The organism is Bacillus sp. FSL K6-1006 (assembly GCF_038593175.1).
GTDB lineage: Bacteria > Bacillota > Bacilli > Bacillales > Bacillaceae > Bacillus > Bacillus safensis.
The window spans coordinates 3624982-3682652 of record NZ_CP151970.1; the positions used below are offsets into that span (position 1 = coordinate 3624982).

Sequence of the window (57671 nt, forward strand, 5' to 3'; positions counted from 1 at the left end):
AGGAACTCACCAATACTCGGAGCTTAAATGTCACCGCTTACAATCCGTCTGATGGGCTTCATTCTATTGATTCTGCTACTGAAGGAATCATCGCCATCGGCCGCTTTAAAACGTCAGAGCTTGACCAATTATATGCGATCACTCCGCATATTGTCTTTATTGATACAACGCCAGATGAAGACCGTTTTGATTCTGTAAAGCCGAACCTGAAACGAATTGTTGAAAAGATCATCGATTCCTTTATCGAAAAAGAGCACCAATCCATTGGATTCATTGGCGGTACAGACCTTGATCTCAATACGAACGTGCACATTCCAGATATTCGTGAAACGACTTTCCGTGAATACATGCTGGCCCGCCATATGCTTGATGAGCGATTGGTCTATATCGGCCACCATTTCTCAGTAGATGAAGGCTATTCGCTGATGATGAAGGCGATCGACGAGCTTGGTGATGATCTGCCCACCGCTTTTTGTGTCGCTAGTGACCCTCTTGCCATCGGCTGCTTACAAGCATTAAATGAGCGCGGATTTTCTCTGCCGAATCGCGTCAGCGTCTTTAGTATCAACGATATTCATGTGTCTCAATATGTGTCGCCGCCGCTCACCACGTATCACATCCATACGTCATTACTTTGTGAGACAGCGATCGATTTACTTTTAGAAAGACTTGTGGACGGCAGAACATTGCCTAAGACTGTTCTGATTGCCTCAGAGCCTGTCTTTCGAAAAAGCACCATATAAACAAACTGGAAGTCCTGCCAAAGTGGAGGGCTTCTTTTCTCTCTATATGAGTAAAAAATTTTACTTAATAAATTTAATAAAATGTGTTTACTTTTTTTACTTAAGTTGATATTCTCACATTAAGAAAGCGTTTTCTTATCATCTGTGAAAAAAGAACGAGAGGGGATTACCAATGAAAAAGGGAAAATGGGCGACATTATCAGCAGTCGTTGGTACTGCTGTGCTTCTGCTTTCAGCATGCGGGCCAGGAGATGACAATTCAAGCGGGACACAGCCAGCATCTACAGGTACAAAGACCTTGCTAGTATGGGAGGATGTCAAAAAGTCTGATGGGATTCAAGACGCTGTAAAAGAATTTGAAAAACAAAACGATGTGAAAATCAAAGTGGTCGAAAAAGCGTATGCCGACCAAATTGAAGCTCTCCGCCTTGATGGAGCAGCTGGGACAGGCCCAGACGTCATCACGATGCCTCACGATCAAATTGGATCAGCTGTCACTGAGGGGCTGTTACAGGAAATCAAGCCTGATCAAAAAGTGATCGATTCCTTTACAGACGAATCCATTCAATCACAAACGGTAGACGGCAAGCTGTATGGCCTTCCTAAATCCGTTGAAACGACAGTGCTTTTCTATAACAAAGACCTTGTCAAAAAGGCACCAACTACACTTGATGGCTGGTATGACCTTTCGAAAAAGCTGACAAAAGACGGGAAATACGGTTTTGTAGCGAAATGGGATGAAATTTACTATGCACAAAGTGTGTTAGGCGGATCAGGAGGCTATATTTTCAAACAGAAAAGCGATGGCTCCTATGATGTCAATGATATTGGTCTTAATAACGATGGCGCCATCGAAGGCGGAGCATACATTCAAAAATTCTTTAGCGAAGGACTTTTCCCGAAAGGCATCATTGGTGAACAAGGAATCAATGTCCTCAACTCCTTATTCACAGAGAAAAAGGCCGCAGCTGTCATTTCTGGTCCATGGTCATTTGGTCCATATAAAGAAGCAGGAATTGACTATGGCGTAACAGAGCTGCCAACACTCCCTAACGGAAAGCATATGAGCTCCTTCTTAGGTGTAAAGAGCTACAACGTCTCCTCTTATTCTAAAAATAAAGAACTTGCTGAGAAATTTGTTGAGTTTATCACGAATGAAAAAAATTCGAAGAAGCGATTCGAAGTGACAGAGGAAATTCCACCAGTGAAAAAGCTGATGAAAGATCCAATCATTACTAAAAACGCAAATGCGGATGCTGTTTCAAAACAAACAAAATATGCCACGCTGACACCGAATACCCCTGAAATGGCAGAGGTGTGGAAGCCGATTGACAGCGCATTAGGTCTCATTGCAACCGGCCGGACAGATGTGAAAAAGGCATTTGATGATGCCGTCAATCAAATCGACTCTCAAATTAAAGCAAACCATTCTAAATAATCATCAAACACGGGTAGCCTTTAAGTCTATCAAGCTGCCCGTATTTGAGCTAATTTCATATGAAGTAGGTGTTAGACGTGACGGGTAACCTTGAACTAGACCGCACACACATAGTGGAATCAAAGACACACCGGAGACGGGCGCTAATGTTCTCTCTTATACCCGGTATGGGGCAGATGTACAACAAGCAGTACGGCAAAGGGGCACTTTTTTTCCTGTTCGGTGTTTCTTTTTTCATCGTATTTTATGATTTATTCAATATTGGCTTCTGGGGGCTGTTCACACTTGGTACGATGCTGCCTCGTGACAACTCTGTTTTTCTTTTGGCAAAAGGGATTATTGCGCTGTTAACAGCTGGTTTTGGTATCGGCTTTTACGTACTCATGATGCGTGATGCTTTTATGAACGGAAAGAAACGTGATCAAGGGGTTCCGCTCCATTCCATCCGAGCTCAATATCATCAGCTGATCGACCAAGGCTTTCCTTACTTAATGAGCACTCCTGCTTTCTTTTTACTTCTTTTTTCTGTTGTCTTTCCTATTATGTTCAGCTTTGCGCTTGCCTTTACGAACTACGATTTATACCACTCGCCTCCTGCCAATCTGATCGATTGGGTAGGGATCAAGAACTTTCAAAATATCTTTTCAATTGATATTTGGAGAGACACTTTCATTGATGTACTTGGCTGGACCGTCGTATGGACGCTCGCTGCTTCGACCCTTCAATGTGCTGTCGGCATCTTTCTAGCGGTTCTGCTCAATCAGAAGGATTTAAAAGGAAAACGGTTTTTTAGAACCATTTTGATTCTCCCTTGGGCTGTTCCGGGTTTTGTGACCATTTTGGTGTTTGCCGGACTGTTCAACGATACATTTGGAGCCATTAACAACACACTTTTTGCATCGATTGGAATTGATCCAAAACCATGGCTGACAGATCCATTTTGGAGCAAAATTGCCCTCATTGCGATGCAGACTTGGCTTGGATTTCCTTTTGTTTTCATTATGACAACCGGTGTTCTGCAGGCGATTCCAGAGGATCTATACGAAGCTGCGACCATTGATGGGGCAAACTTCTTTCAGAAATTCCGGTCCATCACGTTACCGCTTGTCCTTTATTCCATTGCGCCTATATTAATCACGCAATATACGTTTAACTTTAACAACTTTAATATCATCTACTTATTTAATGGCGGAGGACCGCCTGTGGCTGGCTCAACTGCTGGGGGAACGGACATCTTGGTTTCTTGGATTTACAAACTCACGATGCAGTCTTCTCAATATGCACTTGCTGCCGCTGTCACGATTTTACTTTCAATCTTTGTCATCGCCATTGCACTCTGGCAGTTTAAGAGAACGAATTCATTCAAAGAGGAGGACATGATGTGATATGGGATCAAAACAAAACAAGCTCATTCGCCTGAGCATCACATATTTTATCCTTTTCATTGCCTCCATTTGTATTCTATATCCACTGCTTTGGACGATCGGTGCTTCCTTTAACCCTGGGAACAGCCTCATGAGTACAAGCATGTTTCCGAAGAATCCAACGTTCAGCCACTTCACAGAACTCTTCTTCGGTCAGGGGGCACTTTATGCAAAATGGTATTGGAACTCAATGAAGATCAGCATTGCGACTATGCTCTTAACGTTGATACTTGTCAGCTTTACAGGTTATGCCTTTTCTAGGTTCCGATTCAAAGGACGCAAGAATGGACTGATGCTCTTTTTGCTGCTGCAAATGATTCCTCAATTTTCAGCGCTGATTGCCATTTTTGTATTGGCTCAAATGCTTGGACTCATTAACAGCCACCTTGCCCTGATTTTGATTTATGCAGGTGGACAAATTCCGATGAATACGTATTTAATGAAAGGCTATCTTGATGCGATTCCAAAGGATCTCGATGAATCAGCCAGAATGGACGGCGCAGGGCATTTCCGGATTTTCATCCAAATTATTATGCCGCTCGCCAAGCCCATCTTAGCTGTTGTCGCAATCAACTCATTTACAGGTCCACTGGGTGATTTCATCATCTCCAGTGTCATTGTCCGCTCACCCGAAATGTATACGCTCCCAATCGGTCTGTACAATCTTGTGTCAGATAAAATGGGTGCCAGCTACACGACCTTTGCAGCCGGGGCTTTACTCATTGCAATTCCAGTTGCTTTATTGTTTCTTGTTTTACAAAAACAATTTGTATCCGGCCTTACACAAGGCGGGACAAAAGGATAAGGGGAGATTTGATGAAGAAATGGTTGCTTGTCACTGTTGTCGTTTTCTTTCTGATGGGATTAGGTATTCTGCCTGAAGCAAGGGCCGATACGATTTCTGTGAAACCGATAAATGGCCTGCAAGGTGATTTCATCAAGGGAGCTGATATCTCCATGCTTGCAGAAATGGAGAGAAGCGGCGGCAGATACTACGATCAGAACGGAAAGCAGGTTGACCCGCTCAAACTATTAAAAGATAAAGGTGTCAACTACGTGCGTATCAGACTGTGGAACCATCCATATGACAATCAAGGCCGAGCCTATAACGGCGGCACAAATGATCTCAATACAGCCATCGCTTTATCGAAACGTGCAAAAGCACAAAACATGAAAGTGCTGCTTGATTTTCACTACAGTGATTTCTGGACTGACCCCGGTAAACAATTCAAACCGAAAGCGTGGGCATCCCTCTCACAAAACGATTTAGAAAAAGCGGTCGGCACTTACACAGGCGATGTGCTCAAAGCGATGAGAGCGCAAAATGCCTTGCCGAATATGGTTCAGGTTGGGAATGAGTTGAACTCAGGTATGCTGTGGCCAAACGGAAAAAGCTGGGGTGAAGGCGGTGGTGAATTTGACCGGCTCGCTGCTCTGCTAAAAGCTGGCACAAATGCCGTCCGCTCTGTCGATTCAAACATCAAAATCATGCTTCACCTTGCGCATGGCGGAGACAATGGTGCATCCCGCTGGTGGTTTGATGAAATCACAAAACGAGGTGTCTCATTCGATACGATCGGTTTATCTTATTACCCGTATTGGGACGGCGGCTTTAGCGGTCTTACGTCCAATATGAATGATATTAGTGCCCGCTATAACAAAGACGTGATCGTGGTGGAAACTGCTTACGGCTTTACGACAGCAAACGGTGACAACCTAGATAACTCATTTAACCAAGACTCTGTCAATACAGCCGGCTATCCAGCCTCACCTCAAGGCCAGGCATCTTTTATACGAGATCTATCCGAAAAAATTTCACAAGTAAACAACAACCGCGGGAAGGGGTTCTTTTATTGGGAGCCGCTTTGGATTCCAGCGAAAGGTGCTCCGTGGTCTAGTCAATACGGGCTGGCTTACATTCAAACAACCGGGACTGTCGGAAATGCGTGGGAAAATCAAGCGATGTTCGATTTCAACGGAAAAGCACTGCCATCTCTTGATGTATTTAAACAAATGACACCGTAACTAAAAGGATAGGACGTGACAAAATGGGAAAGCGTTACCCACTCGTTCACCCAAATGTGAAAGGCTTTTTGCATGGTGGCGATTACAATCCAGATCAATGGCTCCATATGCCAGAGATCATAGACGAAGATTTTCGATTAATGAAGCTTGCACACTGTCAAACATTCTCCATCAACATTTTCGCATGGAGTAAGCTAGAGCCAAAAGAAGGTCAGTATGACTTTGCATGGCTGGATGACATCATGGACCGCTTAGCAGCGCAGGGGGCACACGCCATTCTCGCAACGCCAAGCGGGGCAAGACCTGCTTGGCTGTCACAAACATATCCAGAAGTATTGCGCGTCGAAGCGAATCGTCAGCGTAACTTACATGGACTGCGCCATAATCATTGCTTTACCTCTCCGGTTTATCGAGAAAAAACGAACGCACTCAACCGGCTGCTGGCGGAACGCTACAAGGATCATCCCGCACTGATCATGTGGCACATTTCAAATGAGTACGGCGGCGAGTGTCATTGCGACCTGTGCCAGGAAGCATTTCGAGACTATTTGAAGGACAAATACAATCATGATCTTGAGGCTTTAAATCAAGCATGGTGGACAGGATTTTGGAGCCATACGTATAGTGATTGGTCACAAATCGAGTCACCTGCACCGCATGGGGAGCACATGATTCACGGCATGAACCTGGATTGGAAGCGCTTTGTCACAGCACAAACGATCAATTTTTATCAAAATGAAATTAAGCCGCTGCGGGAATTGACGCCTCATATCCCAGTAACCACGAACTTTATGGGCGACTATCCGCATATGCGTCCATTCCTTGGGCTGGATTATCATCAATTTGCAAAAGAGGTCGATGTGATCTCATGGGATAGCTATCCTGCTTGGCATAGCGGCAGAGAAACAACGGCCGAATTAGCATCAAACGTTGCCTTTGTACATGATTTGTATCGTTCCTTAAAGGACGGACAGCCGTTTCTCGTCATGGAGAGTACGCCTAGCCTTGTAAACTGGCATGAAGTGAACAAGGTCAAACATAAAGGCATGGCACACCTTTCTGCCATGCAGGCAATTGCCCACGGATCAGACTCCGTACTATATTTCCAATGGCGGCAAGGCCGAGGCGCCTCTGAGAAATTCCACGGTGCCGTTGTCGATCATTCTGGCCATGAACATACGCGTGTGTTTCAAGAGGTAGCTGATCTAGGGAAACAACTGGAGCAGCTGCAGCCAATTGCGGGCACGTCCGTTCAGCCAGAGGTCGCCATCATTTACGATTGGGAAAATCACTGGGCCATTGATGATGCGCAAGGCTTAAATAACACAAACAAACGCTATGTAGAGGCTTGTCAAACTCACTATCGAAGCTTTTGGAAAAAAGGCATCCCTGTTGACATTGTCGGAATGGAAAAAGATTTCTCATCCTATCGTGTGCTCATTGGGCCAATGCTCTACATGATCAAACCAGGCGTTGCAGAAAAAATTGAAGCCTTTGTCAAAGAGGGCGGCATTTTTATCTCGACTTACTGGAGCGGCATAGTCGATGAAAATGATCTCTGTTTCCTCGGCGGTTTCCCTGGTCCTCTCCGCCATGTACTTGGCATCTGGGCAGAGGAAATCAACACATTGATGCCTGATGAACATGTGTTAATGACCACAGGGAATGGACGCACCTATCATGTCGGACAATACTGCGAATCCATACACCCTGAGACGGCCTCTGTGCTAGGGCATTTTGAGAATGGCTGCTACGAAGGACAGCCGGCCCTGACTGTCCGTTCATTAGAAAGAGGGAAAGCATACTATATGGCCTCAGAAAATGAGCAGGCTTTTTATGATGAGTTTTACGAAGACCTTATCGCAGGTATTGGCATACAGCCCGTCCTATCCACTGCAATTCCAGAAGGAGTCAGTGTACAAAAACGAACAGACGGTACGCAGGACTATGTGTTTTTGATGAATTTCACAGAAGAGCAGCAGAACATGTCACTAGATTCAGAGGCAAGCTATGAGAATATGCTGACTGGACAGCAAGTGCCTGAGCAGCTTCAACTTGATCCTTACGAGTATGTCATCTTGAAAAAATAGTTGAAAGAAGCGTCCATTTATTGGGCGCTTTTTGATTTAATAAGTCTAAATACCCATATTAATCATTGTGAACTTTAATCGTTATTTTTATCTAAATTTTTTTACAATATTTGATGCCGCGACACGACTGGTCCCTCCATCCTTTTTTACCATTGTATAGGTATGAAAGCGGTTGCTTCATACTCTTAAATTTGATAACCTTTTTTTTCAATGCAGCTGTGGGAATGCATTGGATGAAAAGTATAGACAAATGTAAACGGTTTATTTGTAGGGGGAGGGGCTTATGTTAACGTTTGTTGGATTGATGATTATTTTAACGATTGTTGTGCTGCTGATTTGGGGGAAAGCAAGTCCAATTGTCGCCATGGTCATGGTGCCTTTAATAGGGGCACTCATTGCGGGATTTGGGATCAATGACATTCAAACCTTCTTCGAGGAAGGGATTATCAAAGTATTGCCGGTGGCGACCATGTTTATCTTCGCCATTTTATTTTTTGGCATTTTGCAAGATACAGGGTTCTTTGAACCTGTAATTAAAACTTTAATCAAGCTGACAAAAGGAAATGTTGTCACAGTTGCAATGGGAACTGCTTTGATTGGGGTGATCGCACACTTAGACGGAGCAGGGGCTACGACCTTTTTATTAACTGTACCTGCACTGCTTCCGCTTTATAAAAAATTACATATGAGTCCTTATTTACTGCTGTTATTAATCGGGACGAGTGCTGGATTAACCAATATGATTCCATGGGCTGGACCGACTGGACGGGCAGCAAGTGTCCTGAATATGGACCCCTCTGAGCTCTGGGTTCCGCTCATTCCAATTCAGCTCATTGGCGTTGTGCTCGTGTTGGGAATGGCATTCCTTTTAGGAAAAAGGGAAGAAAAGCGAATTCGGGTAAAAATTGCTGCAAATGAAATAGCTGCGGTTCAACTAGAAGGTGCAGATTGGGATCGTGCCATTCAGTCTATTAGTGAAACGGGAGACGCCTCTTTAAAGCGTTATCATCTCATTTGGGTGAACCTTGTTCTGTTTTTGTGTGTTGTGGTGCTTCTCGTGTTGAACGTGATGCCTGCTAGTTTTATGTTTATGATTGGCCTGTCACTTGCACTGTTGATTAACTTTCCGAATGTGAATCTACAAATGGAAAGGATCAAGGCCCACGCACCTAGTGCGCTGATGATGGCGGCTGTCATTTTCTCCGCAGGGTCATTTTTAGGAATTCTTGAAGGCACAGGGATGCTAAAAGCCATTGCAGTGGACAGTATTCACATTTTACCAGCCTTCTTGCTGCCGTTTTTACATATTATTGTCGGTATGCTTGGAGTACCGCTTGATATGCTGACAAGTACAGACGCCTATTATTACGCCCTTCTGCCAATTGTTGAATCCATTACATCTGAAGTTGGCGTACCAGGCACTTCTGCGGCATATGCCATGATGATTGGGAACATCATCGGAACCTTTGTCAGCCCGCTTGCTCCCGCTGTTTGGCTCGCGGTAGGTCTTGCAGGGGTTGATATGGGGAAACACATCCGCTACTCCTTCTTTTGGATGTGGGGATTCAGTATTATCCTTCTGTTCGTAGCGATGCTGATTGGCATCATTTAAAAAGAAAGACATGCGCGGATATGCGCATGTCTTTTCTTTCATTATGAAGGATATTCACTTGTGTGAATGTCTGTATTCGGCTTTCTAATAAGAGACATTAATCCAATGATAAACAATAGAACCATTGGAGCGAATGCAAGGCCAACTGTTCCAATTAAAAGAGTCACAGCAGAAACCAAGAAAAGAATACCTGAAAGCACGGCACGACGGTCAGTTTTCAAGAAAATCACACCTACAATCGACAGCACAGCCGCAATTGCGGAAACGACCATAAACTGAGTACCAAATGCATTGACAGAAGCTTGAAGTGTTTCAATCGGCAATGTTTCCCCTTCCTCTTTTAACACTTCATTGATTTCATCATAAAAAGATGGACCCACAGAAAGGATTAATGCCCCAAACCCAACACCAATGGCATTGAGGACAATACTAATAATCCCCATAATTTTTTCACCTTTACGTTTAATCATGTGTAAACCTCCTAAAAAATTAAATTAACCTGTTTTCACTTCTCGCTTTTGGAAGACGATTAAGGCAATAGCTAAGAAAATAGCCCAATAGATGACTAGGACGATTAGTGAGAATCCTAGGGACATACCTTCGATAACTGTAACCTGTTCCATAAAGTATTGGGATGGATCGTTTGCAAATAACAGATATTTTGACCAATCAAAAAAGAGCATTAAAATACCTGTGACTGATCCACCCACAATATACGCTAACACACTAATGGCAATGGAGATAGCTTCACTTCTAAACACTGTAGAAATGGCGAACGAAAGGGTTCCCAAAACGACAAACATTGCACAATGAGCGAGATAATAATAGACCATATTGGCAAACTGTGAACGTTCAATCACTTCACCATTTTGATACACCAAATTCACATAATCAGTGTTAAGTCCAAAGAAAATAGCACCCAATATGAATGACAAAATAAATAGCACCCCAACAAGTAAAAGAGCATACAGCTGCACCGTAATATATTTAGATATTAGGATCTTTAGCCTTGATGGTGGGCGAATCAATAATAATTTAATTGTACCATGCTTGTATTCAGCCGACACAATGGTGGAAGCAATAATGATCACAAACACACCGACTAGCTGAAGTAAATTGGCGTTTGTTTTCACATAATCCCATACACTGTGGCTAAACTGATCAGCTGGCGGCAAATTATGCTTGATTCGATAATCATTAATAGCGATCTCTTTTTCAAGCTCTCTTTTAAAGAAACCATTCTCTGTCTCTTTAAGCTCCTTCTTGTTTTCCTTATTCATCATTTCTAGCTGAGTTTTCCAATCACCTGAAGCTTGATCTTTGTCATTTGTTTTCACTACAAAGATCAGCGTGGCAACCATACCTAACACAAGAAGCCCAACCATAATCCAAGTACCAACACGATAACTGATTTTCATCCACTCGTTTTGAATGAGGCGAATCATACGTCTGCCTCCTTTTTACCTGTTAAGCTTAAGAACTTATCTTCTAAGGTTTGTTTTTCGATTTTGATTTCGTACAAATGAATAGACGCGCTGCTCAAATGACGGATCAATTCCGGCATTTTTTGTTCTGGCATAGAGAAAAATAAGTACTGCTCCTCTTCTCTTACAGTGACGCCTTCCTCAAATGCACCAATGAGCTTCTGTGCTTCTTCAAGCTCCCCTGCTGCCACCTTCATTCGATAATTAACCAAATCATCCTGCTTCGTCTCAGCACGCTGATCCTCAATCGCAATCAGCTTTCCTGTTTGGATAATTGCAAAGCGATCACACATCAATTCCATCTCTGACATGAGGTGACTTGAAACAATTACAGCCAGCCCTTCTTCCTTCGCAAGCCTTCTCAAGTAATCTCGTATCATTCGAATTCCCTCAGGATCAAGTCCATTGGTCGGCTCATCTAAGATTAGCAGTTTCGGTCTATGTATGAGTGCCTGCGCAATGCCCAATCGCTGTTTCATTCCTAATGAAAATGTACGAACACGCTTATGCTTCACATGCTGTAAGCTCACTAGTTCTAACAGCTCATCAATTCGTCCTTCATCCACTTTCCCATTCATTCTGGCAAAGTGAACAAGATTTTGTCTTGCCGTTAAATGATTATACATTTCTGGATTTTCAATAATCGCACCGACATCTTGGATGGCATGCTGATAGGAGGTTTGAATACTATGGCCATTAATCAGAATGTCACCAGATGTAATGGGAGAAAGACCGACCATCATACGAATGGTTGTTGTTTTCCCTGCACCATTTGGTCCTAAGAAGCCAAAGACTTCGCCAGCTTGGACAGAAAAGCTCAAGTCTTGAACAATCTTTTTCCCGCGAATATGCCTAGATACATTATGCAGTTCTAAAACGTTCGTCACGTTACCTCTCCTTCTTTGTCTAAGTATCATCTATCATTCTATTTCCTGATAAACTCCATGATCCGTCAAAAATAGAAGAACACTTCCATATGGTACAGCAATGCCCAAAAGTTGTGAAGGGGATTAGCCGAAATTTAGCGAATCATCTGCCTTTTTTAAGGTAGAGTTAAGGTAATGATTTAAAAAACTCTAATTCTATATTACTTAAAGACTGTGGGATTCAAAATGCGCTCCCGCCTTACTCTCGTAACATAAATATATAATAGAGGCATGCAATAAGATGTAAAGATAAGTCCCCCTGTTTTTTTCAATACTCACTGTTGCAGGAGGTATTATTTTATCGTATGTAATTTCAGCTATCGTCTGCTCTGAGCTTTCTAATCTTACACGATTATTTGCAAAACCCTTCTTTAGATAATATGTAGTATCATCTATTACTAATTTCATCATTGGATTTATTTTGATTTTAGTTCTATCTTCTAATATTAACTTTCCTTTATCTTTTATCTTTACATTCTATCACCCAGTTTGAACGAAACATGGATTGGAGGGATTTATTTTCAATAGCTGTTACAACCATATTAGAATTCGAATCCATTACCTCAACATTCACATAAAACTCATCAAATATGTAATCAATCAACTTTTCCACTTTATTTGTATAAAATCTTTTTATAAATCCAATGTTAACACCATCTTTATTAATAATTGGTATACATTTGGTCGTTTTTTTGATTACAGGCTTCTTAAAATATCCAAACTCCATTTTTATCTCCCATTTATTTTTTGGACTCAATTAATTTATGAAATGATAAGCTTAAATTATTCCAATAATGTATACGGATATTCCTTTGAATAGTTCCTCATCATTTTAAAAACTGTATAAAAATATAAAACACCTAATTTATTAAGGGATATGTTTCCTTTAACAATTTAGGTGTTTTTTGTACAACTATAACATTCTTATACTTATTTCTTGCTCAGATTTAGCCTTCATCGGCAAGTTCTAATAGTATAGCTTTTTTTGTTTATATCTTCTTCACAAACTCTGATTTTAATTTCATTGCGCCGAAGCTAGGAATTTTACAATCAATGTTATGATCGCCTTCAACTAAACGAATGCCTTTGACCTTCGTTCCTATTTTCAAAACGGATGATGAACCTTTTACTTTTAGGTCTTTAATGACAGAGACCGTGTCCCCATCACTTAACAGGTTCCCATTCGCATCTTTGACAACAAGCTGTTCCTCTGCCGCTTGTTCTTGTTCAAGTGACCATTCATGCGCACATTCAGGACAAATCAGCAAACTGCCGTCCTCGTATGTATAAGGTGAGCTGCACGAAGGACAATTCGGTAGATTAGACATTTTTGTTTCCTCCAACTTTCTACATCATTTATATCGATTTTACCACATTTCTTATAGAAGGAATGTGATAGAAAAGGAAACATTTTTCATCGTTTACTTCTTTATTCCAATTTTTAACGCTGCCGCGATATTCCGAGCCGTTCTCTCTACATGAAGATTCGCATCTTGTATCGCCTCAGAAAGAGAGGTAATACCTGGAACGATACTAAACAGTGCATCAATTCCATGATCGTGTACGACTGCACTGTCTTTTGCAAGAGAGCCTGCGATGCCAATCACAGGCAGATGATACTGCTTCGCTGCTTTGGCTACGCCGATTGGTGTTTTTCCAAAAATGGTCTGCCGGTCAATTCGGCCTTCTCCCGTAATGACAAGGTCTGCCTCCTTGATGACGTCATCAAAATGAACAGCCTTCAGCACAATATCGATTCCTCTTTGCAAATCGGCTTGTAAAAAGCCTAATAAACTCGCACCAAGCCCTCCTGCCGCTCCTGCCCCTGCTGCATCTCCAAAAGAGATATTGAACTGCTTTTCAGCTACTTGTGCAAAATGAGCCAGATTCTTGTCTAACACTTGAACCATTTCTTCATCTGCTCCCTTTTGAGGACCGAAAACAGCAGACGCTCCTCTCTCACCCGTTAAAGGATTATCCACATCACAAGCCGCCTCCAGACGGACGGATTGCAGTCTTGGATCGAGTCCAGATAAATCAATTGAAGCTAATTGATGAAGTGCCCCGCCGCCTGACGTCAGGGAATGTCCTGTGTTATCAAGGAAAGCTGCACCTAATCCTTGCATCATCCCAACACCGCCATCATTTGTTGCACTTCCTCCAAGCCCAATGATCACATGCTTCGCTCCTATATCGAGCGCTGCAAGTATTAATTCACCCGTTCCTCTCGATGTCGTCCATAACGGATTACGTTTTTCTCGGGGTACAAGATGTAAACCAGAGGCTGCAGCCATCTCTATGACAGCAGTCTGACCGTCTCCTAACATGCCAAAAAAGGCATTCACTGGCTCACCAAGCGGGCCCGTGACCACTTGATGAACAATGTGTCCGCCCGTCGCATCAACCAACGATTGAACGGTCCCCTCTCCTCCATCTGCCATTGGCAGTTTGATATACTCTGCGTTTGGCAAAACAGAACGAAATCCTCGTTCAATGGCACATGCTGTCTCATAAGCAGACAAACTTTCTTTAAATGAATCTGGTGCGATCACAATTTTCATCCTAAAGCCCCTCTTTTCTTGTCATGTCCTCAGCCAAACAGCTGGAAAACGCCAAAAATAATGGTTGATACAACAGTTAACGTCAAACCGATTAACGATTCAAAAGGCATGAGCTTCAAACGCTCTTTGATATCCATTTGAACACTTCCTGCTGTTGCATGGAAAAAGCTCCCGTGCGGCATATGGTCAAGCACTGTTGCGCCAGCATGAATCATGGCTGCCCCTGAAAGAGCAGATACACCAAGCCCAATCAGCGTTCCGCTAAACACACCACTCGCGACCGCCGTTCCTGCTGTTGTCGAAGCGGTCGCGGCTGACATAAATATCCCTGAAGTTGGCGCAAGTAAATATGGAGGTAAACCCGAGGCATCCAGTGCCTGAATAAACACATCTTTTAAGGACGAATTCGATACGATTCCTGCTAGTGTACCTGTCCCTAATAACATGATCGCGACACCTGACATTTTATGGAGCCCCGACATCGCATAATCATTGAGAAATTTCCCTTTTTTCATGAAAAGAGCACCTACAATCCCTCCAATCGGTAAGGCGATCATTGGGTCTATATTGATTTGAAAAAGCGGTCTTAAAGCCAACAATAAAATGGTAACCAGCGGACCAGCCAGGGCTTGAAAAAAAGCAGGTATTTGAACTTTATTTTGCCCAGTTTCTTCTTCAAGAACGGGTGTCCCTTTGTTTGCAAGCTTTTTAGCTAATACATATGTAACCGCCAACCCGAACACAGCCGGAATGATTCCTGCAGCCATCATTGAAGTCAGAGGTACACCAAAAGCGTCTGAAGCGGCAATAGCATTCGGATTCGGGGACATGATATTTCCTGCCTTCCCTCCTCCAATCATAGCAAGGAGAATTCCCGTTTTTGAGAGCTTTGCGCGTTTGGCAATAGCAAGTGCGATTGGCGCTACCGTAATAACCGCAACATCTACAAAAACGCCCACTGTTGTTAAAATCATCGTTGCAAGAGCGAGTGCTAATAGTGCCCTCGCCTCACCAAGCCTTCTCACGATGGCCTCAGCGATAGATAACGCTGCACCTGATTCAATGAGAACACCAGCCAGTACACCTGCGGCCATAATTCTAAGGACAGCCGGAATCATGTCCTTAGCACCTTCCATCATAACGTTGACGGTCTGAACAATGTCTACCCCGCCAACCAATCCGCCTATGAATGCACCAGCCAGCATGCCATAAGCAGGTGATACTTTTTTTAGAATGAGAACAATCGCGATCACAAGCGCCGCCATGGCTCCCAGAGTACTTACCGTCACATCTCCACCCATTCTCAATCCCCCTAAAAATATCTTTCTCCAATTGTAAGCGTTTACCCAAAGGGATTGTGTTGTGAATCTGGATGAACTTTTTTAACTGACCACTCTACCGAATTGTGCATTTGCACAATCAAGAAAGTTGAGTCATTAGCTGCGCCATATAAAGCTCGATTAACTGTTTTACATGACGAGGGTCTTTTCCGGTCAATCCTTGAATTTTGTCTAAACGATAACGCAATGTATTTCGATGAATAAATAAACGATCAACAATTCTTTGCAAATCACCGCCCTCTTCAATGTAAACCCTTAATGTATGGGCGAGCTCTGCTTCTTGTGTCAAAGGCTTGTAAAAGTCAATCCATCGACTGTTCTTTTCAGCAATTCCCGCCATCATGAAGAAGCTTTCCAGTTGATAAGACTCAAAGAAATACATACTTTCCTCCGGATCAAGAGCCTTCCCTAACCTCAGGGCTTCTCTCGCATGCTGAAAAGAAATTGGCAGCTGGCTGATGTCTTCAGCGACAGTCCCTATCCCCACTAACACTTGGCTTCCTACTGCTCTTTGCATTGTTTTTTGCAGATGACCTGCCGCCTGCTTTACTTGATGTTCAGGTATGGGCTGACTTAAAAGGATCAATTCATGACAAAAGGTCATGCCAAGTAAATCATCTGCCTTCTTATCATATTGAATCGCATGCATCAATTTATGAACAGCATCCTCTGAGGAGGGAACTGGCTGAAAAACAATAGCCATTCGGCGCTTGTCTAAATCCATTCCCAGCCAAGCCGCTCGATTTTTCAGCTGATGATCCCCAGCATCAGAATATGAAATCAGCTGATTGACAATTTCACTTTCTATTCGATGACGCCATTGAACCCGTTCAAGAAGGAAAGATTGCTCTAACACCAGTTCTGCTGCCATCTTCACCAGCTCGGCATGATGCCGAATGTCCTCTGGTTCACCAGTAATTCCAATCACACCAACTACTTTTTCATGGAAGCAGATAGGCAAGTTAATCCCAGGTTTCACCCCTTCTAAGCGCAAAGAGGTCTCCTGGTCAATTTCCACACTGTTCCCGCTTGTCAGCACAAGTCGTGCACCATCATGTTTCTGGCCAATCCTGTTTCGTTCACCAGAACCAATAATGACACCATCTGAATTCATCACATTGATGTTTTTATGTAAAATATACATCGTACGTTCAACCATTTCTTGAGCCAATTCACTGGTCAAAAATTGCATTTGCCATCTCCCCTGAAGGTTTTTTCATTCAATGTATCATAGTGTCTTTGAACAATAAACGCAAAGTGTTTAAAAACCAGCCATTGACAAAGACACCCTGAAAAGTGTTTAATCAAATCAAGAACCGACCGACAGTCTAGTTAAAAGAAAGGATGGCTTTATGAGAACCGTTAAACATCCTGAGGAACGTAAAAATGACATATTAAACGCAGCCGAAGCGCTTTTTTCAACCAAAGGCTATCAGAAAACAACGATTATTGACATATTAAAAGCCGTTGGCATTGCAAAAGGCACCTTTTACTACTACTTTGCATCCAAAGAAGAAGTAATGGATGCCATTATTGACAGGATCATCAAAGAAGATATCATCGTGGCAAAGCGTATTGCGGCTGAGCCAGACCTTCCAGTCGTTGACAAACTATTTCGTATCATCATGGCGCAATCACCTCAGCAAGGAAGCCATAAACAGGGCATGATTGATCAGTTTCATCAGCCTTCTAATGCAGAAATGCATCAAAAAAGCTTAATCAAAGCCATTAAAGAACTATCACCAGTGTTGGCAGATGTCATTCAGCAAGGTGTAGAGGAAGGGACATTCAAAACGAAGTATCCGCAAGAGACGGTTGAATTCCTTCTTGCTTCTGCACAGGTCATATTTGATGAAGGCCTTTTTCAATGGTCAGCCGAAGAAAGTATACAACGCGCTTTAGCTTTTATCGATATACTCGAATCCTCATTGCATGCAAAAAAGGGAAGTTTTTCCTTCCTGCTCAAGCGATTATCTGGAGAGCTGGATGAAAATAATCAGTGATTGGTCACTTCAATACCAATCCTGCATACATTATAGACTGACGGTCGGTCTAAAGGAGAGTGATATTTATGTCTTTGTTATCCAAAAGAGGCTCATCCCACTTTATATACCTCGTTCTCGGACAGATTATTTCCGTTTTCGGATCTTCTCTCATTCGGTTTGTTCTATCTTTACACGTACTGGATATGACGCATCGAGTTGATTTATATGCCTTACTTTTCGCTTTATCCAATATCCCGCTCCTTCTCTCCCCGTTAGCTGGTGCAATCGCTGACCGGTTTAACAGAAGGAACTTAATGATTTTATTTGATGTCCTCACCGGCATGATGATTCTTGCCTTTTATTTTTGGTTATTTTCGGGAAATGATTCACTCTATATGATCGGAGCTGTCATGATACTGCTTGGCGTGATGAGTACGTTCTATGCTCCCGCTGTCATGTCCAGCATTCCACAGCTAGTGAAACAAGAGCAATTAGAACAAGCAAACGGCATTGTCAATGGCGTTCAGGCACTTTCAGGTGTTCTCGCACCTATTATCGGAGGAGTTCTATACGGAATGATTGGAAGCCAATCCATCATCGGTGCAAGTGCCATCGTATTTTTTCTATCAGCCTGCATGCTTTTAAGGTTAAACATTTCCTTCTCCCCTAGTCCGCTGACAGAGTCTATGGGCAAAGTGCTCATAAAAGATATGAAACAAGGATTTTCTTATATTGGCAGTCAGCCATTTTTAAAAAGGGCCATGCTGCTTGCCGCAATGTTAAATTTCATCCTTACACCATTTTTTATTGTTGGGGGACCAATCATTTTAAGGGTCACAATGAAGAGCAGTGACATCATGTATGGAATAGGCATGGGCTTGATTGAGTTCGCTGTCATCGCAGGGGCTCTGCTAGTTGGACTTGTAGCGAAGCGATGGCGCATTCCTACTTTATATCGCTGGCTTCTTGTCATCGCAGTCATCTTGCTGCCTGTGGCGTTCTCAACATCCAAAACAGCTCTTCAATTTGGCACTTATCCAGCTTATTTTCTCTTTTTAGCAGGATGCCTTCCAATTGCTATGCTGCTGACTATGATCTCAATCGTTGTGATTTCACATGTTCAAAAGAAAACACCAAATCATCAGTTGGGAAAAGTGATGGCCAATCTGACAATGGTTTCTCAATGTGCTGCTCCGCTTGGCCAAATGATGTATGGATTTTTGTTCAATACGTTTTCAGCCACCATGTATGTGACGGTGCTCATCGTCAGTTCTTTCATGTTTGCACTAGCCTGCTTAACAAAAAATATGCTTCAGCATGAAGGAGAATCAGCCTCATGAGATTAGCGTTTATAAAGAAAGACTTAACCCGTCACCGTCTTATTTCAATCGGCTTAACCATTTGCATCATGATGACTTCATTTCTCGCAGCAAGTGCAGCTCAAATGATCGTACAGCTGAATGGTTCCATTTCTAACCTGCTCCATTCTGCCAAAGCGCCAGACTTTGTCCAAATGCATGACGGCGACCTAAATGAAAAAGACATTGAAGCATTTTCAAGCAAGCAGTCCATGGTAAAAGCCCATCAAATCGTCCCAATGATACCAATTGAACATGCAAACATCAGGTTCGGACATGAGCCTGCCAAAGCAGGTGTGATGGATCATTTATTTGTGAAGCAAAATCGTGATTTCGATTTCCTGTTAAACGAACAAAATGAAAAGCTCACGGTCAATAAAGGCGAAGTGGCTGTCCCAATTTATTTTCAACAAAAGTATCATCTCAACATAGGTGAAACGTTACTGATTGAGAAAGGAGCTAATCAATTCACCTTTCGTATCAAAACGTTCTTGCGAGATGCACAAATGAACCCCAGTCTTGTCAGTTCAAAAAGATTTCTTCTTCATAACGAGGATTGGGACGCAATAAATCAAGTGTTTCAACAAAAAGAGTACTTAATCGAATTTTTACTACAGGATGCCGCGCAGACAGATGCTTTTCAAGCAATCTATCAATCATCACAGCTGCCACAACAAGGCCCAGCTGTCACACTACCTTTACTGCGTATGCTGAATGCATTGACAGATGGAATGGTCATTGCCATTCTCCTGCTTGTTTGCCTGCTGCTCATCAGTATAGCCCTTCTCTCTCTCCATCTTGCTATGACGGCTTCTATAGAAGAAGATGAACGTGAAATTGGCATACTGAAGGTGCTTGGGATCCCTTTAACAAGAATCAAGCAATTATACGTTGGAAAGTATGCCGTGCTTGCTTGTGCAGGGTGTATAGCAGGATATGTGTTAACGCTTATATTTGGTGATATGTTTACAACCAATATTCACCGTTACATGGGGAATCAGCCTTCTTTTGCTCATTGGTTAATCCCGCTTTTTGTTTCTATTGCGACGGCAATGATCGTCATCTCTTGCAGCTATGCTGTCCTAAGAAAGTTTGGTCAAATATCAGCTGCTCAAGCACTTCAAGGCGTTATCAATTCACCGAATCACAAGAAAAAAATACCTATGCACCTCAAGAAAAGCAGGTTCATACCAATCAATATCTGGCTGGGTTTAAAAGATCTGATATCACGAAAGAAGCTGTACACAACGATTTCTTGTATTATTGCACTCTGTACATTTTTAATGCTCATGCCTATTCAGCTATGGCATACCTTACAATCACCGGATTTCATCACATACCTTGGCTCTGGTAAAAGTGACCTTCGAATGGATATACGCCAAGGGAATCATCTAGCGAAAAATACAAACGAAATAGAATCAATGATTCGTGAAGATCAGAGCATACAAACAGCAGCCATCTATAAAACTACTTCTCTTCAGGTGAAATCAAAAGAGAACACATTAGAAACGCTCTACTTAGAAACAGGTGAGCTCTCAGCATTTCCCCTCAACTATTTACAAGGACGGCAGCCTTTAAAGAATGAAGAAATTGCCTTATCCGTATTAAATGCAGATTCACTTCAGAAAAAGATAGGAGAAAGAATCACTCTCGTAACTAATAGGCATGAAATCCAAAGAACGGTAACAGGTATTTATCAGGACGTGACCAATGGAGGCAAAACAGCAAAAGCAATATCACAGCCATTTCCTCAAACAGCTCTTTGGCAAACCGTTCAAATCCGACTAAAACCAGGAGTAAATATCGCAGAGAAAAAGACAGTATTTGAAAAGAAGGTATCTCCTGCAAAAGTGACAGATATGAAAGAATACGTTCATCAAACGATCGGCAGCACAGCAGCTATTGTAAAAGTCATTGCATTTTTTGCTGCATTAGCTGCCTTTGGAACCGCCAGCTTAATGCTATTCATGTTTCTGCACATGTTAAAGGCGAAAGATTCAAGCCGAAACCACATGCTAAGAACAATTGGATTTTCTATAACAGATATAACAGTACAATATATAACGAGTTTTATCGCTGTTCTTTCTTTTGGCGCCTTTATTGGAACAATCGCGGTCAATACCATTGGTCCTGCTTTGATGAGTATAGGAGGAGCAACATTAGGGGCGTCGAGCCTCCAGTGGCTGTCACCACAATGGGTGTCAGTTGTGTACCCCGTTACACTATTTATTGTCAATTTAGCTTTGACCACCTGGTTATTGAAGACGTTTTTTTCTAGTCAAACGACAAGGCAAACACTTTTATAAGGAGATGTTTCACATGGAACACTTGATTGAAACGAAGCGATTGTCTTTGCATATCAATTCATTAAAAGGACAAAAACAAACCATTCTTAAGGATATTCATGTATCGATAAAGCATGGGGAATTCGTGACCATTATGGGACCTTCTGGATGCGGGAAAACATCATTACTTTATCAGCTTAGCGGCATAGAAACAGCTTCAACAGGAGAGATCGAATATAAAGGCCGATCACTATCAGAAATGACAGACAAACAGTTAACTGCTCTGCGCTTAACAGAGATGGGGTTTGTCTTTCAGCACAGCCACTTATTAAAAAATCTTAATTTATTTGACAACATCATAGCTGCAGCTTATTTAGCAAAGAAAAAGCCAAGACAAGAATTGAATGAACGAGCTCAATATTTAATGAAAAAACTCGATATTGATCATTTGGCAAATAGATATTTGACAGAAGTATCGGGAGGACAGCTTCAAAGAGCCGCTATCTGCCGAGCGCTCATGAATGAACCAGACATACTTTTCGCTGATGAACCAACAGGTGCTCTTAATTCCAGTACAACAAAAGAAGTGATGAATATTTTTTCAATGATCCACGCTGAAGGAGCAACACTGCTGCTTGTCACACATGACCCCAAGGTGGCTCTTCGTTCTGAAAGAATCATGTTTATGAATGACGGGGAAATTGTAGCCAGTTTACAACTAGGAAGATATGATCACTCAACTGCCGAGAATCGAGAAATGAGATTAAATCAATGGCTGCAAGATTTAGGTTTTTAATTTGAGAACAAACAGGCAGGAAACTGCCTGTTCTATTTTTTTTGGCACTCAAACGAGTAATCCATAGACAAACTATTTGTTTCTAAGATGATTTTGCCGCCAGCTTGTTGACAAGATTCTGTCAGCAGCTCAATTTCTTTGCTATAAAAGTATCTCTTTGACATATAAACAGTCACTAAAACAAGTAACAGAGTCGCGATAATGACTGTGATTTATCTATTTAAACTTGGAAATCTTTTTTTCATTTCAACATCCTTTCTAAAGGTCTAAGTTTGTGTTTAATACTTACTTTTGGCTGCATCTATCAGTTTCTTATCTCATGATCTAGCAACATCATACATGATTTTCTTTCCTAGATCGACCTTCCATTTTCCCTCTGAAATAGCTAAAACTTCTTTATTCCAAATATACCAGTGATATTTTCGTTCATTATCATAAAATCCATTGTATATATTCCTTTTTTAGACTTCCAAAAAGAGATTTTATTCATTTGTGCTAACAAGCAATCACCCTTACAATATCGTACATCACATGACCTTAGGTCCCTTTTATTACCTCTTGTCAATCACTTCACAGAAACGATTATATTTTTCCAAAAATTGTGATATCGTTTTTTATGAAACAGGTGAAAGGATCTTAAAGAGGTGAAATTTCCATGGCTATCATTTCTGCTGAACAGGTGGGGAATCGTTTAAATGATTGGAGAATTGCAATTCGCAAGCATGATGTACACAGTGCAAAAGCAATGTATACAGAATTAAAAGAATTACTTCAAAAAATGGAAGAGAATCAGGAGGTCTTGACCTATTACTCATTGCTAGAAGGCAAGTATAAGCTCATGTTATATGAACGAAGAGGTACAAAACTGAAGGAACACACAGAACCAGATTGCCCCTCTAAAACAAACGACTTAATTGAATACTATTTTTACCTATACAAAGCCCTTTACGCTTCATATAAAAGAGACTATGCATCAGCCATTGGACTGTTTAAAATTGCCGAGAAAAAACTACAACACATTCCTGATGAAATAGAAGTAGCAGAATTCCATACGAAAATCGCCAACTTATATATGCTGCTTCGTCAAAGCCTGATTTCTCTACACTACATTCAGAATGCTATTGATATTTTCAAAAGTCATGAAGGATATGAGAGAAGACTAGCTGCAGCCTTTGTCATCGCCGCTGCTAATTATATGGACATTGGTGACTTTATAAGAGCAGAAGACTACTACAAAAAAGCATTACACATCGCAGACAGTCTCAACGATCATTTTCTAACATCACAGCTTTATCATAATATCAGCATTTTGTACGCCGAAGCTGGCGAATCAAAAAAATGTATCGATGCCCTAGAAAAGGCTCTTAGTGATGAAGACTATCTCTCTTCGTGTTACTTTCATCACTCCATGTACATGTTAATGAAAGAGCTGCTTTCTATCGATGAAAGGACACAAGCTCTCTATTACTTCGAATTGGTGAATCAAAAACATGAATCAGAGAAGTGCCCCATCTATACAGCAAAAATGAATTTGCTTTACCATCTATATTTCACTGAAGATATGGCTCAAAAAGCTCAAGCCTGTTTCGATGAAATCAGCATTCTTAAAAAATTAAAGGATGCTGAAGGAGCCTGTGAATTAAGTGCATTAGCTGCAAAACACTTTGAAGAGCTGGGAGCAATTCATCAAGCCTATCTCTTTTTAAAGGAAGCTGATCGCATGAAACATCCTATCATTGACTGGGGGAATTCATATGAAAAAAATGAGTTTATTGATTATCGCTTTAACCATCGTTGTTTTAGGACAAACAGGGGCTTTCAATTCATTAAATGATGAAAATCCTGGTACAACAGAACGACCTATCGGAACTTAATAAAAATATTGGTCATACAAAGAACCACTCGCCTCATCAGGGCAAGTGGTTCCACATTTATTTTAGTTGCTGATAAGATATGAGGCGGTGTATATGTACCGCAAGATAAGTAAGCTCATCATTAGGAATGACGATACTATGCACCTGTTTAATATAGTCTTTGATCTTAAAAGCAACATCCATCGCTTGAGGATATAAGTGTGCAATTTGTTCAAATAACTCATTTTCTTGATCTGATAATAATTTATCAGCATAAAATCTTTCTACAAAGAATTTCACATGTGTAATGAACCGGCTGTAATGAATATTCTCTTGATCCATTTTCATATTCAATGTATAGCGCACAAGATTGACAATACTCCCGATCATCTTGGCATATTTCATACCATCTTTCGAATCGGATTTTTCACCTAATGCATTAATTAAGTGAAAGGCGATACACGCGATTCGTAATATTAATATTCTTTTTATGACGTTCCACTGCAAAATTCAAATGATCCATTAAGGTAAAATAAACACCTGAATTTAAAGTTGAGTTTAAACGTTTTTCTGCATATTGGACGATGTGCTGAGTTAAATCGATAAACTCCTGAGGCATTGAATCTAACAGTTGAAGAAATTCTTTTGCTCTCATGTTATCAACTGACATAAAGACTTGGTCCGCTTTTTTCTCTTCTATCATTTGACCTGGTTTCTGTCCATAGCCAATTCCTCGGCCGAACAATACCATCTCCTGTTGGTTCTGATCTTCAGCCAGGACCACACTCGAGTTTAAAACTTTTTTGATTTTAAACATCGTCATCACCTGTTTTCATGATTGTGGTGTTCAATCAAGCGATTCACCATTTGTCTCAATGACTTTTTGGTACCAATAAAATGAATCTTTTCGAGATCGTTTTAATGTCCCGTTCCCGTCATCATCTTGATCGACGTGAATGAAGCCATAGCGTTTTGACATTTGTGATGTACCTGCACTAATAATATCAATCGAGCCCCAGCTCGTATATCCAAAGAGATCGACACCTTCATCAATCGCTTCTCTCATTTGACGGAAATGCTCTTTAAAATAGTTAATACGATAGTCGTCATGGATAGAGCCATCACTTTCAACTACATCCTTTGCACCCATGCCGTTCTCGACAATGATAAGAGGTTTTTGATAACGATCATACAATTCGATCAAAGAAATTTTCAGACCAACCGGATCAATTTGCCAGCCCCAGTCAGTTGAAGGAAGGTAAGGGTTTTTAACCCCGCGAATTGTGTTCCCTTCTGTCTCTTCTAATCCTTCTTGGGCTGACTCCGTTAAAGACATATAGTAGCTAAATGAGATAAAATCTACTGTGTTTTCTTTTAAAATGGTAAGGTCATCTGCTTCCATTTGAATATGAATATCTTTTCTCTCAAGCATGCGCTTGATCAGTGGCGGATACTCGCCAAATACCTGAACATCTGCATAGAAATAGTTTTCTAAGTTTTGTTTCAAAGCTTGTTCCACATCATTCGGGTGGCACGTATGCGGATACGTTGTCAATTTTGTCAGCATACATCCTACCTGGCTGCCTGGGATGATGCGATGGCAATCTGCTGTTACGATAGCAGATGCGACAAATTGATGATGAAGTGCTTGGTACACCGTTTCTTCCACTTTTCCTTCTGGGCAGCGATCAGGAATAATTCCTGCTGTAATGAAAGAGTGGCGGTGAATACTATCAATTTCATTAAAGGTGAGCCAATATTTCACATCATGTTTATATCGTTCAAAACATACATTGGCGAACTTAACAAAGAGATCAATGACTTTTCTTTCAACCCAGCCATTATATTTCACACTAAGCGCTAAAGGCATTTCATAATGAGAGAGAGTCACGATCGGTTCTATGTTGTGTTTTTTCATTTCTGCAAAGACACGATCATAAAATTGAAGCCCTTTTTCATTCGGTTCCGCTTCTTCTCCAGTAGGGAAGATACGACTCCATGCAATAGAAATCCGAAGTGTTTGAAATCCCATTTCTGCAAAGAGAGCCAAATCCTCTTTATAGTGATGATAGAAATCGATACCTCTGCGTTTTGGATATTTTTTATCGTCTGGATCTTTCATTGCACGATCTATATTTTCAGTGGTAACAGCAAGATGACCTTCATAATCTTCTACACTCAAGTTGGAACGGTACATTGCAATATCTGCAACAGACGGTCCCTTTCCATCTATATTCCAGGCGCCTTCTGCCTGGTTAGCCGCAATGGCACCGCCCCATAAAAATCCTTTTGGAAAACCTTTGATTTTTGTCATATGATTAGCCTCCTAATTGTGTAACAACCATCAATGTATCTTGACGATTGACCTCTTGTAATGGCTGTACCTTAATATCATATTGATCTGTATTTGTGATTACAGCAAGTGTTACTGGATCATATCCTGCTTCCATGATTTTTTCTAGATCAAATTCAATCAATAAATCTCCTGCTTGAACACGATCTCCTGCCTGCACTTTTGGATAGAAATACTGTCCTTCCAACTGAACAGTGTCAATGCCGATGTGGAATAATACTTCAACCCCTTGGTCCGTTTTCATACCAAGCGCATGGTTTGTTTCGAACAGCAAGGTCACCTCACCATCTACTGGTGCATAAAGTGCTCCTTTTGAAGGTACAATGGCAATTCCGTCTCCCATGACCTTTGAAGAAAAAATATCATCTTTTACTTCAGATAGAGAGATCATTTGACCAATCACAGGGCTTTTGAAAGTTTCTCCTGCTCCAATTTGTTCAGCAAATGCAGCTTGGTCCTTTGTCTTTTCTTCTACTGTTCGATCTTTACCTAATACAAAAGCAGCGATAAATGCGACAATAAATGAAATGACTGCTCCAATGATAGCAAACATCAGATTTCGCGGAAGTTCATCTGATATAAACATCGACATGCTTGCTAATCCAGGGCCAACAAGCACAAAGGCTTGTATACCAACTAAACCAATGAAAATTCCGCCAACAAACGAACCAATCATAACACTTCCAAGGACTCGCTTATTTTGAAGTGTCACACCATATAACGCCGGCTCTGTGATACCAAAAAAGGCTGAAATCCCTGCCGAAATGGCTGTTGATCTGAGTACCTTGTCTTTTGTGCGTATTGCCACAGCAAAACACGCTCCACTTTCCGCAATATTATGCGCAAGTGATGCCGGTAAATAAAGTGCTTCTTTCCCAAGGGTTCCCATCGTTGTGACTGCATAAGGGACCATTGCTTTGTGCATGCCTGAAGCAACCATGAATGGGAGGACCGCTGCTAAAATTGCGACAGCTACCCAGCCTACCGTATTAAACATCGCAAGAATAATAGATGAAAAGCCTTGCCCCGCTGTAAAACCAATCGGTCCTAACAGAAGTAACGTAACTGGTACAGTAATGACCAATGACATCATCGGAACGAAGAAAATCCGAATTGGTTTTGGTGAAAACCGCGTAAAGAATTTTTCCATTTGCGCGTAAAGCAATACAGAAAGGATTGCCGGAAACACTTGATACGCATAAGCTATATTTTTTACATCGAATGACAGTAATTGCGCACCTTCTGTAAGCATTGCTGTCATGTTCGGCAGAAGGAGCGCACCGACTGCTGATAATGCGACCAGTGGGTTTACTTTTAGTTTATTCGCCGTCGTTACAGCAACTAATAAAGGCAGAAAGTAAAGTGGTGCATCACCTACCATGTTCAGTATTTGATAGGTTTGTCCCTTTGCATCCATCCAGCCTAATAAAGAGAAAAGGAGAAGAAATGATTTTAAAATTCCTCCGCCTGCGATAGCTGGTACAAGAGGCTGGAAGACACCGACAATGAAATCTAACAGGACTGTGCCTGCTTTTCTCTTTTCTTTTGGCTGATTGGATGGCACATCTTGGCTTGATGAGCTGCTGCCTATTAAACTTGTTACCTTTTGATACACTTCAATGACGTCATTCCCAATCACCACTTGGCATTGTCCTGACATTCTGACAGCTATGACACCTGGTGTTTTTTCTAGTGCTGGTACATCTGCTTTTTTCTGATCAATTAGCGTGAAGCGAAGTCTTGTTGAACAGTGCTCAAGGTGCGCAATGTTTTCTTTGCCGCCTATATGCTGTAAAACGTCTTTGGCAACTTGTGTGTAATCCATTTTTTCTCCCCCTTTTCTCATACATGAGACCTATATTTTGGCAATAAAAAAAGGACCTAAAACGACAAATAAAAGAAATTCATCGTTTTTAGATCCTGCCTGCATGACCAGTCACATGTCTAATTTATTCATATTGGATTTGTTTTTAGTATATATTGATTATATGAAAGCGTCAACATTTATTTTTCTAAAAATTATTAAGGTCTATATACCCAAATTCATTTTCCTTAATTAGTTGAAGCGTTTACCTTCCTCCTTTTTCCACAAATAACTATTTTCATTATAAAAAACCAGATAAATTTATTCATTCATCTGGTTATCAACATCTATTTTTTCTTTTCTTCTGCCTGCTTTTTAAATGCTTCAGATTGTTTTTGATATTCCTGCTTCGAGACTGGTTTAAATTCTACGATGCCGCCTGCTATTTTCAGAGGAAGTTTTATTGATTTTGCACCTCGATTCGTTGAGCCTACGATAATACCAGTTTTGTGCTCTTCGATTTGAGGATAGGTACTGATATCAAACATGATTCCATCAGAAACACCACCCGCTTTATGTTTCGTCTCTTTATAAGGTTCACCACCATCCCCTGGAACTGTTCTCATTAGAAAGGCCCCTGACCATTCAGACTCAATATGCATGTGCTTTACTTGTAGAAATAGTTGGTATGTACCATCCTCCGCAGTATACAGATAACCATAAGCGCCTGTTACTTTCTTGATGTAGTCTCTTAAATAATCATAAAATCTAGTTTCTGAGTCATCAATTAACTCATCATATCGATCTTGAATGGCTTTTTGATACGCATTTAACTTTTTTTGATCAACTGCTTTGTAAGTGATGCTTTTGTTTTCACCTTGTTTTTTCACAGAAAGATCTTTTCCAGCAACATGTACTTCATACATCACCGGATCTTTCCCTCGCTTCACTTCAAATTCATAACCGTTTTCAATTGCTTTTCCAGTTAATTGATATTTATGTTTAAATAAATTCGGATCAAAATGCATTTCCGGACTTTCTTCTAAAATGGTTTCATTCAAGTGACCGGTTACTTTCCCTTTTCTCTCCGTTACCTTAAACCAATTCACGCCCTCTTTTGTTTTTTGCGCAAAGGCGTAGGATTGATTCAATGCACTCTTTTTTCCGATTGCTTGATAGGCTGACCAGCTGACTGCACCAAGGACTAATACCGTCAGGACAGCCACAAACCAGATTTTCGATTTACTCATACGTACCCCTCCAATATATAATCTGATGAATGATCATCCATATATATGAGTGATTAACCTCTCCGATTAACAAAATCAGGTAAATATCCACTCCCTTTATCGAATTTATTTTTCAACAACCCCTTGTATCTGCCACTTCACATCATTTATTATATATCTAAAAGATATATCTTTTAGATAGGTGTGCTGATATGAAAAAATACAATGATACGACGTATGCGATTTTAGGTATTTTAACGACTGATTGTAAGTCAGGGTATGAAGTGAAGCAATTAATTGATAGAAGCCTGCATCATTTTTGGAAAATCAGTTATGGACAAATTTATCCAGCTTTAAAGTTAATAGTCGAGGAAGGCCTTGCGGAAGTTTCTCCTGCTGCTGCTTCTGGCCGCTCAGACAAGCGGGAATATCATTTGACTGAAAAAGGACTGAATACGTTAAGAGAGTGGCTGGCGCAGCCGCTCGATCAGTTACCAACAGAGCGTAATGAGGTGTTATTAAAGTTATTCTTTGGTCAATATCTTTCGTTTGAGAAGAAACTAGTGCTTTTACAGGATTATGAGCGGCAGCTTCGTATTCGTTATGAAACTTATGTTTCAATTGAACAAAACATTCAAGAGCTTTATCCAGATGAAGCGGATGCGAAGTATTGGCTGTTTACTTTAGATTATGGAAAAAGAGTGGCTCAAGCAGGAATTGATTGGTGCGTGGACACATTCCATTCGATGAAGAAGGAAGGGTAAATGAATGAAAAAAGACATACGTGCGGGTAGATTTACAACGGACAATTCTGATTCGATTGTTGTGTTCATCATCGGAATGAGGATCAACAAACGCTGGGCCATTCATCAATGGCTGCCTGTGTTCATGGCGATGCCTGGCATGATCAAGGAGCTGTATACCCATCAAGATGAGCTTGGCTTTCTTGGGACAGAGAATTACTTTGGATTACGCACGACAGCGATGATTCAATATTGGAAATCAACAGATGACCTCCTTGCCTATGCCAAGATGGAGAAGCATTTGGCTGCTTGGAAAGAATTTAACCAAAGAACACGAAATAATGACGCCGTCGGAATTTATCATGAAACGTACCAAATTCAAGCCGGCTCGTATGAATCCATCTACGTGAACATGCCTTCCTACGGACTGAGCCAAGCAAAATCCCCTATTTCAATAAGTAAAGGTCAACAAACAGCGAAGGACCGTCTGAATACAACAAATTCCTAGAGAGCGATTCTCTAGGAATTTCTTTTTGTAACGGTCACAAAATGCTTTAATATGCGGGCTGTTAATCCCCATATGGTGTAGTTTTCGTAATCATAAAACCATTCCTCAATCGAACGGCTTCCCCAGCTGTATTTTTCACCATTCATGATTTTTTCATAAGGGAAGTCCTCTCCTGGTGTTGGCTGAACGGATACATGATGTAAGTATGGCTCATATTGGCTGAGCCATGATAGAGGCACGGTAAAAGTCTCCTCTACTTCTTCTTGATTAAAGGAGTGTTTCACTTTTTGCTCATCAATGATACCGACATATGGGTATACCACAAAAGATGGAGAAGCGATATAAGGACTGAGCTGTCCAAGGATCTCGACCGATTCTGGCGGAATGCCCAGCTCTTCATGTGTTTCTCGCAGTGCAGCTTCCTGTGCAGTTTCGCTGCCGTCAAGCTTGCCCCCAGGAAAGCTAATATCCCCCGGCTGTTTTCTCATGGTCAACGATCGTACCTCAAATAATATATGCCATTCTCCATTTACTTGCACCAAAGGGATAAGGACTGCTGCTTTGAACGCTGTCTCTTCTCCAATGAACAACGGTTGTGATTGATGTAAGTCATTTTTTAATTGATCAATGAACACGGACATCACCTGTTTTCTGTTTCTCTTTCCTTTAGCGTATCATGGTTCACCTTTTCAATAAAGATGATCTTTCTGACAATTATTTTTATCATTTTGACAACTTTACTTGTCAAAATGAATATAATGCTTTACAATCAAGGAAAGATTTCAACCAAAATTGAGGTGACAGAATGAAAAATCGGTTAAAAGAGCTTCGTGCGCGAGATGGTTTAAACCAAACTGAGCTTGCAAAGCGTGCAAAGGTCTCTCGTCAAACCATCAGCTTAATGGAACGAGATGAGTTAATGCCGTCTCTATTGCTCGCTGTTAAGCTTTCACGAATTTTTCAGGAACCCATTGAACGTATTTTTCTATTCGAGGAGGATGAACTCTCATGAAAACTGTATACAAAATGCTCTTAGGTGCTCTCCTTGGCTTTCTCGGCGCTTACTGTCTGCTGGCAGCCGAATTTGAAATGACACTTCTTGATGTTGCATTTGAAGCGACTCTTGTCATCAGTGGATTGACGATTTTATTGATTATTTATTGTTTTTCAGGGATTTCACGTATGAAAAAAAGAGTATCTCTTTCGGTTTCTGGAGATGAAGAGGATGAACTGGAGGCAAAACAATATCGGACCTTTACTGATTTGACTTTAGCCAATACGGTAAGTACCATTTTTTCCATTGTTGCCATCGGTATCGCGATCGTCACCGAGCAGCCCATTTGGTTGATTCTCGTCAATGCTGCTTTATTTATCGTCTCCATTATCAGTTCATATATAGCGATATCTGTTCTAAAGCTTGTCTACCCTAATCGCAACCTGCCAAGTCCATCTGACAAAGATTATAGTAAAAAGCTGCTCGCTATTTCAGACGAAGGCGAAAAGCATGTGATGCTTGGCGGACTGTTTCACACGTATCAAATGATGAATGTTCTATTGACCGGCGCCATGTTTATTTTGATTGTGTATTCCCTTGGAGCCAATCACTCTCAGCTTTTCTCAATCATGGTCATTGGTGTTGTTTTGATCATTTTGAATGCAAATTATGTGCTAAAGATTAGAAATCGTTAAATGAACAAAAGCACAGCCTCATGCAAAGGCTGTGCTTTTTCCGTTCATTATGACGCGCGGCGTTTCTTTCGTGCATAAATCAATAGTAAGAAACCAAACCAGACCGGCGTTAATAAGAGCGCGGGGCGTGTTGCATCTGCAAACAGCATGATCACTAGAATCGCAGCGAAGAGAACTAAAACACATATATTCACAAAAGGTGTGAACGGTGCTTTAAAGGTAGATGCTTCATGCAATTCAGGCCGTGTTTTTTTATATTTCAAATGGCTAATTAAAATAATACTCCATACCCAAATGAAACAAATGGCACTGATCGTTGTCACAATACCAAAGGCTTGTTCGGGAATCAGCTTGCTTAAAAGAGCTCCAACCGATACCACAATCGTCGAAACAAACAGGGCATTGCTTGGGACAGCATGCTTGTTCAGACGTCCGAAGGAAGCTGGACCCTGCTTTTGATGACTGAGATTATACAGAATACGGCTCGTCGAGAACATGCCGCTATTACAAGCTGATGCCGCAGACGTCAACACAACAAAATTAATGAGCCCTGCTGCTACTGGTATCCCAATGAGTCCAAAGGTTTTCACAAAAGGACTTTCTGATGCGCTGAGTTCAGTCCATGGGTTGATACATAGTAAGACAAAAATCGCTCCCACATAGAAAAATAGAATTCTTAATGGAATCTTATTAATCGCAGAAGGGATGTTTTTTTGCGGATTGGCTGTTTCTGCTGCGGACACACCGACCAGTTCAACTCCCACATACGCAAAAATCACCATCTGGAATGACAATAAGAAACCTGTGACACCATTCGGGAATAACCCGCCATGAGACCATAAATTCGTTACTGTCACCGGTCCGGCATCTGTTTGAAAACCAATGATTAAAAGAACCATTCCAACCCCGATCAATAATAGAATCGTAATTACTTTAATGAGTGCAAACCAAAATTCCATTTCTCCGAAAAGCTTCACCGTTAATAGATTCAATCCTAGTAAAATCAATAAACAAATGATGGCAGGAATCCACTGCGGGATGTCAAACCAATACTGCACGTACACACCGACCGCAATGACATCCGCCATCGCTGTCATAATCCAGCAAAACCAATAGGTCCACCCTGTCACAAAGGAAGCCCACGGGCCGAGATAGTCCTCCGCAATATCGGTTAATGACTGATAGCCTGCCTTCGATAAAAGCAATTCTCCGAGTGCCCTCATGACAAAAAAGATGGCCATCCCGACAATTAAATAAGCAAAAATAATTGAAGGACCTGCCAATTGAATAGCTTTTCCGGATCCTAAAAACAGCCCGGTTCCAATGGTTCCGCCAATGGCAATCAATTGTACATGACGGTTTGATAAATCTCGTTTTAATTCTTGTTGTGCCAATGCTAACACCCTCCTACGACACGATCTTATCCTGAAATAATGAACCCTTTAAAAAAGTCCATAAAAAAAGAGATTGGATGCGCTCCAATCTCACGGTCATAAAAGAATAGCAAAATAGAGAAAAGTCATACACGGCATCATCCATGCACCACAAATACAATATTTCGTACTCTTCTGTCCTTTTGCCTGAGATTGTGAACCCTTCGGCGCCGCACATACATGCGGTCTCTCCAGAAGCTGCTCCTGCTATAGTGTGACCCACAGCATTCATAGCCTTCGTTATTTAATTAAAATGTTGCTATTTCTGAATAATTTTATATTTTACGCCTCAATCTGAAAGCTGTCAATGGTAATCTTTTATGATTTACGGCGTTACTCATATGTCTTCACTTCATCAACCCCCCCTGATTCATGTATAATAAATCAAAAGATGTTCGGCTCGTCTGATAGAGAAATCCCTCTTGATGATGAACAAAGTTAGGCAATCCATTGAAGTTGGTGAAGATAAATGAAAAAAATGAACAAGCAGCGTGTTACATTACAGGAAGTCGCCAAGCATGCCGGTGTCTCGACTTCAACGGCATCACTCGTTGTTCGAAATAATCCTAGAATCTCTGAAGCCACTCGAAACAAAGTACTGCAATCCATGGAGGAATTAGGATACGTATACGACCGCGTTGCTGCCAACATGCGGTCAAAAAGCTCAAATATCGTGGGTGTGATTGTGACGGATATTTCTAACACCTTTATTTCGGAGTTTTTAATTGGCGTGCAAACCACGCTTGAGTCACTGGGCTATACTGTTTTACTTGGTACGACCTTTGACAGTGTCGATAAACAGGAGCGGCTCATTTCCACCATGGTAGAGCACCGAGTGGGCGGGATTATTTTAAACCCAGCTTCGAAAAGCTCTGCTCGAACGGTCAAACAATTAAATCAAATTCGCACCCCAAAAGTACTGGCAAATCGTGAATTATCAGATGTGCAATGTGACTATGTCGGTGTTGATTATGAACAAGGTACTTGGATGGCGGTTCATCATCTTCTTCAAAAAGGGCATCGCCGCATCGCTTTTTTAGGCGGCATCAAGACTTCTTCGACTTGGATTGAGCGGATGAAAGGTTTCAAAAGAGCCCATGACGAAGAAAATGTGACGATTGATGATTCTCTTATTATTGATATAGAACCTACTCGTGAAGGCGGGAAAGAAGCACTTGCCCAAGTGATGGATCAGCCTGAGCCCCCTACTGCTATTTTTTGTTTTAGTGACTTATTCGCTTTTGGGGTCATTCAAGCACTGTCAGCACGGGGCATCCAGCCTGGTGAAGATATCGATGTCGTTGGATTCGATAATGTTCCTGAAGCAGAAATGTATCATCCGCCGCTCACCACTGTATCCTCCTTCCCTCGATCCATCGGGGTAAAAGCAGCGAACCTTTTATATCATAAAATGAACGAACAGGATGAAGAGCTGCAGCGATTGATTTTAAAGCCTCAACTTCATATTAGAGAAACCTCTCCATCATGATGAAAAAGAGAATTGTGTGCAGCAATTCTCTTTTTTTATTGATCAAGTCAACTATTTCTTTGTTTCATTTTTCTTTTTTTAAATCACAAAGTCATAAACTTGACACATTTAAAATGCAGGAGTATATTTATCTCGTTGCTTCTTTTAGTATATCGTTATACCTATTTCGTCATATCATCATTTCTATCAAAAAACAGTTAAAAGTGGTTTTTTATGATTCTGATCAAATCATGAAGTTTCACTTCCTAATCAAGGCTGTTATTATTTTTTACATTTTAGTAGAACGATGTACTTGATTGAAGAACAGATGAATATTCATTATTTTTTCATCAATCACATAAGGGGTGTTGTGATGGGCTTCATATTATTCATTTTGAAGGAAACAATAACAAAGGGTATACAAAGAATTTGACCTTAAATGGGGTTTCAATATAGGAGTGGGAACATGAAAAATCCTTATATAAAATCGTCACTTGGCATGTATTTAAACTACTTCATGCTTGGCATGATCAATATTATTGTAGCTTCCAACATGGACAGCTTATCTGAACGCTACCATGTGGATATTCCGAAAATCAGCTTGCTTGTATCGGCGATCGGAATTGGTAAACTCATTGCGCTCTTTTTCTCAGGCCGGTTAGCCGACAGCTGGGGACGTAAGCCTGTCATTATTACAGGAAATTTTCTTTACTTATTATTCTTAATCGGTATTCCAACGACAACAAGTTATACACTGGCATTTATCTTTGCGATATCAGCAGGTATTGCCAACTCACTGCTTGATTCAGGAACCTATCCTGCTTTGTCAGAGTCATTTCCGAAAAAAGCAAGTTCGGCTTCTGTTTTAGTAAAAGCGTCTGTATCCATTGGGGCGACTGTTCTTCCATTTATCTTGGCGTTCCTAGTGGCACATGACATCTTCTGGGGCTGGGCGTTCTTTGGACTAGGGCTTCTTTATTTACTTGTAGGGATTTACTTACTCTTTATGCCATTCCCGAACCATAAGCAAGTTTCTTCACAAGATGCTCTTCCAGTACAGGACCAGCTGAAAGAAGAACCAAAAATGCTTGGCGAAGGTTTAGCTGTTGTACTGATGGGATTCACATCGACTGCATTGTTTGTCGTATGGCAGACATGGCTTCCGCAGCTCGGGTTAAAATTAATCGGACTTGGCACAGAACAAGCTACACAGCTTCTATCTTATTTTAGTATTGGTGCACTGGTATCTGTTCTATTGCTTTCGATCGTCTTAGATAAATTCATTTCACCGATTATGGTCGCGATCATTTATCCAATTGGGGCGTTCCTTGCGATGCTTGCACTATTCCAAGTTGAAACTTACAGCATTGTCATTGTCAGCACCTTCTTCTTAGGACTATTTACAGCGGGAATCTTCCAGCTGGCGATGAGTATTATGATGAAATTGTTCCCGACAAACAAAGCAACGGCTTCATCCTATGTCAACATTGCGGCAAGCTCAGCATTTATACTCGTGCCGCTCATTACAAGTGGATTGGTCAGCACGTACGATATTAAAATGACGTTATTTTTCGATATGATCATCGCAGTTATTAGCATATTACTAGCGGTCTTTGTTCTTGGACGCATGAAAAAATTATTTAGATAATTAAAGGAGATGTCAATCATGACAAACATACATGAACGTAATATTGATGGGAAAACAAAATTAGTTGGTCTTCTTGCTACACCAATCGGGCACAGCCTTTCACCACGTATGCATAACCTTGGCTATACACTAACAGGTCTCAACTATGCTTACCTTGCATTTGAAGTAGGGAATGATGAACTAGAAGCAGCCGTAAATGGTATGAAAGCAATGGGTGCAGCTGGATTTAACGTCTCTATGCCGAACAAAATGAAAGTATTGGATTACTTAGACGTACTAGATGATTCTGCAAGATATACACGTGCAAGTAACACTGTAGTGAACAAGGATGGTAAGCTCATCGGCTACAACACAGATGGTCTTGGATATGTAAGAAATTTGATTGAACATGGTGTTGAATTAGCTGGTAAGAAGGTCACTCTCGTTGGCTCTGGCGGTGCTGCGACTCCGATTGCGATTCAGCTTGCACAGTCCGGCATTCGTGAAATTAGTATTTTTGCTCGTAATGATCAATACTTTGTTCAAGCAGAAGAAAATGTAAATTATATCAACAACGAAATGAAATCATTCGGTGTCAAAGCAAACATTTTCCCACTTGAAGACAAAGACGCGTTCCGCCGTGAAGTAGCAGAAAGTGCAATTCTGGCAAATGGGACAAGCCTTGGCATGAAACCACTGGATCAACTCAGCATTATCGATGATACACTTGATGTACTTCGTGAAGATTTGATCGTGACAGATGTCGTATACAACCCGCAAAAAACAAAGCTTCTTGCGCAAGCACAGGAAGCTGGCGCCAAAACCATTAACGGTCTTGGAATGATGCTATGGCAAGGTGCACTTGCTTACAAACTCTTTACTGGTGAAGATATGCCAGTTGATCAAGTAAAACAAATTCTTTTTGAAAATGACCGTTTCTAAAATAAAAAAGACAAAGGGCTAAAATGATGATCATTTTAGCCCTTTGTTTTCAGCTCTACACGCTGAGACGACTTCCTGCGGAGGTCGTCTTTTTTTTAATCATGTATCATGATTTGACGGTATCGATACAGGATATACAGTGCGCCGATAATGGCCGCAACAGCCACCACTGCATCGAACATAAAGATTTGTAAAATGGACGCGTGACTCTGAATTAAACCTGTTACGACCGGGATGACGATAGCCGACACGCCGCCCGCTGTAGAGATAATCCCTGTCATCGTCCCTTTGTTTTTCCAGAAGAATTCAGCCATCACAGTTAACGTCAGCTGAAAAACTCCTGCCGTTGAAAATCCCAATACAAACGCATTGACGGTTCCTATGACTGGGGATTTCACGACCAAGAGCACACAAATGGAAACAAGTGTAATGATGGGGTAGATCAGCAGTACAGTGACCGGACGGACAAAACGGCGCAAAAGAAACGCGAGCATCACGACAGACAGCAGCCCGCCCATGCTATAGTAACTGAGCAGTTTTACAGCACTGCCCGATGCCATCCCCAAGATGGCCTCACCGTACGTAGGAAGCCAAATTTGCGGCAGCGCATACAGTCCATTTGACGTAAAGCTGATCAAAATGAGTGCGATCCCTTCCCTCCAAAATGTAGGCTCTGTCGAGAAGCGCGGAAGTCCGTCATACTCCGTTACCTGGACTTGCTCCACCTTACGATGATTCGGAAATGGCAAGGTCCACAGCATCAAGACATTCACAAGATAGATCAGAGCAGGGACAAAAAATGAAATTCCATAAAACAAATCATGCTCTGCTAAAAAGAAAATCGCCAGTGGCAAAATGGTTGCCCCAATGGAGATAAAGGCCTTCACCATCACATTCGCAGATCCCGAGTTTTGCGGAAAAGCCTCCATTAACGCAGGATATGTTCCTGCATCCATTGCCGAATTCGCGACGCCTGCCAAAATCGCAAATGCAAACGCGATTTGATAATTCGGAGACAATGGGATTCCGATGAGGAACACCGCCATCAGCACACCAGAAACCAAAATGACCGGCTTACGCCCAAAACGATCTGACAGTACACCTGATAAACCATACGTGAGCACCCTGCCAATGCCAAGCGCCGAAATCATATAACTAATTCCCGCACTATTGGTATCTAACTGTTTGATTAAAAATGGCATATTTGAAGCCAAAATAATATTGACCATACCTAATAAAAAATAATTAATATACAGACTAGAAGCCGTTCTCACATACGGATTCCTCATCCTGACACACCCCTCAACACCATCGCAATGAAGTGACAAATAATGGTTACGCTTACAAGATCTCATATGTGAGGAAGAACAGCTTTGCAGCCTTCACGTTCATACATCTCATCATGTCATGCAGCTCACAGCTTACACGCCCTTCATGTATCAAGCATTTCTTCAATTTTTCACTGCTCTTATTTTATACGAATGCGAAAGGTAAAGATAGTGAATTGCTTAAATTTGAAGGGAATTCATCGATCAAGCGTATGACACCATCGATAGAAAAAAGGAGTGGTTCATTCCACTCCTTAAATGATGTCTCAATTCTGTTCATCGCAGCCCCCAAATACTTAGCTCATAAAAATATTCCGTTCTCTCGATGCGTAATCCAAAACGAGAATATTCTGCCAAAAATAAAATCCCCATATCCACTTAAAATTTTATTTGCTCAAGAAGGTGATTTAAATGAATAAAGACTTCATACACATTCACTTTAAGTGCTTCAATTTCATGCTCTCGATAGTATTCTCCATGTATTTGGATTTTATGTTCTCTCGATTGAAGGAAAGCAAATACCTTCTGACAAACAGTACTCCGCGATTTTATAAAATCCATATACCACTATTCGAATTCTATAGAAATTAAACAACCAGTCCTCGAAAGAGTTTCGACAACTGGCTGTTTCATACGGTGTTTTGATCCCAGTCTCTCAAAACCGGGGATCAGTCCCGAATATGGTGATTGTTTAAAATATTACGGGATCATTTTGAAGATACTATGAATGGCTTTGTATTCGCTCCCGTATTTTCTGGGTATGATCTTGATTTAAAATCATTGCCAATTCGGCCTCATTTAGAACAGATCCCCATCTAAAGATAATTTCACTATTCAAACCATACTTCAAAAAAAGCGCTTGATAATCTATTTCATGACTATTCTTATCCAATCCTGAGTAAAACAAATCTTTTATAGATTCCTCTGAGAGCATAGAATCCCTTCTACTGGCAATCATGAAACTAGATTGATACTGATCCATTATTCGCAATGCTTTATCTAAATCATGTTGAGGAACCTTGGCCACACTGACATAAAAATGTTTTTCATGTTCATCTAAAAGTAATTCTGGCCCCTTTTCAAAACCTGAAGTATTTATGTCTGAATCAATAGATTTCCATACTTTTCGGAATCTCTCTATTCGCGAATGTGCATCACTTACTTTCTTACTCAGAAAGATATAAAAATGGTAATTAGTCAATTGATCGCTAAAAATTTCGATTAGTTCATTTTGACAATAACTTTGAAAAGTCTTAATTCCACCATTATCTAAAAAGTAATATCCATTAATACTATATACACTTAACTGTTTAAGTTCATTTATTTTTTGATCTAACCACTTATAGTAGTAGTTTGTCACTTCTTGTTCGAATTCAAATTCTATTTTCATTAGGCACCTTTTAATTAGTAATTAAAATTGCTCGAATTGAACATCTGCTTTTTCTTTTTGTAAAAACTACTCAAAAAGAGAGACTAATCTATTTATATTCTCTTCTTTTGAATACAGTAACGGATTATAGCCATCTGAAGAAGGCATATAATGAATAAACGGTTCCATATCCTCAGGATAGCCAAAATCTGCGTATACTTCAGAAAGCTCATCCAACAACTCTTCAGGTAAATTCTTATTTTTTTCTTTTAAGTGAGACGTTATACCATATCTCCATTTCCTTTTTTCAACGTCCCATTGACTGGATTCTTCTTCTACCAAATCATTATATAATTCTACCAAGACCATTTGAAGTTTTCTATAATCCTCATCCGGGTCGCCAGCTCCCCAAGCTAATTCTAGGATTAAAGAATTTTCACAATCAGTATGATTAGATAAATATTCCACATCGTACTTGCTTATTTCTTTGTATGAAATCAAATCTAGCCTAATTCCTACATATATAGTTTTCCAATTAACTTTTATTTTGTGATGTTTTAAATGCTCTAATGAAAAATTCATAATTTAATACACCTTTTGTGATTTGACAAACTCTATTGTCTCCTCCAAGCTTTACCCATTAACATTACACATTATGATTTTATTAATTGATTTTAAAGGTTTTCATCTCTCCCCCTCAACTTCCTGTGTTTCTGGTAAATGTCAAGGGTTTCATATACTTTATCTTATATACTCATCTACTTCTTCTATTGTTGAAATATCTTGCATAAAAAATACTTATTTCTTCTGGTAGTATTATTGCTAAATCATCAATTTGATCTTCCTTAAATTCAATGAATACCTCATATAAGTAATCACCTTCGTATTAAAGGTTTACTCAGTTAGGTTTAATTTTCACAAATTTAAAGTAGTCTTTACCTTGTCCAAAAGTAAATAAACTTGTGCCTTCTGTTCTGGAGTTTCAGCAACATACTCCATACAAATCTCTTCTAAGCAACTATAGAAATCTAGATTATCCATCACAATTTCATGATAAGATGCTGTGTCCATAAATATCATTACTCCATTATTAAATTCAACATCCTCTGAATGCTCTGGAAGTTCATATCCCATCATATGATCTTGCCAAGGTTCTCTGTGGGACAAACACTCTAACACCTCAACTAAATCATTCTTCAAAAAAGAAAAAAAGTCTTGAACAATCGGCTGCATTTTTTTTAACATCAAGATCCTCCTAATTACTATATTTCTTCCATTCTAATACTGGGTACAAGCTTTCAATTTCCCCTGTTTTTGGATTTTTCCACCCTTCAAATTTTATACCATTTGATGTACCTTGTATTACATGTTGACCGCCTCTAGTTACATACTCAGTACCATTTTCCATTGCCTCTTGGCCATATTTATAAATTTGCTCATCAGTAAATACATTATCATCATAAACAGTCTTCTTATGAGTAGATGCTTTAAATTCTTTTGTATACATACCACGTTCTTGTTTTGCTATTTTATAGTACACATCTTTTATTCCATGTACCGAAGGATGGCTTTCTTTTCTCTCCAATTTATAGGGAATTTCCTTTTCATTTAAATAATTAAAAAATTCCTTTTCATTATGACCACCACTTACACCTGTCTTACTAACACCTTCTGGCCGTATTAGATGATTTTTGCTATTGTCAGAATACTTATGTTTAAATCCACCTTTACCAGCACTATCCTTCACCCCCATCTTCCCATGAAACCCTTTAGCCCCAAACGGCAAAAGCATCCCCAGTGCCGCGTTCATACTTGCTTCCTGCTGTTCTTTCGAGATCTTATTTCCAAACATGTCTCGGCCTGTGATCGCTTCGCTGAAGCCGTTGGTGGCGGTGAGGCCATATAGTCCTTTTTGCGATGTTTTTAAGGCGTCAAAGGATTTTTGTGATGTCTTGTAAATGTCGACTGCCCTGACTGCAACTGATGTGGCTTGGGTCGTTTTATAGACGGCTTTTCCGCCTTTGAAAATGCGGCCTGCCCAGCCGACGATTGGGATGTAGCCGGCCGCTGCCATGCCGCCTGCCGCGACTCGCTGTCCTGCGGTGAGTTCCTCGCCTGTGATTGGATCAACGCCTGTTGCGGCACGTTTTGCATCGTTCACGCCGGTCAGTTCATTCACGATGTTTCCACCATAATCGAGGGCTTTTTCATACCAAGGGCGGTTGGCGAGGGCTTCTTGTTCCTTCGCAATCTTTCGGGCTTCTTCTTGTTCTTTTTTGATTTTCAGATATTCAGAAGTTTGCTTCTCAATATCGCTTTTTGCCTTGTAGATGTCGCTATTTTGATACGCTTTCTTATCAAAATTCATAGGTGAAATCGCTTTTCCGTCATTTGTCGCATTCATCATTTCAGCATACAATGCCATTGTAGCTTGCTGTTCCGTCTCTGACAAAGCATATTCATCTTTTAAATTTTGATCAAGTTCTCTCAGATCTTTGACCGTCTTTTTTCGTTCATCTTCCGCATCTTCTATTTTTTCATCAAAGGTTTGGCTATCAAATACCTCTAGGGAAATGAGGTCATCAATGTCTTGAAAAATGGTTTTGAGTGCCTTTTTTTGATCCTTCACAATGCTTTTGGCATTCTTGATACCCATATGTACTGCGTTGTCTAAAAAGTGTTCTTCTACAAAGGTATCGCCGCCAAAGCTCGTATCATCCAGTGTTCCAGAAACACCTTCATGAAAGGCTTTTTGCTTATCAATGAAGCCGATAAACATGTCTACATTTCCAGCAAGCTCTTTATAAAAGCTTTTAATGTTATCGGCTCCTTTCCCAGTGAAATCATCACCGAGATTGGCCACACCTTGTAATGCCTTTTTTAAATCTACCATTTGTTCGCGGAGTTCCTGGTAGTGTTTTGCCCTTGTGTCCATGGCACTGGTTAGTGCTTTTGCATCAAGTATCTTGCCCAGAAGAAGTCACTCCCTCCATTATTGATCATAAAGTCTATTTTACCGTGACCTTCAAAACGGAAAAATAGGCTAAATGACATAAAAAATGGAATAGACTTTCTATCTCAACAAAGTCAGGAAATAGAAATAGGCTAGACAATACATTTTGCTCTGTCTAGCCTTACCTTCGTCCTATTTATAATTATTGATTGGTCCTTTATTCCAAACTATGTGATAGAACCTATTAAAACATTAATCCCTGTTCAACCTCTTCAGTGATATGAGATAATGCCAACTAAATCGAAAGGAGAATCAATGTGTATAAAGGAATCATTTCTGCAATTATGGTGATATTCGGCTTTTGGATTTTTCTACAATTATCCTTGAACATCAATGTCTTTCAAAACTCAATGAACTATTTTATTGTTATTATCCTCTTTTTCCTTTGTATTCAGGCGTTATTGAAGCGTAGGCAATAAAAAATCACTCAGGTACATACACTTTTTTCAAAGGTAATAAAGATCTTGTCTCAGTTGGCATATGCTCATACCAATGTACAATAAGGTCTACGAGTTCTTCTAAATCTACTAGATGAACTTCATTATGCTTCGCAACAGCTTTGGCATTAGAAGTGAATCCACCAGTAGAAACAAATAAACTGTTTGCATTCATGGGATTAGCCCCTAATAATTGTTGTACTTCTGGGGAACTGGCTGAGTTTTGTCGATGCTTAACTTGTACTTTTATAATAGGTTTTTCAAATCCAAATGCATCTTTATAAGCTAATACATCAACACCACCATCAGGTCCTTTTGGGCTTACGCGAACATTGTATGACATAGCTTGCAGTAAACCCCCGACTAGATCTTGCATCTGCCACGGATCAAGTTTATCTACCTTATCTGCAATCATAACAGTTGCTTTGCCGACTAAATCTTCAATAATTTCATCTTCTTCTGTTTCATCTTCGTATGCTGCAATAGAAGTAGGGTTCTTGAGTAAATGTTCAATCTCTTGCCCCCAATCATCTACACGAAAAACAGTTGATATAGAACCGAGGCTGTTCTTAGCTGGTTGACTGAGAGAATCTCGTTTAACGGCGATTGGCTCCCAATTCACCTTAATGTGATTTGGATACATTTTTATCTCCAGCTGCTTCATCAAAAAAATGCGGAGCAGTCACAGTACCTACTCGATATTCACGACTTTCTTTTAAATATGTAATGATTCGATCTCCTTTTTTAATTTCTCTACTGAACCTCCATATCTGACTAACCCAGCTTCTCCTTGTAAAAGGTTTGTTCTCGGCGAATATGACATCAGCTCGAGCGTTCATCTCTTGCTTTGTTTGATATTGTTTTGGATTACCTAATTTCGACCACCCGATAGATGCGATACCTTTCTTTTCCCAAATTGAAATTAAATCATTTTGGTCACCTGCACGAACCATCCACCATTTCGTCATTAACGCTCTCTCCTATTCCATCCCATAAATATTCTTACTAAATTATAAGACTTATTTATTGTGAACAAAAGGATATACTCACCATTTTTGTCGAAAGAAAGAGAAAAACCCGAACAAGCATATACCACGCTCATCCGGGATTCTATTTTCCTTTATTACACTTCTTCACCGTTCGTTGCGATGACGTTTTGATACCAAGTAAACGAATCTTTTTTAAGGCGCTTCATCGAGCCGTTTCCTTCGTTGTCACGGTCAACGTAGATCATGCCGTAGCGTTTTTTCATTTCACCTGTTGTGAATGACACGATATCAATGATGCCCCAAGGTGTGTAGCCAATAAGGTCGACACCGTCGTATTCAATGGCTTTTTTCAGTGCTTCGATATGAGAAGCGAGATATTGAATTCTTTCTGGATCGTGAATAGAACCGTCTTCTTCCACTTGATCTATTGCACCAAATCCATTCTCTACGATGAACAGCGGGATTTGATAGCGATCGTAAAAACGATTCAATGTATACCTTAAGCCTGTCGGGTCAATGGACCAGCCCCAGTCACTTGATTTGATATAAGGGTTATCTACACCATGCGGCAGGGCTCCGTTGACAATGTCTCCGTTGTGATCAGACACAGTATCACTTTTAACCGTTGTCGACATGTAGTAGCTAAAGCCTAGATAATCCACTTTCCCTTTTCTTAAGCTTTCTTCATCGCCTTCTTCAAATGGAATATGATACCCTTCGCGTTCGAATTCTTTTAATGCATAGCTCGGATAGTAGCCGCGAACCTGTACATCTGGGAAGAAATAGCGCTGTCTCATATACTCCTCTGCAAGCATGACATCCTCTGGATTTGAGGAATACGGATAGATTGGCACGTGAGACACCATCGCTCCAATTTGGAAAGCAGGATTGATCTCTTTTCCTTTGGCTACTGCCCATGCACTTGCAAGTAATTCATGGTGTCCTGCTTGATACATGACTTCTTTGGCATTTTCGCCTTCTTTGACTGATACGCCTGAATTTGTCCAAAGGAATAGTGGGTTGTTGACATCCATTTTGTTATTGATTTCATTAAATGTCATCCAGTATGTGACCTTGTCTTTGTATCGATTGAAGCATACTTCTGCGAATTTCGCGAAATACTCAGCGACTTTTCGGCTGCGGAACCCGCCGTACTCTCTTGCCAAATGAAGCGGCATCTCAAAGTGAGATAGCGTAATCACAGGCTCGATGCCATGCTTGAGCAGTTCATCAAATACATCATCATAGAATTGTAAGCCTGCTTCATTCGGTTCCGCTTCATCTCCCTTAGGGAAAATCCGGCTCCAGCCAATTGATGTACGTAAACATTTTAGACCCATTTCGGCAAACATTGCGATATCTTCCTTATAACGATGATAGAAATCAATCGCTTCATGGTTCGGATAAAATTTATCTTCTTCTATCGTTTCAGTTATTTGTCTCGGTATTCCATGAGCACCTGCTGTCATCACATCTACAACACTTGGGCCTTTTCCTGCTTCATTCCATCCACCTTCAAATTGATGTGCAGCTAATGCTCCGCCCCATAGAAAATCTTTTGGTAATGTCATTATTCATTCCTCCTATTTCACAATTGTGATCATGACGTCTGTTGACTGGCATGTCGATTGTTCTTCTACAATCACATCTTCGTACGCTTGTGTATTGGTGATGATGACTGGTGTGATTGTTTTTAATCCCTTGCTTTCAATGGCTTCTTGATCAAATGTCATCAACAAGTCACCCTTCTTCACCTTGCTGCCTTCTTTGATATGAAGAGTAAATTCTGAGCCATCTAGGGAAACCGTATCAATTCCTACATGAACAAGTAACTCCACCCCGAATTCTGAACGCAGTCCAATCGCATGCTTTGTCGGCGCAAGCATGACGACACTGCCATCAAACGGTGCATACAGCTTATTGTCTGTCGGTTCAATCGCAAATCCTTTGCCCATTGCCCCAGAGCTAAATACGGCATCCGGCACTTCAGATAACGGGAGTACTTTCCCTGCAAGCGGTGCAGGAATGGTTTCTTCATTGTTCATCGAAGCATTCATTTTTTCTCCAACTTGATCTTTATCAGATGTTGCCCCAGCTGTCTGTTCCACTGTATCTTCCCCATAACCAAACATTTGAATGAGCACAACTGGTAAGATCAGCGCAATGACCACACCAATCAAAATGCCGATGATTGACGTTGGATAATCTGAACTAATTCCGTTTACAATCGTCAGTGGACCAGGCAAACCTGCATACGCAAAGTAATAAGGCGTAAAGAAGCTGGCAACAATGGCACCGACCGCTCCAGATATACATCCGAAAATAAATGGTTTCTTGAAACGCAGGGTGACCCCATAAATCGCAGGCTCGGTAATTCCAAAGAGACCCGTGATTCCCGCTGAAACCCCGACTTTTCGTGTTTCGCGATTTCTTGCTTTTAAAATAACCCCTAACACTGCGCCGACCTGAGCGATAACAGCGATGGTTTGATATGCCTGGAAGGAGTCACGTCCATATTGTTCAAAGTTGGCGAGCACCATTGGGGTGATGCCCCAGTGAACACCGAAAATGACAAGCACTTGCCAGAAACCTCCGATAATGGCGCCTGCTAAAGCTGGTACATTTTCTGCCAAGACATTGTATCCGTTTGCAATCCCATTTGCGCCTGCTGTCGAAAGAGGACCAATTAATAGAATAGTTAACGGAACCATGACGACCATACAGATAAATGGGACAAATAACGGTTTGACCACCTCGTGAATGCGTTTGTTTAAAAATCTCTCTACATATGAAAGGATCCATACCAAGAATAGCGGCGGCAAAACAGATGACGTATAAACAGTTTCAGATAACGCTATGCCTAAAAAGGTAACGCCTTCCCCTGATGCCACGCGTCCAGCAATCTCCGTCCAAGCCGGACTGACAAGCGCTGCTGTACACGCTACTGCGATATACATATTCGTTTTAAAATGCTTGGCAGCTGTAATGGCAATAAAGATAGGCAAGAACGTAAACGGCGCCCAAGAAATAAAGCTAAAGACTTCATACGTTCCCGTTTTCGAGAAGCTTGGAAATAATAAATTAATGAGGATAAGTGCACCTTGTAAAATACCAGCTGCCGCCAAAATATACACAAATGGAGCAAACACAGCAGACATGGTCGCGATGACACGATTCAGCACCGTTCCCTTGTTTTCATTTACCTGGTCATCTTCAGACGGCTGCAGCTGAACAAGGCTGGAAAAATGTTCGTATACCTCACCAACATGCTGACCGATGACGACCTGAAATTGACCGCCGTTTTCCACCACGGTAATGACGCCAGGCATCGCATTGACTGCTTCCTTTGCTTTTGGATTCGAACGTTTCAAGACCAAACGCAGCCGCGTGGCGCATCTTGCGGCACTCACCACATTTTCTTCTCCGCCAACTGCCTCTAAGATGTCTTCTGCAAGCTTTTGATAATCCCTCACTTTTGACATATAAACCCCCCCTTTATCACTACTAGTATATGTACATTATAATTATACCGGTACAATATATCAATACATATATAATTTCAATTGGCATATCAAAGGAAATTTGGTATGTGCTATAATACAAGAACAATAAATCGTGAAAACAAAGAGGAATGGCCATGTTAAAGTATCAACAAATTGCGAGCGATATTGAAAAATATATTGTCACCCATGAGCTGCAGCAAGGGAATAAGCTCCCTGTACTCGAAACACTCATGAGCCAATTTGCTGTGAGCAAAAGTACCATTATCAAATCATTAGACTTACTCGAAAGAAAAGGAATTATCTATCAAGTGAGGGGCAGCGGCATCTTTGTTCGAAGACACCGCCGTAAGGGCTACATCAGCCTTTTATCCAACCAAGGGTTTAAAAAAGATTTAGAGGAATTTCAACTGACATCAGAAGTTTTAATGCTAGACACCATCAAGCCGTCCGAAGAAGCTGCACTTAATTTGAACATTGAACAAGATGAAGATGTCTTTTATCTAAAACGCATTCGTTACATCAATGGGCAAACGTTATGTTTAGAAGAATCCTATTACCGAAAAACGATCATTCCTTATCTCAACACAGAAATTGCTGCCGACTCTGTTTTTAAATTCATCAGTGAAGGGCTTGGACTCAAAGTCGGCTTCTCCGATATGTACTTACAAGTAGGCAAATTGAATGAAACCGAAGCAAAGCACCTCGGCCTCAAACAAGACGATCCCGCTCTCCGCGTCGAGACAGTCTTTCATCTCACAAACGGCCAGCCCTTCGACTTCTCGAAAATCACGTATAACTACATGCAATCCCAATTTTTTATTCAAGCGAATAATTATTATGGGTGATGGATGAGAAAAGCCCCCTGGTGTCAGGAGGCTTTCTTACTATTATCTTTTAACCTTTAAACATTCCACCCTTCTTTCTTGAGAAGATAGGCCATCAATCCCAACATCATCATAATAAATGTCTATGTGATTTCCTTTGCCAATTAGAGCAACTGGAAAAGCATGCTGGTCTTGCAGACACTTTTCAAACTCATCTGGATGAATTTCGACTTCAATTTCATGTCCAATGAACGCATATTCAAACGTCATCGTATGATAAAGATCCACAAGACAGCGTATGATCTTCTGCTGAAGATGAATGACATCATGAGAAACAACCTCTGTCCAATTTAAACTGAGAACGAATCCTACGAAACCCGTTTCTTTTTGTATGTTGATTGTCATTCCTTTTCGATCTGAACTTCTGCCTGACAATTCAAACTCTGTATAATAACCAGAAAAATCATCGTCTTTGATGATGTTCTCTTTAACACTGTGTTCAATCCATGTTTCACCGTCAGGGTCCTGACTAAATTTTACTTTCGTGATAGACATGTCTTTTTGAACTAGATAATCAATCAATTGGCGAAAAGTATTTGGTATATGAATGTCTTCATAAAAAACGAGTCCCCTATTGATATACCCACCTGTAGTTATGTCACATCCCTCGCTTCATTTTTTCTTTCATTATACTTTACTTAAACTATTATTCTGCGAAAACTCCCTCTTTTACATGAACACTTCCGATTTAAACCATCAAAAAGATTCATTTTACGAATGCATCAAACAAACTTATGATTAACGTAACAAGAGTGTATAGGAGGGTTCGTCAGATGACAGACATTAGAGTGTATCATGTCGATGCGTTTACAACTGAGAAATTTGGAGGAAATGCCGCTGGGGTGGTGTTGGATGGTGAGTTTTTAACAGAAGATGACATGCAGAGCATCGCCAAGGAGTTGAATTTACCGGAATCCGTCTTCTTGCTTCCTGCCCATGATAAGAAAGCCGATTATCGCGTCAAATACTTCACACCGACGGAAGAGGTCAATTTTTGCGGGCATGCGACTGTTGGATTGACTTGGCTTCTAGCAACGGAGCTAGGGCTGGCTAAAGAGAGATCAGGGATCGTGTTAGAAACAAAGATCGGCCATGTGCCTGTTGAATGGCACGAAGAAAATGGAAAGGTCGTTGATGTGGAAATGACGCAGGTGCCACCGCGGACGCGAGATTTTGTCATCGATTTAGAAGAGCTTAGTGACATGCTTGGTGTGAGCAGTGACCGCCTTGATTCTTCCTATCCTATCAAATTAGCAAACACCGGAAACTGGCATCTTCTTGTTCCAATGAAGCACCAACAGGACATTGATCAAGCGGCACCGAACTTAGCGGCTTTAGCTAAAATGAATAAAGAGCATGGCATCTCGACAACCCACCTTTATACGTTCCACACTTCAAAAGAATGCGATCTTTATACGAGGGATTTTGCACCTGGGATTGGTATACCGGAAGATCCTGTGACGGGGGCAGCAAACGGGGCGTTGGCTGGATATCTTTATTTGGAGGGTATCATTTCTCAGCAAGAAATCACTCGCCTGAACATTGCCCAAGGGGATGCCATCGGCAGACCTGGCATGCTTCGTATCACAGTCATTCCGAATGAATCAAAGCCGGTGATTAAAGTGGCAGGCGCAGCTGTCATCACGATCCGCGGCGTGTTAACTTTATAAAACATCAGCTTGAATGGGGACTTCCTGTTCAAGCTGATTCTATTTAAAATGATTTTTGACCGTTTCGATCCATCTTTTGGCCGATGGGGAAGCTGCTTTGAATGATTTGAGCGCCAGGTTGACCTCACGAAAGACACTCGTCTCCAGTGGAATGACTTTCGTATGAGGTATGTGCGGCGGCAAAACCAATTTTGGAATGATCGTGACCCCAAGTCCTTCTTGAACCATAGAAATAAGCGTATTGTTGTCTTCAATTTCAAACAAAACATGAGGCTTCACGCCGCCTCTTTCTTTTAACAGCTTCTTGACGAGTATGTCACAGCCCGCTTTCGGCATGATAAAGGCTTCATCATGTAACGAGTCCACTTCAATCACTTTCTTCGTATGAAAGCGATGATTCTCTTGTATGAGCACCACCAATTCATCCTGAAAAAGTGGAACGGTCTCAAATTCCCTCGATGACTGCGTTAAAAAACCAACATCAACCGTGCCAGAAGTGATCCATTCCTCAATCTCCTCATAACCGCCTTCATATAACTCCAGCTTGATATGCGGATAGATTTGCGTAAAACGATGAATAAGGCGTGGAAGGACATTTGAAGAAAAACTAGGGAATGTCCCTATCTTGATACTCCCCACTTCCATCCCTTGAATGAGCGCCGCCTCCTGCTCAAGCAATGCCGCATGATGCATGATTTGCCGGATATGCGGCATCACCCGCTCACCTGCGTCCGTTAACGAAAGCCCGTTTCGATTCCGCCGAAGCAGCACAATCCCGAGTTCCGACTCAAGCTTCGCAATATTATGACTCACCCCAGATTGCGTCAGCCCTAGCTTCTCCCCTGCTTTTGTAAAACTGCCGCATTCGACGACTGTTAGAAATACTTTGTATTGGAATGTGATCAGTGTGCTCACCTCACTTATTAATTCGTCGTTGCCGACGACGAAGACCTAGACGCTGCTTCATCAGCCTTCACACAATCAATCGCAACAACCAATGCAATCATCACAGGCTCCATCTCTTCTTTCAAAATATCAACCTTATAGCTGTCACCCCAAGTAAACCATTCCTTCTTCACCTGGCCGATCACATCACCATTCTGGAGCACCTGGAAATTCATATCCCACCAGTTACCTTGCACTTCTATACCCGCGGCATCAATTGAATATTTTGCTTTAAAGAACGTAAACTCTTTTTTGATCGTCAATACCTCTTGACCACCAACTTCTACTAAAAACTTCGGTAAAAAGCTAAACATTTTCTTCGTAATCACAGCGATTTCTTCTCGTTCTGTATTCAAAATGGTAAATGTCTTCGGCATCTTCATAAAGCTGCCCTCGACCACATACACATCGTTTTCCTGCTGGTCCTTGACTGTAAACCTGCCGCTTAGACTAAATACTTTTTGCTTCATGTAAAGCTGTTTCATATGTACCTCCCTCTACTCAAATGACAACTTCATTAAAGTTTATCATACAGAAAAAGGCGCAGATAACCCAGCTGTAAACTTCTTCATCAAAAACTGTACCAAACTAATCGTTTTCCCCATTCATTTTCTTTTTAAAAGCAAAAATGGCGATAGCTACAATAATACCTGTATATCCAATCACCCACCAAAAATGCAGTAAAATTGATGCATAGTCTCCAGATAAGGCAGCTCTGCTAGCGTCTACTGCGTGAGCAAATGGAAGTGCGTATGCAATATCTTTGAACCAGCCTCCAACTAAATTCAAATCAAACCATGTACCACTTAACCATGCACTCATATTCGTTAGTAGCGCTCCACAAATACCACCAACCTGCTTGTCGTTAAATATACTCCCCACTAAGAGCCCTATGCCGATAAATAGTAAAGATGTTGGTAAAAGGACAAGAATAGATAACAAAACATTGGCATTGAAAGGTAAACCTAAGAAAAAAGCTGTGATAAAACTAATGATAACTTGAACAATCGCAATAGGTAGGAGTGGCACAATATACCCTACAATGTAGTCTGAGGCAGAAAGGGGTGCAGTAAACAATCGCATCAAGAATGAGGTACTTCGATCTTTAGCTATTAACATTCCAGCGAATAGTGAGATAAAAGAAAGACCAAAAACAGCTATGCCAGGAATAAGTTGATCAATAGCAAATACATCAGATGGAATATTCGTTTGAATAGCATGAAGCAATAATAAGATAACTAACGGAAAGCCTATACCAAAAGCTACGTTTAAAGGATCTCTTAAAATCTCTTTACCATTACGTGAAGCAAAAGCGAGTGATTTCATCTTACGACCTCCTCTTTGGTAGCAATTGACACAAACGCCTCCTCAAGTGATTTGGTGTTGGTGCTTTCCTTCAATTCGGCTGCTGTTCCAACTGCCTTTAATTTTCCTTTCGCCATCGTGCCTATTCGATCCGAAAGGGCTTCTGCTTCCTCCATATAATGTGTCGTGAGAATGATGGTCATGCTCCCCTTTAATTTCTCAATAGCACTCCATAGCTCACGCCTTGAGATGACATCAAGACCAAGAGTAGGTTCATCAAGGAAAAGGATTTTGGGGTCTGTAATGAGTGCCATTGCAATACTAAGTCTTCTTTGCATCCCTCCGGATAGGGTTTTAGCCTTCATTTTAGATACTTCCGTCAGACTAAACGTACGGAGCATTTCCTCGACTTTTATATCGATCGTTGTTTTGTGGAACCCGTATATTTGAGCGATTAATTCAAGATTCTCTTTCACGGATAAATTAGGAGCTACTGCCGTTTCCTGTGGTGAAACATTAATCTGTTCTTTTACTGCGTAGGGATTAGAAACAATACTGTTACCCAAAATCGACGCATCACCGGTTGTAGGGGTGCTAAGACAGGTCAACATCTTGATCGTTGTCGTTTTACCTGCACCATTCACTCCAAGTAAAGTAAAAAGTTCGCCTTGTTCAATTGAAAGATTAAGAGAATCGACTGCAATCTGTTCTTCGAATTTCTTTGTTAGATTCTTTGTTTGAATCGCAATCATTCCTCATCCTCCTGACCTTCCTGTGCCTTATATATCTCGTCAGCAAACTGCAAGAAGTCCTCATTTCTTACAATGGCAATTCCTTGAGCTTCATCGCCCAACATCAACAAGCTGTCTCCAGGACAGATGCTGAATATCTCCCTCGCTTTTTTAGGAATGACAATTTGCCCGCGTTCGCCAACCTTTACAAGTCCAAATATGTGTTTTCCTTTTGGTTTCACCCCTGCCACTTCTGTACCATCCAAATTATTCACGAGATCATCCAAAGCAATGCCATATAATTCAGCCAAAGCCTTGCAATTGTTGATATCCGGCACAGTTTCCCCCGATTCCCATTTCGCAACAGCTTGCCTTGAAACACCAATTTTCTCAGCTACTTCTTCTTGTGTAAATCTGTGTATTTTTCGCATTTTTTTCAAATTCATATTGATCATACTTTTCACACCCTTCATCATTATTATATTAAATTTATTCCATTCATCTACCAACTAAACATGACATCAGAAGTTATCTTCAACTTACATTTGGTTAAATGCCTAAGTTTAACAAAAAAAGCCCCCTCAAACTTAGTGGAGGGGACTTGTTGTAGTATTTATAATCATTTTTTCTTCTGCTACAATACCTTTTGCTAAAGCTAATAAGGGAAGGAAGACAGATTTTGTTGCTTAAATATAGCTGGCTTAGAAAATAGGTAATGTTATCAGTGAATAACCTGAATCACTTAATAACCATTTACAAAGTAATCAATGGTATCTAATTCATCTTCTTTCAGTTCTCTATTCACGTAATGTTGATATTCCTTTGTAATTTTCTGTTTATCTCCACCACATTGATCAGTGAATTTCGCTATCATCCGAAGTTTGTCTGTTTCCTGACGAAACTCCTCTTTTGTCCATGGTCTTTGGTGTGAAGGAATATACGTTTCGGCATCAAAAGCATCTAACTCATCTAAAAGACGCAAGATTTCTTTTACCGAATAATGAACTTTTTCGGCATACATTTTCGGATAAATACAATCACCAAGAAACAGGATTTTCTCTTCTTTCACATACACGATCACGGAATCAGCCGCATGATCGCCTCCAACATGCTGCACGATGCAAGTGACCCCGCCAAGATCAATCTCTATCCGACGGTCAAACGTAACATCCGGTAAAACCACCTGAATATCTCGATGACCCTGATATTCTTCCTTAATGGCCTTCGCGCAGAACTCAATCTCCGTTCCTTCCCTCACCCGCTCATCAATCGCCTCATCTGACCACGAAAACGGAACAAGCTCCTCCATTTCCTTTCTTGTCTGTGCAGAAGCAATCGAAACCGAATCAGGCAGCGCCGGCAGACCAAAAATATGATCCCAATGCCAATGCGTAAGGACAACCATATCAGGCTTGGCGTTCTCGTGCTTTAAAGTTCTTTGGATGAAATAGTTCGCATGATCTTCTGAGTTACCGGCATCGATCATTAATGTTTTGTTATTGCCAACGACCATGCCTAGGATGGGGCGGTCGGTTTGTGATACTGGTGTGATGTACCAAAAACTCTGACCTATTTTTTTAATTGTGTGCAAAGGTGCTTCCTACTTTCTGTCATTATTTTTTAAATTGAATCACGTTTTTTCCCATCGTTCTACTGTTTAAGTATATCGAATTTCATTACTCGAAGTAGCACGCGAAGCCAATATTGTTACAATGATCGCGATTGCAACGCCTAAAGCACCTGCCCAAGTAACGGAAGATAGAGAAACCCTCTCTACAAAGATACCTCCAATAGCTGCACCTGCAGCCATCGCCAATTGCATCATTGACTGATTGAGACCTAATAGTATACCTGATGACTCTGGCTCCATTGTAGCTAAGTGATATTGTTGAGTCGGGCCAGAAGACCATGCAGCAAATGACCATAATATTAAAATGAGCAATACTCCAACATAAGAATGCGTAACTAGTGAGAGCAATATGAGCATGATGACATGTAATGTCATTCCACTAATCAGAGTAAAATTCACACCCCATCGATCGGTACTAAATCCACCAAACTTTGACCCAACTAGACTAGCAATCCCGAATATGAGAAGAACTCCACTCAGCAATTTGCTGCTTACACCTGATATATTTAAAAGGTAAGGGGATAAATAGGTATAGGCAATTGAATAACCACCAAGCCAAAAAAAGGTGATGGCTAATCCCAACACTACTTTTGGTTTTTTAAAAAGAGCGAGTTGTTGAATTAAAGGTACAGGTTTATCCCCTTGGATTTTTGGAATCGTAAGAGAAATGATCACCATGGCTAATAATCCGAGTAAGGCTATTCCTCCAAATACAGCCTTCCAACCAAAGAAATCACTAGTCATTCTGCCAAGTGGGACTCCAATGATCAATGATGCTGTAAAGCCCATTACTACTGTAGCAATAGCGGTACCTTGCTTACCCTTTGGTGCAATTTTTTCAGCAATTGTTAATGCAGTAACTACGACCATCCCCGCTCCAAGAGCCATAATAATTCTTGACACAATAAATAATGGATACCCAGGGAGGACGAATGCAAGAATATTACCTAGAATAAAAACGCTAAGTGAATATAACATTAACTTGCGCTTATTCATTCCCGATGTTAAAGCCATTAATACTGGGGTGAAGATGGCATACACAAGAGAAAAAATCGTAATTAACTGGCCAGCTGCAGCTATCGTAATCCCTAATGATTCAGAAATATTATCCAAAATACCAGAGATGATATACTCTGATGTACCAACTAAAAAACTTACAATAGCTAAAATGTAAATCTTTACAGTGTTTGACAATGTAGATCACTCCTTATATATAATACATTTACATATCTAGAATTGTTAATATGTATAGACAAAAAAACATATTACGATAAGTCGATTTGTATTTAATAAATGAAACTGAATTCTGATGTATGAATTCAGTTCATTTATTAAATATTTTTTTCTAGAATCTCAGCAATTTTTTTTATGGCATTTTCATCTCTTTTATAATACGTGTATTTACCTATACGCTCTGTCGTAATTAATCCAGCTCGTAGTAAAATTGAAAGGTATTGAGATGCTGTTGATTGCGTCATTTTCAATTTATCTGTTATTTGACTAACACATACCCCTGTAGTATTCATATCAATCCCTTCATGGGGTGTAAAATGACGATCAGGTTCCTTTAGCCATTGTAAAATTTGCAATCTTGATTCATTGGATAAGGCTTTAAAAACTTCTATTGGCTCCATACAAACCATTATATCGATAAATAACGATATGTCAACATGTGTTTTTTGAGATCCTTAAAACTTTCTATTTTCCTTCTTCCTCTGGTACAGTTCACCGTGGTGCCTTTAAAATGAGTTTATTAAAAAAACTTGGTGGATACCAACCTCTACCAAGGTTCTTAAAATATTATTTTATGTTGGAAGATCTCTAGAACTACATTTAAATTAGAAATTGTTTATCACTCGCTGGCCTGCGGTGAGTTCCTCGCCCGTGATTAGATCAACGCCTGTTGCGGCACGTTTTGTATCGTTCACACCTGTCAGTTCATTCACAATATTTCCACCATAATCGAGCGTTTTTCATACCAAGGACGGTTGGCGAGGGCTTCTTGTTGTTCTTTTTTTAAGTTGAGATATTCAGAAGTTTGCTTTTCAATATCGCTTTTGTCTTGTAGATTTCGCTATTTTGATACGCTTTTACATGCAATCCCAATTTTTTATTCAAGCGTATAATTATTATGGATGATTACAAAAAAGT

The 57671-nt window shown here is 40.7% G+C and carries 51 protein-coding genes, 3 pseudogenes and 1 riboswitch (1 of these 55 running past the window's edge); of the genes and pseudogenes, 22 read left to right on the plus strand and 32 right to left on the minus strand.

Annotated elements, in window-relative coordinates; translation table 11 throughout:
- From NSS65_RS18845 to NSS65_RS18875, 7 genes are all read left to right on the plus strand, one after another.
- Window positions 1–743, plus strand: the 3' portion of a protein-coding gene (locus NSS65_RS18845; RefSeq protein ID WP_044334886.1) for a LacI family DNA-binding transcriptional regulator. The gene continues 253 nt to the left of window position 1, outside the view; the window shows 743 of its 996 coding nt (coding positions 254–996); the start codon falls outside the window, past its left edge; it ends in the stop codon at window positions 741–743.
- A 172-nt stretch (window positions 744–915) separates the two neighbouring features.
- Window positions 916–2181, plus strand: coding sequence for an extracellular solute-binding protein (locus tag NSS65_RS18850; protein ID WP_046312690.1), 1266 nt, complete (start codon window positions 916–918; stop codon window positions 2179–2181).
- A gap of 146 nt (window positions 2182–2327) precedes the next feature.
- On the plus strand, window positions 2328–3566 hold the full coding sequence (locus NSS65_RS18855) for a sugar ABC transporter permease (RefSeq protein WP_046312688.1): 1239 nt from the start codon (window positions 2328–2330) through the stop codon (window positions 3564–3566).
- Between the two features lies 1 nt (window position 3567).
- Window positions 3568–4410: a sugar ABC transporter permease gene (locus NSS65_RS18860; protein ID WP_012011808.1), complete on the plus strand. Its 843-nt coding sequence runs from the start codon at window positions 3568–3570 to the stop codon at window positions 4408–4410.
- Window positions 4411–4421: 11 nt separating this feature from the next.
- On the plus strand, window positions 4422–5630 hold the full coding sequence (locus NSS65_RS18865) for a glycosyl hydrolase 53 family protein (RefSeq protein ID WP_046312683.1): 1209 nt from the start codon (window positions 4422–4424) through the stop codon (window positions 5628–5630).
- A 23-nt stretch (window positions 5631–5653) separates the two neighbouring features.
- On the plus strand, window positions 5654–7720 hold the full coding sequence (locus NSS65_RS18870; protein WP_144496471.1) for a beta-galactosidase: 2067 nt from the start codon (window positions 5654–5656) through the stop codon (window positions 7718–7720).
- 283 nt (window positions 7721–8003) lie between these two features.
- The gene (locus NSS65_RS18875; RefSeq protein ID WP_326135188.1) at window positions 8004–9332 is read left to right on the plus strand and encodes a citrate:proton symporter; all 1329 of its coding nucleotides are present in this window, start codon (window positions 8004–8006) and stop codon (window positions 9330–9332) included.
- Between the two features lie 41 nt (window positions 9333–9373).
- On the opposite strand, the gene NSS65_RS18880 is transcribed toward NSS65_RS18875, so the two are convergent.
- The 8 genes from NSS65_RS18880 to NSS65_RS18915 all read right to left on the minus strand — a co-directional run bounded on the left by NSS65_RS18880 (window position 9374) and on the right by NSS65_RS18915 (window position 16835).
- Window positions 9374–9802: a DUF4064 domain-containing protein gene (locus NSS65_RS18880; RefSeq protein WP_046312679.1), complete on the minus strand. Its 429-nt coding sequence runs from the start codon at window positions 9800–9802 to the stop codon at window positions 9374–9376.
- A gap of 24 nt (window positions 9803–9826) precedes the next feature.
- A complete protein-coding gene (locus tag NSS65_RS18885; protein ID WP_041118325.1) occupies window positions 9827–10777 on the minus strand; it encodes an ABC transporter permease subunit in 951 nt (316 codons plus the stop codon).
- The gene (locus NSS65_RS18890; RefSeq protein WP_326135187.1) at window positions 10774–11703 is read right to left on the minus strand and encodes an ABC transporter ATP-binding protein; all 930 of its coding nucleotides are present in this window, start codon (window positions 11701–11703) and stop codon (window positions 10774–10776) included. Before NSS65_RS18890 ends, NSS65_RS18885 begins: the two co-directional genes overlap by 4 nt.
- A gap of 496 nt (window positions 11704–12199) precedes the next feature.
- Window positions 12200–12469, minus strand: a complete 270-nt coding sequence (locus tag NSS65_RS18895) for a hypothetical protein (RefSeq protein ID WP_254001501.1) — start codon at window positions 12467–12469, stop codon at window positions 12200–12202.
- Between the two features lie 262 nt (window positions 12470–12731).
- On the minus strand, window positions 12732–13070 hold the full coding sequence (locus tag NSS65_RS18900) for a zinc ribbon domain-containing protein YjdM (protein ID WP_034281410.1): 339 nt from the start codon (window positions 13068–13070) through the stop codon (window positions 12732–12734).
- Window positions 13071–13163: 93 nt separating this feature from the next.
- Window positions 13164–14303 carry a glycerate kinase gene (locus NSS65_RS18905; RefSeq protein WP_326135186.1) on the minus strand — a complete coding sequence of 380 codons (1140 nt, stop codon included), beginning with the start codon at window positions 14301–14303 and terminating at the stop codon, window positions 13164–13166.
- Between the two features lie 29 nt (window positions 14304–14332).
- Entirely contained in the window at window positions 14333–15604 is a 1272-nt protein-coding gene (locus NSS65_RS18910) for a GntP family permease (protein ID WP_081125160.1), read from the minus strand.
- 118 nt (window positions 15605–15722) lie between these two features.
- A complete protein-coding gene (locus NSS65_RS18915; RefSeq protein ID WP_326135185.1) occupies window positions 15723–16835 on the minus strand; it encodes a sugar diacid recognition domain-containing protein in 1113 nt (370 codons plus the stop codon).
- A gap of 160 nt (window positions 16836–16995) precedes the next feature.
- Between NSS65_RS18915 and NSS65_RS18920 the strand changes: the two genes are divergently transcribed.
- The 5 genes from NSS65_RS18920 to NSS65_RS18940 all read left to right on the plus strand — a co-directional run bounded on the left by NSS65_RS18920 (window position 16996) and on the right by NSS65_RS18940 (window position 23901).
- Complete coding sequence (locus tag NSS65_RS18920; protein ID WP_075621420.1) at window positions 16996–17646, plus strand: TetR/AcrR family transcriptional regulator; 651 nt, start codon at window positions 16996–16998, stop codon at window positions 17644–17646.
- A 68-nt stretch (window positions 17647–17714) separates the two neighbouring features.
- The gene (locus tag NSS65_RS18925) at window positions 17715–18968 is read left to right on the plus strand and encodes an MFS transporter (RefSeq protein WP_120208002.1); all 1254 of its coding nucleotides are present in this window, start codon (window positions 17715–17717) and stop codon (window positions 18966–18968) included.
- Window positions 18965–21292: an ABC transporter permease gene (locus NSS65_RS18930; RefSeq protein ID WP_326135182.1), complete on the plus strand. Its 2328-nt coding sequence runs from the start codon at window positions 18965–18967 to the stop codon at window positions 21290–21292. Before NSS65_RS18925 ends, NSS65_RS18930 begins: the two co-directional genes overlap by 4 nt.
- A gap of 13 nt (window positions 21293–21305) precedes the next feature.
- Window positions 21306–22067 (plus strand): ABC transporter ATP-binding protein, encoded by a 762-nt coding sequence (locus NSS65_RS18935; protein WP_070326222.1) that lies wholly within the window; start codon window positions 21306–21308, stop codon window positions 22065–22067.
- A 655-nt stretch (window positions 22068–22722) separates the two neighbouring features.
- Window positions 22723–23901 (plus strand): Rap family tetratricopeptide repeat protein, encoded by a 1179-nt coding sequence (locus tag NSS65_RS18940; RefSeq protein ID WP_144496476.1) that lies wholly within the window; start codon window positions 22723–22725, stop codon window positions 23899–23901.
- A 97-nt stretch (window positions 23902–23998) separates the two neighbouring features.
- Here NSS65_RS18940 and NSS65_RS18945 read toward each other — a convergent pair.
- From NSS65_RS18945 to NSS65_RS18960, 4 genes and pseudogenes are all read right to left on the minus strand, one after another.
- A pseudogene (locus NSS65_RS18945) lies at window positions 23999–24737 on the minus strand (PRD domain-containing protein).
- Between the two features lie 30 nt (window positions 24738–24767).
- Complete coding sequence (locus NSS65_RS18950) at window positions 24768–26234, minus strand: glycoside hydrolase family 1 protein (RefSeq protein ID WP_144496477.1); 1467 nt, start codon at window positions 26232–26234, stop codon at window positions 24768–24770.
- A gap of 4 nt (window positions 26235–26238) precedes the next feature.
- Complete coding sequence (locus tag NSS65_RS18955; protein WP_326135181.1) at window positions 26239–28098, minus strand: beta-glucoside-specific PTS transporter subunit IIABC; 1860 nt, start codon at window positions 28096–28098, stop codon at window positions 26239–26241.
- A 326-nt stretch (window positions 28099–28424) separates the two neighbouring features.
- Window positions 28425–29327, minus strand: a complete 903-nt coding sequence (locus NSS65_RS18960) for a hypothetical protein (protein ID WP_061110312.1) — start codon at window positions 29325–29327, stop codon at window positions 28425–28427.
- Window positions 29328–29518: 191 nt separating this feature from the next.
- On the opposite strand from NSS65_RS18960, the gene NSS65_RS18965 reads away from it, so the two are divergent.
- Together NSS65_RS18965 and NSS65_RS18970 are read left to right on the plus strand one after the other, a co-directional pair.
- Complete coding sequence (locus NSS65_RS18965; RefSeq protein ID WP_061110313.1) at window positions 29519–30070, plus strand: PadR family transcriptional regulator; 552 nt, start codon at window positions 29519–29521, stop codon at window positions 30068–30070.
- Window positions 30071–30074: 4 nt separating this feature from the next.
- A complete protein-coding gene (locus NSS65_RS18970; RefSeq protein WP_061110314.1) occupies window positions 30075–30557 on the plus strand; it encodes a DUF4188 domain-containing protein in 483 nt (160 codons plus the stop codon).
- A gap of 11 nt (window positions 30558–30568) precedes the next feature.
- On the opposite strand, the gene NSS65_RS18975 is transcribed toward NSS65_RS18970, so the two are convergent.
- Complete coding sequence (locus tag NSS65_RS18975; RefSeq protein ID WP_095409975.1) at window positions 30569–31192, minus strand: CoA pyrophosphatase; 624 nt, start codon at window positions 31190–31192, stop codon at window positions 30569–30571.
- A gap of 170 nt (window positions 31193–31362) precedes the next feature.
- On the opposite strand from NSS65_RS18975, the gene NSS65_RS18980 reads away from it, so the two are divergent.
- Both NSS65_RS18980 and NSS65_RS18985 read left to right on the plus strand, forming a co-directional pair.
- Window positions 31363–31569, plus strand: a complete 207-nt coding sequence (locus NSS65_RS18980; RefSeq protein WP_003215336.1) for a helix-turn-helix transcriptional regulator — start codon at window positions 31363–31365, stop codon at window positions 31567–31569.
- On the plus strand, window positions 31566–32246 hold the full coding sequence (locus NSS65_RS18985) for a DUF3169 family protein (RefSeq protein WP_041118373.1): 681 nt from the start codon (window positions 31566–31568) through the stop codon (window positions 32244–32246). Before NSS65_RS18980 ends, NSS65_RS18985 begins: the two co-directional genes overlap by 4 nt.
- Before the next feature lie 47 nt (window positions 32247–32293).
- Here NSS65_RS18985 and NSS65_RS18990 read toward each other — a convergent pair whose 3' ends face one another.
- Window positions 32294–33640, minus strand: a complete 1347-nt coding sequence (locus NSS65_RS18990; protein ID WP_061110315.1) for an amino acid permease — start codon at window positions 33638–33640, stop codon at window positions 32294–32296.
- A gap of 164 nt (window positions 33641–33804) precedes the next feature.
- Window positions 33805–33884, minus strand: a riboswitch (glycine riboswitch).
- Window positions 33885–34148: 264 nt separating this feature from the next.
- Here NSS65_RS18990 and NSS65_RS18995 point away from each other — a divergent pair.
- The 3 genes from NSS65_RS18995 to NSS65_RS19005 all read left to right on the plus strand — a co-directional run bounded on the left by NSS65_RS18995 (window position 34149) and on the right by NSS65_RS19005 (window position 37716).
- Complete coding sequence (locus NSS65_RS18995; RefSeq protein ID WP_305933797.1) at window positions 34149–35168, plus strand: LacI family DNA-binding transcriptional regulator; 1020 nt, start codon at window positions 34149–34151, stop codon at window positions 35166–35168.
- Between the two features lie 445 nt (window positions 35169–35613).
- On the plus strand, window positions 35614–36795 hold the full coding sequence (locus NSS65_RS19000) for an MFS transporter (RefSeq protein ID WP_034281431.1): 1182 nt from the start codon (window positions 35614–35616) through the stop codon (window positions 36793–36795).
- An 18-nt stretch (window positions 36796–36813) separates the two neighbouring features.
- Complete coding sequence (locus tag NSS65_RS19005) at window positions 36814–37716, plus strand: shikimate dehydrogenase (RefSeq protein WP_046312639.1); 903 nt, start codon at window positions 36814–36816, stop codon at window positions 37714–37716.
- Between the two features lie 95 nt (window positions 37717–37811).
- Here NSS65_RS19005 and NSS65_RS19010 read toward each other — a convergent pair whose 3' ends face one another.
- The 5 genes from NSS65_RS19010 to NSS65_RS19030 all read right to left on the minus strand — a co-directional run bounded on the left by NSS65_RS19010 (window position 37812) and on the right by NSS65_RS19030 (window position 43387).
- The gene (locus tag NSS65_RS19010; RefSeq protein ID WP_034281432.1) at window positions 37812–39005 is read right to left on the minus strand and encodes an MFS transporter; all 1194 of its coding nucleotides are present in this window, start codon (window positions 39003–39005) and stop codon (window positions 37812–37814) included.
- Between the two features lie 760 nt (window positions 39006–39765).
- Complete coding sequence (locus NSS65_RS19015; protein ID WP_144496481.1) at window positions 39766–40434, minus strand: hypothetical protein; 669 nt, start codon at window positions 40432–40434, stop codon at window positions 39766–39768.
- Window positions 40435–40500: 66 nt separating this feature from the next.
- The gene (locus NSS65_RS19020) at window positions 40501–40995 is read right to left on the minus strand and encodes a DUF2247 family protein (protein WP_144496482.1); all 495 of its coding nucleotides are present in this window, start codon (window positions 40993–40995) and stop codon (window positions 40501–40503) included.
- Between the two features lie 333 nt (window positions 40996–41328).
- Window positions 41329–41658, minus strand: coding sequence for a hypothetical protein (locus tag NSS65_RS19025; RefSeq protein ID WP_120208028.1), 330 nt, complete (start codon window positions 41656–41658; stop codon window positions 41329–41331).
- Between the two features lie 10 nt (window positions 41659–41668).
- Window positions 41669–43387 (minus strand): T7SS effector LXG polymorphic toxin, encoded by a 1719-nt coding sequence (locus NSS65_RS19030; protein ID WP_326135346.1) that lies wholly within the window; start codon window positions 43385–43387, stop codon window positions 41669–41671.
- 296 nt (window positions 43388–43683) lie between these two features.
- On the opposite strand from NSS65_RS19030, the gene NSS65_RS19035 reads away from it, so the two are divergent.
- On the plus strand, window positions 43684–43845 hold the full coding sequence (locus NSS65_RS19035; protein WP_252049953.1) for a hypothetical protein: 162 nt from the start codon (window positions 43684–43686) through the stop codon (window positions 43843–43845).
- A gap of 4 nt (window positions 43846–43849) precedes the next feature.
- Here NSS65_RS19035 and NSS65_RS19040 read toward each other — a convergent pair.
- The 3 genes and pseudogenes from NSS65_RS19040 to NSS65_RS19050 all read right to left on the minus strand — a co-directional run bounded on the left by NSS65_RS19040 (window position 43850) and on the right by NSS65_RS19050 (window position 48334).
- Window positions 43850–44831: pseudogene (locus tag NSS65_RS19040) on the minus strand (restriction endonuclease).
- Window positions 44832–44986: 155 nt separating this feature from the next.
- Window positions 44987–46426 (minus strand): 6-phospho-beta-glucosidase BglA, encoded by a 1440-nt coding sequence (gene bglA, locus NSS65_RS19045; protein ID WP_139142196.1) that lies wholly within the window; start codon window positions 46424–46426, stop codon window positions 44987–44989.
- A 9-nt stretch (window positions 46427–46435) separates the two neighbouring features.
- Entirely contained in the window at window positions 46436–48334 is a 1899-nt protein-coding gene (locus NSS65_RS19050) for a beta-glucoside-specific PTS transporter subunit IIABC (protein WP_326135180.1), read from the minus strand.
- 155 nt (window positions 48335–48489) lie between these two features.
- Between NSS65_RS19050 and NSS65_RS19055 the strand changes: the two genes are divergently transcribed.
- A complete protein-coding gene (locus tag NSS65_RS19055) occupies window positions 48490–49200 on the plus strand; it encodes a GntR family transcriptional regulator (protein ID WP_326135179.1) in 711 nt (236 codons plus the stop codon).
- 42 nt (window positions 49201–49242) lie between these two features.
- On the opposite strand, the gene NSS65_RS19060 is transcribed toward NSS65_RS19055, so the two are convergent.
- A complete protein-coding gene (locus NSS65_RS19060) occupies window positions 49243–49836 on the minus strand; it encodes an Imm64 family immunity protein (protein WP_342467381.1) in 594 nt (197 codons plus the stop codon).
- Between the two features lie 176 nt (window positions 49837–50012).
- Between NSS65_RS19060 and NSS65_RS19065 the strand changes: the two genes are divergently transcribed.
- Window positions 50013–50909 carry a PhzF family phenazine biosynthesis protein gene (locus NSS65_RS19065; RefSeq protein WP_326135178.1) on the plus strand — a complete coding sequence of 299 codons (897 nt, stop codon included), beginning with the start codon at window positions 50013–50015 and terminating at the stop codon, window positions 50907–50909.
- Between the two features lie 39 nt (window positions 50910–50948).
- On the opposite strand, the gene NSS65_RS19070 is transcribed toward NSS65_RS19065, so the two are convergent.
- From NSS65_RS19070 to NSS65_RS19110, 9 genes and pseudogenes are all read right to left on the minus strand, one after another.
- A complete protein-coding gene (locus NSS65_RS19070) occupies window positions 50949–51824 on the minus strand; it encodes a LysR family transcriptional regulator (RefSeq protein WP_227001689.1) in 876 nt (291 codons plus the stop codon).
- Between the two features lie 8 nt (window positions 51825–51832).
- Window positions 51833–52339 (minus strand): LURP-one-related family protein, encoded by a 507-nt coding sequence (locus NSS65_RS19075; RefSeq protein WP_342467320.1) that lies wholly within the window; start codon window positions 52337–52339, stop codon window positions 51833–51835.
- Between the two features lie 103 nt (window positions 52340–52442).
- Complete coding sequence (locus tag NSS65_RS19080) at window positions 52443–53180, minus strand: ABC transporter permease (RefSeq protein WP_101677493.1); 738 nt, start codon at window positions 53178–53180, stop codon at window positions 52443–52445.
- Window positions 53177–53911, minus strand: a complete 735-nt coding sequence (locus NSS65_RS19085; protein ID WP_326135176.1) for an ABC transporter A family member — start codon at window positions 53909–53911, stop codon at window positions 53177–53179. The genes NSS65_RS19080 and NSS65_RS19085 overlap by 4 nt, the downstream gene beginning before the upstream one ends.
- Window positions 53908–54345, minus strand: coding sequence for a helix-turn-helix domain-containing protein (locus tag NSS65_RS19090; RefSeq protein WP_070326240.1), 438 nt, complete (start codon window positions 54343–54345; stop codon window positions 53908–53910). The genes NSS65_RS19085 and NSS65_RS19090 overlap by 4 nt, the downstream gene beginning before the upstream one ends.
- A 287-nt stretch (window positions 54346–54632) precedes the next feature.
- Window positions 54633–55481 (minus strand): MBL fold metallo-hydrolase, encoded by an 849-nt coding sequence (locus NSS65_RS19095; protein WP_326135175.1) that lies wholly within the window; start codon window positions 55479–55481, stop codon window positions 54633–54635.
- Between the two features lie 66 nt (window positions 55482–55547).
- Window positions 55548–56714, minus strand: a complete 1167-nt coding sequence (locus NSS65_RS19100) for an MFS transporter (RefSeq protein ID WP_326135174.1) — start codon at window positions 56712–56714, stop codon at window positions 55548–55550.
- A 137-nt stretch (window positions 56715–56851) separates the two neighbouring features.
- Window positions 56852–57154 carry a metalloregulator ArsR/SmtB family transcription factor gene (locus NSS65_RS19105; protein ID WP_025093701.1) on the minus strand — a complete coding sequence of 101 codons (303 nt, stop codon included), beginning with the start codon at window positions 57152–57154 and terminating at the stop codon, window positions 56852–56854.
- Window positions 57155–57373: 219 nt separating this feature from the next.
- Window positions 57374–57611, minus strand: a pseudogene (locus NSS65_RS19110) (pre-toxin TG domain-containing protein); the annotation flags it as partial.
- Window positions 57612–57671: the final 60 nt, after the last annotated feature.

What these genes read in the sequence shown, in the direction of transcription:
- NSS65_RS18885 (WP_041118325.1), bottom strand. Translation starts at nt 10,777, where the DNA reads ATGATTCGCCTCATTCAAAACGAGTGGATGAAAATCAGTTATCGTGTT.
- NSS65_RS19090 (WP_070326240.1), bottom strand. Translation starts at nt 54,345, where the DNA reads ATGATCAATATGAATTTGAAAAAAATGCGAAAAATACACAGATTTACA.
- NSS65_RS18950 (WP_144496477.1), bottom strand. Translation starts at nt 26,234, where the DNA reads ATGACAAAAATCAAAGGTTTTCCAAAAGGATTTTTATGGGGCGGTGCC.
- NSS65_RS19050 (WP_326135180.1), bottom strand. Translation starts at nt 48,334, where the DNA reads ATGTCAAAAGTGAGGGATTATCAAAAGCTTGCAGAAGACATCTTAGAG.
- NSS65_RS19020 (WP_144496482.1), bottom strand. Translation starts at nt 40,995, where the DNA reads ATGAATTTTTCATTAGAGCATTTAAAACATCACAAAATAAAAGTTAAT.
- NSS65_RS18855 (WP_046312688.1), top strand. Translation starts at nt 2,328, where the DNA reads ATGTTCTCTCTTATACCCGGTATGGGGCAGATGTACAACAAGCAGTAC.
- NSS65_RS18895 (WP_254001501.1), bottom strand. Translation starts at nt 12,469, where the DNA reads ATGGAGTTTGGATATTTTAAGAAGCCTGTAATCAAAAAAACGACCAAA.
- NSS65_RS18850 (WP_046312690.1), top strand. Translation starts at nt 916, where the DNA reads ATGAAAAAGGGAAAATGGGCGACATTATCAGCAGTCGTTGGTACTGCT.
- NSS65_RS19065 (WP_326135178.1), top strand. Translation starts at nt 50,013, where the DNA reads ATGACAGACATTAGAGTGTATCATGTCGATGCGTTTACAACTGAGAAA.
- NSS65_RS18875 (WP_326135188.1), top strand. Translation starts at nt 8,004, where the DNA reads ATGTTAACGTTTGTTGGATTGATGATTATTTTAACGATTGTTGTGCTG.
- NSS65_RS19025 (WP_120208028.1), bottom strand. Translation starts at nt 41,658, where the DNA reads ATGTTAAAAAAAATGCAGCCGATTGTTCAAGACTTTTTTTCTTTTTTG.
- NSS65_RS18870 (WP_144496471.1), top strand. Translation starts at nt 5,654, where the DNA reads ATGGGAAAGCGTTACCCACTCGTTCACCCAAATGTGAAAGGCTTTTTG.
- NSS65_RS19015 (WP_144496481.1), bottom strand. Translation starts at nt 40,434, where the DNA reads ATGAAAATAGAATTTGAATTCGAACAAGAAGTGACAAACTACTACTAT.
- NSS65_RS19005 (WP_046312639.1), top strand. Translation starts at nt 36,814, where the DNA reads ATGACAAACATACATGAACGTAATATTGATGGGAAAACAAAATTAGTT.
- NSS65_RS18930 (WP_326135182.1), top strand. Translation starts at nt 18,965, where the DNA reads ATGAGATTAGCGTTTATAAAGAAAGACTTAACCCGTCACCGTCTTATT.
- NSS65_RS18910 (WP_081125160.1), bottom strand. Translation starts at nt 15,604, where the DNA reads ATGGGTGGAGATGTGACGGTAAGTACTCTGGGAGCCATGGCGGCGCTT.
- NSS65_RS18965 (WP_061110313.1), top strand. Translation starts at nt 29,519, where the DNA reads ATGAAAAAATACAATGATACGACGTATGCGATTTTAGGTATTTTAACG.
- NSS65_RS18970 (WP_061110314.1), top strand. Translation starts at nt 30,075, where the DNA reads ATGAAAAAAGACATACGTGCGGGTAGATTTACAACGGACAATTCTGAT.
- NSS65_RS18980 (WP_003215336.1), top strand. Translation starts at nt 31,363, where the DNA reads ATGAAAAATCGGTTAAAAGAGCTTCGTGCGCGAGATGGTTTAAACCAA.
- NSS65_RS18900 (WP_034281410.1), bottom strand. Translation starts at nt 13,070, where the DNA reads ATGTCTAATCTACCGAATTGTCCTTCGTGCAGCTCACCTTATACATAC.
- NSS65_RS18935 (WP_070326222.1), top strand. Translation starts at nt 21,306, where the DNA reads ATGGAACACTTGATTGAAACGAAGCGATTGTCTTTGCATATCAATTCA.
- NSS65_RS19105 (WP_025093701.1), bottom strand. Translation starts at nt 57,154, where the DNA reads ATGGAGCCAATAGAAGTTTTTAAAGCCTTATCCAATGAATCAAGATTG.
- NSS65_RS18955 (WP_326135181.1), bottom strand. Translation starts at nt 28,098, where the DNA reads ATGGATTACACACAAGTTGCCAAAGACGTTTTACAGCATATAGGCGGC.
- NSS65_RS18905 (WP_326135186.1), bottom strand. Translation starts at nt 14,303, where the DNA reads ATGAAAATTGTGATCGCACCAGATTCATTTAAAGAAAGTTTGTCTGCT.
- NSS65_RS18915 (WP_326135185.1), bottom strand. Translation starts at nt 16,835, where the DNA reads ATGCAATTTTTGACCAGTGAATTGGCTCAAGAAATGGTTGAACGTACG.
- NSS65_RS19055 (WP_326135179.1), top strand. Translation starts at nt 48,490, where the DNA reads ATGTTAAAGTATCAACAAATTGCGAGCGATATTGAAAAATATATTGTC.
- NSS65_RS18920 (WP_075621420.1), top strand. Translation starts at nt 16,996, where the DNA reads ATGAGAACCGTTAAACATCCTGAGGAACGTAAAAATGACATATTAAAC.
- NSS65_RS18995 (WP_305933797.1), top strand. Translation starts at nt 34,149, where the DNA reads ATGAAAAAAATGAACAAGCAGCGTGTTACATTACAGGAAGTCGCCAAG.
- NSS65_RS18985 (WP_041118373.1), top strand. Translation starts at nt 31,566, where the DNA reads ATGAAAACTGTATACAAAATGCTCTTAGGTGCTCTCCTTGGCTTTCTC.
- NSS65_RS19075 (WP_342467320.1), bottom strand. Translation starts at nt 52,339, where the DNA reads ATGAAACAGCTTTACATGAAGCAAAAAGTATTTAGTCTAAGCGGCAGG.
- NSS65_RS19000 (WP_034281431.1), top strand. Translation starts at nt 35,614, where the DNA reads ATGAAAAATCCTTATATAAAATCGTCACTTGGCATGTATTTAAACTAC.
- NSS65_RS18865 (WP_046312683.1), top strand. Translation starts at nt 4,422, where the DNA reads ATGAAGAAATGGTTGCTTGTCACTGTTGTCGTTTTCTTTCTGATGGGA.
- NSS65_RS19085 (WP_326135176.1), bottom strand. Translation starts at nt 53,911, where the DNA reads ATGATTGCGATTCAAACAAAGAATCTAACAAAGAAATTCGAAGAACAG.
- NSS65_RS18925 (WP_120208002.1), top strand. Translation starts at nt 17,715, where the DNA reads ATGTCTTTGTTATCCAAAAGAGGCTCATCCCACTTTATATACCTCGTT.
- NSS65_RS18880 (WP_046312679.1), bottom strand. Translation starts at nt 9,802, where the DNA reads ATGATTAAACGTAAAGGTGAAAAAATTATGGGGATTATTAGTATTGTC.
- NSS65_RS19010 (WP_034281432.1), bottom strand. Translation starts at nt 39,005, where the DNA reads ATGAGGAATCCGTATGTGAGAACGGCTTCTAGTCTGTATATTAATTAT.
- NSS65_RS18860 (WP_012011808.1), top strand. Translation starts at nt 3,568, where the DNA reads ATGGGATCAAAACAAAACAAGCTCATTCGCCTGAGCATCACATATTTT.
- NSS65_RS18940 (WP_144496476.1), top strand. Translation starts at nt 22,723, where the DNA reads ATGGCTATCATTTCTGCTGAACAGGTGGGGAATCGTTTAAATGATTGG.
- NSS65_RS18960 (WP_061110312.1), bottom strand. Translation starts at nt 29,327, where the DNA reads ATGAGTAAATCGAAAATCTGGTTTGTGGCTGTCCTGACGGTATTAGTC.
- NSS65_RS19080 (WP_101677493.1), bottom strand. Translation starts at nt 53,180, where the DNA reads ATGAAATCACTCGCTTTTGCTTCACGTAATGGTAAAGAGATTTTAAGA.